Annotated in this window: 54 protein-coding genes, 3 tRNA genes and 3 riboswitches (2 of these 60 only partly in view); of the genes, 34 read left to right on the plus strand and 23 right to left on the minus strand. The window is 59.8% G+C overall.

Annotated features, from left to right (window positions below):
* From D3791_RS11140 to D3791_RS11150, 3 genes are all read right to left on the minus strand, one after another.
* A protein-coding gene (locus D3791_RS11140) for an ABC transporter ATP-binding protein (RefSeq protein ID WP_022874745.1) crosses the window boundary here: on the minus strand, positions 1–816 show its 5' portion. It extends 252 nt beyond the left edge of the window; 816 of the gene's 1,068 nt are visible here — the first part of the coding sequence; it begins with the start codon at positions 814–816; its stop codon lies beyond the left edge, outside the window.
* A 65-nt stretch (positions 817–881) separates the two neighbouring features.
* On the minus strand, positions 882–1,661 hold the full coding sequence (gene otsB, locus D3791_RS11145) for a trehalose-phosphatase (RefSeq protein WP_022874746.1): 780 nt from the start codon (positions 1,659–1,661) through the stop codon (positions 882–884).
* A gap of 39 nt (positions 1,662–1,700) precedes the next feature.
* Positions 1,701–3,164 carry an alpha,alpha-trehalose-phosphate synthase (UDP-forming) gene (locus D3791_RS11150; protein WP_246242034.1) on the minus strand — a complete coding sequence of 488 codons (1,464 nt, stop codon included), beginning with the start codon at positions 3,162–3,164 and terminating at the stop codon, positions 1,701–1,703.
* 403 nt (positions 3,165–3,567) lie between these two features.
* Between D3791_RS11150 and D3791_RS11155 the strand changes: the two genes are divergently transcribed.
* The 5 genes from D3791_RS11155 (at position 3,568) to D3791_RS11175 (ending at position 8,519) form a co-directional block, all read left to right on the plus strand.
* Positions 3,568–4,434 (plus strand): DsbA family protein, encoded by an 867-nt coding sequence (locus D3791_RS11155; protein WP_022874748.1) that lies wholly within the window; start codon positions 3,568–3,570, stop codon positions 4,432–4,434.
* Positions 4,435–4,605: 171 nt separating this feature from the next.
* Positions 4,606–4,682 (plus strand) — tRNA-Thr (locus tag D3791_RS11160).
* 201 nt (positions 4,683–4,883) lie between these two features.
* Positions 4,884–5,834 carry a DUF808 domain-containing protein gene (locus tag D3791_RS11165; protein WP_172512235.1) on the plus strand — a complete coding sequence of 317 codons (951 nt, stop codon included), beginning with the start codon at positions 4,884–4,886 and terminating at the stop codon, positions 5,832–5,834.
* A gap of 106 nt (positions 5,835–5,940) precedes the next feature.
* Positions 5,941–7,590 carry an HsdM family class I SAM-dependent methyltransferase gene (locus D3791_RS11170; protein ID WP_425483102.1) on the plus strand — a complete coding sequence of 550 codons (1,650 nt, stop codon included), beginning with the start codon at positions 5,941–5,943 and terminating at the stop codon, positions 7,588–7,590.
* 2 nt (positions 7,591–7,592) lie between these two features.
* On the plus strand, positions 7,593–8,519 hold the full coding sequence (locus D3791_RS11175; RefSeq protein ID WP_022874751.1) for a hypothetical protein: 927 nt from the start codon (positions 7,593–7,595) through the stop codon (positions 8,517–8,519).
* A gap of 2 nt (positions 8,520–8,521) precedes the next feature.
* Here the strand turns inward: D3791_RS11175 and D3791_RS11180 are convergent, their stop codons facing one another.
* Entirely contained in the window at positions 8,522–9,076 is a 555-nt protein-coding gene (locus D3791_RS11180; RefSeq protein ID WP_172512237.1) for a GNAT family N-acetyltransferase, read from the minus strand.
* Positions 9,077–9,527: 451 nt separating this feature from the next.
* Between D3791_RS11180 and D3791_RS11185 the strand changes: the two genes are divergently transcribed.
* Positions 9,528–9,601 (plus strand) — tRNA-Val (locus D3791_RS11185).
* A gap of 37 nt (positions 9,602–9,638) precedes the next feature.
* On the opposite strand, the gene D3791_RS11190 is transcribed toward D3791_RS11185, so the two are convergent.
* Positions 9,639–10,685 carry an Atu2307/SP_0267 family LLM class monooxygenase gene (locus D3791_RS11190; RefSeq protein WP_022874754.1) on the minus strand — a complete coding sequence of 349 codons (1,047 nt, stop codon included), beginning with the start codon at positions 10,683–10,685 and terminating at the stop codon, positions 9,639–9,641.
* A gap of 200 nt (positions 10,686–10,885) precedes the next feature.
* On the opposite strand from D3791_RS11190, the gene D3791_RS11195 reads away from it, so the two are divergent.
* Positions 10,886–12,556: a threonine/serine exporter family protein gene (locus D3791_RS11195; protein WP_028268441.1), complete on the plus strand. Its 1,671-nt coding sequence runs from the start codon at positions 10,886–10,888 to the stop codon at positions 12,554–12,556.
* On the opposite strand, the gene D3791_RS11200 is transcribed toward D3791_RS11195, so the two are convergent.
* Entirely contained in the window at positions 12,553–13,317 is a 765-nt protein-coding gene (locus D3791_RS11200) for a uracil-DNA glycosylase (protein ID WP_246242038.1), read from the minus strand. The two genes, D3791_RS11195 and D3791_RS11200, sit on opposite strands and share 4 nt — an antisense overlap.
* 165 nt (positions 13,318–13,482) lie before the next feature.
* On the opposite strand from D3791_RS11200, the gene D3791_RS11205 reads away from it, so the two are divergent.
* The 3 genes from D3791_RS11205 (at position 13,483) to groL (ending at position 16,366) form a co-directional block, all read left to right on the plus strand.
* Positions 13,483–13,773 (plus strand): DUF3263 domain-containing protein, encoded by a 291-nt coding sequence (locus D3791_RS11205; RefSeq protein ID WP_022874757.1) that lies wholly within the window; start codon positions 13,483–13,485, stop codon positions 13,771–13,773.
* Positions 13,774–13,815: 42 nt separating this feature from the next.
* Positions 13,816–14,433 carry a LytR C-terminal domain-containing protein gene (locus D3791_RS11210; protein WP_022874758.1) on the plus strand — a complete coding sequence of 206 codons (618 nt, stop codon included), beginning with the start codon at positions 13,816–13,818 and terminating at the stop codon, positions 14,431–14,433.
* A gap of 295 nt (positions 14,434–14,728) precedes the next feature.
* A complete protein-coding gene (gene groL, locus D3791_RS11215; protein WP_022874759.1) occupies positions 14,729–16,366 on the plus strand; it encodes a chaperonin GroEL in 1,638 nt (545 codons plus the stop codon).
* Between the two features lie 89 nt (positions 16,367–16,455).
* On the opposite strand, the gene D3791_RS11220 is transcribed toward groL, so the two are convergent.
* The 5 genes from D3791_RS11220 to D3791_RS11240 all read right to left on the minus strand — a co-directional run bounded on the left by D3791_RS11220 (position 16,456) and on the right by D3791_RS11240 (position 20,359).
* Complete coding sequence (locus tag D3791_RS11220; RefSeq protein ID WP_172512238.1) at positions 16,456–17,346, minus strand: DUF4031 domain-containing protein; 891 nt, start codon at positions 17,344–17,346, stop codon at positions 16,456–16,458.
* A 42-nt stretch (positions 17,347–17,388) separates the two neighbouring features.
* A complete protein-coding gene (locus D3791_RS11225) occupies positions 17,389–17,679 on the minus strand; it encodes a WXG100 family type VII secretion target (RefSeq protein WP_022874761.1) in 291 nt (96 codons plus the stop codon).
* 124 nt (positions 17,680–17,803) lie between these two features.
* On the minus strand, positions 17,804–19,333 hold the full coding sequence (locus D3791_RS11230; protein WP_172512239.1) for a sensor histidine kinase: 1,530 nt from the start codon (positions 19,331–19,333) through the stop codon (positions 17,804–17,806).
* A 40-nt stretch (positions 19,334–19,373) separates the two neighbouring features.
* Positions 19,374–20,081: a response regulator transcription factor gene (locus D3791_RS11235; RefSeq protein WP_022874763.1), complete on the minus strand. Its 708-nt coding sequence runs from the start codon at positions 20,079–20,081 to the stop codon at positions 19,374–19,376.
* Positions 20,082–20,140: 59 nt separating this feature from the next.
* Complete coding sequence (locus D3791_RS11240) at positions 20,141–20,359, minus strand: hypothetical protein (protein ID WP_172512240.1); 219 nt, start codon at positions 20,357–20,359, stop codon at positions 20,141–20,143.
* A gap of 253 nt (positions 20,360–20,612) precedes the next feature.
* Between D3791_RS11240 and D3791_RS11245 the strand changes: the two genes are divergently transcribed.
* Complete coding sequence (locus D3791_RS11245; protein ID WP_028268444.1) at positions 20,613–20,996, plus strand: cold-shock protein; 384 nt, start codon at positions 20,613–20,615, stop codon at positions 20,994–20,996.
* A gap of 3 nt (positions 20,997–20,999) precedes the next feature.
* The gene (locus tag D3791_RS11250; protein WP_022874766.1) at positions 21,000–21,599 is read left to right on the plus strand and encodes a DUF3027 domain-containing protein; all 600 of its coding nucleotides are present in this window, start codon (positions 21,000–21,002) and stop codon (positions 21,597–21,599) included.
* A 64-nt stretch (positions 21,600–21,663) separates the two neighbouring features.
* Here the strand turns inward: D3791_RS11250 and serC are convergent, their stop codons facing one another.
* Positions 21,664–22,785 (minus strand): phosphoserine transaminase, encoded by a 1,122-nt coding sequence (gene serC, locus D3791_RS11255; RefSeq protein ID WP_022874767.1) that lies wholly within the window; start codon positions 22,783–22,785, stop codon positions 21,664–21,666.
* A gap of 261 nt (positions 22,786–23,046) precedes the next feature.
* Here serC and D3791_RS11260 point away from each other — a divergent pair, with 261 nt between their 5' ends.
* The 4 genes from D3791_RS11260 to D3791_RS11275 all read left to right on the plus strand — a co-directional run bounded on the left by D3791_RS11260 (position 23,047) and on the right by D3791_RS11275 (position 26,974).
* Positions 23,047–23,745, plus strand: coding sequence for an iron-dependent transcriptional repressor DtxR (locus D3791_RS11260; RefSeq protein WP_022874768.1), 699 nt, complete (start codon positions 23,047–23,049; stop codon positions 23,743–23,745).
* Positions 23,746–23,843: 98 nt separating this feature from the next.
* Positions 23,844–24,001: riboswitch (cyclic di-AMP (ydaO/yuaA leader) on the plus strand.
* Between the two features lie 4 nt (positions 24,002–24,005).
* Positions 24,006–25,055 (plus strand): M23 family metallopeptidase, encoded by a 1,050-nt coding sequence (locus D3791_RS16775; RefSeq protein WP_022874769.1) that lies wholly within the window; start codon positions 24,006–24,008, stop codon positions 25,053–25,055.
* Positions 25,056–25,178: 123 nt separating this feature from the next.
* A riboswitch (cyclic di-AMP (ydaO/yuaA leader) is annotated at positions 25,179–25,348 on the plus strand.
* Between the two features lie 4 nt (positions 25,349–25,352).
* On the plus strand, positions 25,353–26,249 hold the full coding sequence (locus D3791_RS11270; RefSeq protein ID WP_022874770.1) for a C40 family peptidase: 897 nt from the start codon (positions 25,353–25,355) through the stop codon (positions 26,247–26,249).
* Between the two features lie 230 nt (positions 26,250–26,479).
* Positions 26,480–26,974: an HNH endonuclease gene (locus tag D3791_RS11275; RefSeq protein ID WP_022874771.1), complete on the plus strand. Its 495-nt coding sequence runs from the start codon at positions 26,480–26,482 to the stop codon at positions 26,972–26,974.
* A 41-nt stretch (positions 26,975–27,015) separates the two neighbouring features.
* On the opposite strand, the gene D3791_RS11280 is transcribed toward D3791_RS11275, so the two are convergent.
* Positions 27,016–27,426, minus strand: a complete 411-nt coding sequence (locus D3791_RS11280) for an NUDIX hydrolase (protein WP_028268445.1) — start codon at positions 27,424–27,426, stop codon at positions 27,016–27,018.
* Positions 27,427–27,612: 186 nt separating this feature from the next.
* Between D3791_RS11280 and D3791_RS11285 the strand changes: the two genes are divergently transcribed.
* A complete protein-coding gene (locus D3791_RS11285; RefSeq protein ID WP_022874772.1) occupies positions 27,613–28,842 on the plus strand; it encodes an ROK family transcriptional regulator in 1,230 nt (409 codons plus the stop codon).
* 138 nt (positions 28,843–28,980) lie between these two features.
* Here D3791_RS11285 and D3791_RS11290 read toward each other — a convergent pair.
* A tRNA-Arg gene (locus D3791_RS11290) sits at positions 28,981–29,054 on the minus strand.
* A gap of 65 nt (positions 29,055–29,119) precedes the next feature.
* The gene (locus D3791_RS11295; RefSeq protein WP_172512241.1) at positions 29,120–29,782 is read right to left on the minus strand and encodes a hypothetical protein; all 663 of its coding nucleotides are present in this window, start codon (positions 29,780–29,782) and stop codon (positions 29,120–29,122) included.
* Positions 29,783–29,866: 84 nt separating this feature from the next.
* Between D3791_RS11295 and pcrA the strand changes: the two genes are divergently transcribed.
* The 3 genes from pcrA to sucD all read left to right on the plus strand — a co-directional run bounded on the left by pcrA (position 29,867) and on the right by sucD (position 34,575).
* Positions 29,867–32,242 (plus strand): DNA helicase PcrA, encoded by a 2,376-nt coding sequence (gene pcrA / locus D3791_RS11300; protein WP_172512242.1) that lies wholly within the window; start codon positions 29,867–29,869, stop codon positions 32,240–32,242.
* A gap of 241 nt (positions 32,243–32,483) precedes the next feature.
* Entirely contained in the window at positions 32,484–33,656 is a 1,173-nt protein-coding gene (gene sucC / locus D3791_RS11305; RefSeq protein WP_172512243.1) for an ADP-forming succinate--CoA ligase subunit beta, read from the plus strand.
* Positions 33,657–33,672: 16 nt separating this feature from the next.
* Entirely contained in the window at positions 33,673–34,575 is a 903-nt protein-coding gene (sucD, locus tag D3791_RS11310) for a succinate--CoA ligase subunit alpha (RefSeq protein ID WP_022874776.1), read from the plus strand.
* A gap of 204 nt (positions 34,576–34,779) precedes the next feature.
* Here the strand turns inward: sucD and D3791_RS11315 are convergent, their stop codons facing one another.
* From D3791_RS11315 to D3791_RS11325, 3 genes are all read right to left on the minus strand, one after another.
* Positions 34,780–36,330: an MFS transporter gene (locus tag D3791_RS11315; RefSeq protein WP_172512244.1), complete on the minus strand. Its 1,551-nt coding sequence runs from the start codon at positions 36,328–36,330 to the stop codon at positions 34,780–34,782.
* 568 nt (positions 36,331–36,898) lie between these two features.
* Positions 36,899–37,183, minus strand: a complete 285-nt coding sequence (locus D3791_RS11320) for a hypothetical protein (RefSeq protein ID WP_028268446.1) — start codon at positions 37,181–37,183, stop codon at positions 36,899–36,901.
* A 162-nt stretch (positions 37,184–37,345) separates the two neighbouring features.
* The gene (locus tag D3791_RS11325; protein ID WP_172512245.1) at positions 37,346–40,693 is read right to left on the minus strand and encodes a DEAD/DEAH box helicase; all 3,348 of its coding nucleotides are present in this window, start codon (positions 40,691–40,693) and stop codon (positions 37,346–37,348) included.
* A gap of 86 nt (positions 40,694–40,779) precedes the next feature.
* On the opposite strand from D3791_RS11325, the gene D3791_RS11330 reads away from it, so the two are divergent.
* A complete protein-coding gene (locus D3791_RS11330) occupies positions 40,780–41,958 on the plus strand; it encodes an LOG family protein (RefSeq protein ID WP_172512246.1) in 1,179 nt (392 codons plus the stop codon).
* A 14-nt stretch (positions 41,959–41,972) separates the two neighbouring features.
* Here D3791_RS11330 and D3791_RS11335 read toward each other — a convergent pair whose 3' ends face one another.
* From D3791_RS11335 to D3791_RS11345, 3 genes are all read right to left on the minus strand, one after another.
* The gene (locus D3791_RS11335; RefSeq protein WP_022874781.1) at positions 41,973–43,076 is read right to left on the minus strand and encodes a VIT1/CCC1 transporter family protein; all 1,104 of its coding nucleotides are present in this window, start codon (positions 43,074–43,076) and stop codon (positions 41,973–41,975) included.
* Positions 43,077–43,131: 55 nt separating this feature from the next.
* A complete protein-coding gene (locus D3791_RS11340; RefSeq protein ID WP_172512247.1) occupies positions 43,132–43,398 on the minus strand; it encodes a hypothetical protein in 267 nt (88 codons plus the stop codon).
* Between the two features lie 13 nt (positions 43,399–43,411).
* A riboswitch (SAM riboswitch) is annotated at positions 43,412–43,524 on the minus strand.
* Positions 43,525–43,597: 73 nt separating this feature from the next.
* Positions 43,598–44,182, minus strand: coding sequence for a DinB family protein (locus tag D3791_RS11345; protein ID WP_172512248.1), 585 nt, complete (start codon positions 44,180–44,182; stop codon positions 43,598–43,600).
* 175 nt (positions 44,183–44,357) lie between these two features.
* Here D3791_RS11345 and D3791_RS11350 point away from each other — a divergent pair, with 175 nt between their 5' ends.
* From D3791_RS11350 to D3791_RS11365, 4 genes are all read left to right on the plus strand, one after another.
* Positions 44,358–44,921, plus strand: coding sequence for a helix-turn-helix domain-containing protein (locus tag D3791_RS11350; protein ID WP_022874783.1), 564 nt, complete (start codon positions 44,358–44,360; stop codon positions 44,919–44,921).
* Positions 44,922–45,017: 96 nt separating this feature from the next.
* A complete protein-coding gene (locus D3791_RS11355; protein ID WP_022874784.1) occupies positions 45,018–45,443 on the plus strand; it encodes a hypothetical protein in 426 nt (141 codons plus the stop codon).
* Between the two features lie 216 nt (positions 45,444–45,659).
* Positions 45,660–46,646 carry an agmatinase gene (gene speB / locus D3791_RS11360; RefSeq protein ID WP_172512249.1) on the plus strand — a complete coding sequence of 329 codons (987 nt, stop codon included), beginning with the start codon at positions 45,660–45,662 and terminating at the stop codon, positions 46,644–46,646.
* Positions 46,646–48,289 (plus strand): thiamine pyrophosphate-binding protein, encoded by a 1,644-nt coding sequence (locus D3791_RS11365; RefSeq protein ID WP_172512250.1) that lies wholly within the window; start codon positions 46,646–46,648, stop codon positions 48,287–48,289. The genes speB and D3791_RS11365 overlap by 1 nt, the downstream gene beginning before the upstream one ends.
* Positions 48,290–48,383: 94 nt before the next feature.
* Here D3791_RS11365 and D3791_RS11370 read toward each other — a convergent pair whose 3' ends face one another.
* Together D3791_RS11370 and D3791_RS11375 are read right to left on the minus strand one after the other, a co-directional pair.
* Complete coding sequence (locus D3791_RS11370; protein ID WP_152485481.1) at positions 48,384–48,596, minus strand: hypothetical protein; 213 nt, start codon at positions 48,594–48,596, stop codon at positions 48,384–48,386.
* Positions 48,597–48,657: 61 nt separating this feature from the next.
* Positions 48,658–49,533 (minus strand): inositol monophosphatase family protein, encoded by an 876-nt coding sequence (locus D3791_RS11375; protein ID WP_172512251.1) that lies wholly within the window; start codon positions 49,531–49,533, stop codon positions 48,658–48,660.
* A 64-nt stretch (positions 49,534–49,597) separates the two neighbouring features.
* Here D3791_RS11375 and D3791_RS11380 point away from each other — a divergent pair, with 64 nt between their 5' ends.
* The 9 genes from D3791_RS11380 to D3791_RS11415 all read left to right on the plus strand — a co-directional run.
* Positions 49,598–50,317, plus strand: coding sequence for a GntR family transcriptional regulator (locus D3791_RS11380; protein WP_172512252.1), 720 nt, complete (start codon positions 49,598–49,600; stop codon positions 50,315–50,317).
* Between the two features lie 122 nt (positions 50,318–50,439).
* On the plus strand, positions 50,440–51,603 hold the full coding sequence (locus D3791_RS11385; RefSeq protein WP_172512253.1) for a CaiB/BaiF CoA transferase family protein: 1,164 nt from the start codon (positions 50,440–50,442) through the stop codon (positions 51,601–51,603).
* Complete coding sequence (locus D3791_RS11390) at positions 51,600–52,778, plus strand: acyl-CoA dehydrogenase family protein (RefSeq protein WP_172512254.1); 1,179 nt, start codon at positions 51,600–51,602, stop codon at positions 52,776–52,778. Before D3791_RS11385 ends, D3791_RS11390 begins: the two co-directional genes overlap by 4 nt.
* 36 nt (positions 52,779–52,814) lie before the next feature.
* On the plus strand, positions 52,815–54,272 hold the full coding sequence (locus D3791_RS11395) for an aldehyde dehydrogenase family protein (protein WP_035761885.1): 1,458 nt from the start codon (positions 52,815–52,817) through the stop codon (positions 54,270–54,272).
* A gap of 35 nt (positions 54,273–54,307) precedes the next feature.
* Positions 54,308–54,754, plus strand: a complete 447-nt coding sequence (locus D3791_RS16875) for a 3-hydroxyacyl-CoA dehydrogenase family protein (protein WP_343034487.1) — start codon at positions 54,308–54,310, stop codon at positions 54,752–54,754.
* Positions 54,727–55,167, plus strand: coding sequence for a 3-hydroxyacyl-CoA dehydrogenase family protein (locus tag D3791_RS16880; RefSeq protein WP_343034488.1), 441 nt, complete (start codon positions 54,727–54,729; stop codon positions 55,165–55,167). Before D3791_RS16875 ends, D3791_RS16880 begins: the two co-directional genes overlap by 28 nt.
* Before the next feature lie 92 nt (positions 55,168–55,259).
* Positions 55,260–56,333, plus strand: a complete 1,074-nt coding sequence (locus D3791_RS11405; RefSeq protein WP_022874794.1) for an App1 family protein phosphatidate phosphatase — start codon at positions 55,260–55,262, stop codon at positions 56,331–56,333.
* Positions 56,334–56,347: 14 nt separating this feature from the next.
* Positions 56,348–56,815, plus strand: a complete 468-nt coding sequence (locus tag D3791_RS11410; protein WP_172512255.1) for an acyl-CoA thioesterase — start codon at positions 56,348–56,350, stop codon at positions 56,813–56,815.
* Positions 56,816–56,878: 63 nt separating this feature from the next.
* Positions 56,879–56,988, plus strand: partial view of a siderophore-interacting protein gene (locus D3791_RS11415; protein ID WP_172512256.1) — the 5' portion only. It continues 745 nt past the right edge of the window; 110 of the gene's 855 nt are visible here — the first part of the coding sequence; its start codon is at positions 56,879–56,881; its stop codon lies beyond the right edge, outside the window.

The following is a 56,988-nucleotide window of genomic DNA, read 5'->3' on the forward strand; positions in this document are numbered from 1 at the left end:
GCCCAGCGTGGTTCCACCTTGTGCGCCTGGAGCCTGAACAAGGGTCGACCCGAAGGCTACCTGTCCATTGGCGGATTCCAGCTTGACCAAGTTCATGGCTGGGGAGCCGATGAAGCCGGCAACGAAAACGTTGCGCGGACGGTCGTATAGTTCACGAGGAGTGCCAACCTGCTGCAGTTCGCCATCCTTGAGCACTGCAACTCGGTCGCCCATGGTCAGTGCTTCAACCTGGTCGTGAGTCACGTACACGGTGGTGACACCGAGACGACGAGTCAGCGACGCGATCTGGGTACGAGTCTGCACACGCAGCTTCGCATCCAGGTTGGACAGCGGCTCATCCATCAAGAAGACCTGAGGGGAGCGAACGATTGCGCGGCCCATGGCCACACGCTGACGCTGACCGCCAGAGAGTGCCTTTGGCTTGCGGTTCAGGTACTGCTCCAGATCCAGAAGCTTGGCTGCTTCCTGAACGCGACGGTTGCGTTCTTCCTTGTCGACGCCTGCAATCTTCAGTGCGAAGCCCATGTTCTCGGCAACGGTCATGTGAGGGTACAGTGCGTAGTTCTGGAAGACCATTGCGATGTCGCGGTCCTTTGGCGGAACGTTGGTCACGTCCTTGTCGCCAATGAGGATGCGACCGGAATCGACCTCTTCCAAACCTGCGAGCATGCGCAGGGTGGTGGACTTGCCACAACCCGACGGTCCCACAAGCACGAGGAATTCTCCGTCTTGAATTTCCAGGTCGATTGCATCCACTGAGGGCACGAGAGCGCCTGGGTAGATACGGGTGGCCTTATCAAAGGTCACAGTTGCCATGATGACAATCCTTTCACGGGCAGGTACGTGCCCGACGATCCATAGTGAAAGTGAAATAGGACACTTTAGTGTCGCATGGAAATCAGGTTTTGCAAAAGCACTGGCAAGTCTTGCGGAGACGCTATATGATGCGTGGCTGCCGTGGGCCCGGAACCTACCTTCACCCCGAGATCAGTGGAATCCAAGACCTTGAAGCCGTTTTCGTCGGTGACGTCATCGCCGATGAAAAGCACCGCGTCGACCTGTAACAAGTGCTTGAGCCAGGACAGGCTCTCGCCCTTGTCGCCCTGATGGACCGAGGCTTCAAGGACCGCTTTACCTTCCAGCAACTTGACTCCTGCCAAAGGTTGCAGAGCGGTTTTGGCTTCGTGCAGCGCCGCCGCACCGGCCTGGGGAGCCGCACGACGCACGTGAAGCACCGTCGCCGATGGTTTGTACTCCAAGGACACCTCGGCGTGACGGTCAGCGACCACGGCTAGCTCTGCGGTGACCTGGGCCAACAAGTTCTTCTGCTCCGCGCTCAGCGGCTTTTCAACCCACGAAGCCTTGAAGGTTTCGGGGACCTGGCGCTCAGCGCCGTGCGAGCCAATGCAGAATTCCGGCATTGGCTCGGGATAGACCTGAGCCAGGGAGGCCAGGTTGCGCCCGGAGACGAGCGCGGCAAAAACGCCGGGCAGCTGCCGGAGCTGTTCGAAAAGCTCCGCTGATTCTGGCAGTGGCCGGGCATCTTCGGGGCGATCGACGATGGGCGACATGGTCCCATCAAAGTCCAGGGCCACAAGGATCTTCTGATGAGCTGCAAAGCCGCTCAAGGCGGCGTGCAGTTCCGGGTCGAGCTCAGGCAAGGTGGTTTCCCGTCGAGTGTGTAGGAATCGTGGAACCGGCTATCGGGCGATGGCATCTGCCGAGGAAGCGGCGCTGATTTCGGCAAGCTCGGAGAGGAATACTTCCGACCAGCGGGCCACGGTATTGACCTTCAGGTGCCGGTTCATTCGACGCATGCGCTTATCCTGTTCCGCTTCGCTCATATTCACGGCCTGGATGATCTTGTCTTTCATGCCGTCGATATCGTGCGGGTTGACCAGTACGGCTTGGGTCAACTGGTCTGCCGCTCCGGTGTATTCAGAGAGCACCAATACGCCTCGGCCATCCTGATGGGCTGCGACGAACTCCTTGGCGACCAGGTTCATGCCATCGCGCAGCGCTGTCACCAGCAAAACGTCGGCAGCCAGGTACAGCGCGATCATTTCGCGCAGCGGATAGGACTGATGCAGGTAGCGCAGCGTGGTGTGGCTCAGGGTGTCATGCTGGCCGGTTATTTGCCCGACCATCAATTCCACCTGGTCGCGTAGCTCCATGTAGGTGTCAACGTTCTCGCGGCTCGGGCTGGCCACCTGGATCAGGCAGACATCGCCGGCACGCAGCTGTTCGTCGGCAAGCAATTCGCCGTAGGCCTTGAGGCGGTGGCGAATGCCCTTGGTGTAGTCCAGGCGGTCCACGCCCAGGATGACAGTTTTAGGGTTGCCCAATTCGTTGCGGATCTGTCCGGCGCGGGCGATGATTTGCGGGTCGCGCGAGAGCTTGGCAATCTGCTCGGTATCGATCGAGATCGGGTGGGCCTTGGCCCGGCAGAGGTTCTGCATTTGGTGGCCGGCCGGGGGAGTAGCCACATCGCCCTTGGTGGAGTATTCGGTGAAGCGGCGCAGGCAACGCAGGAAGTTGGAGGCGTCGGTTTCGCGCTGGAACCCGACAAGGTCCGCGCCGGCCAGCCCTTGCAGGATTTGCTTGCGCCATGGCAGCTGGGAGAAGAGGCTGGCTGCAGGGAATGGGATATGCAGGAAGAATCCGATTTTCAGATCCGGTCGCGCCAGGCGGATCATCTGGGGTACCAGCTGCAGTTGGTAATCGTGGACCCACACCGTGGCATTGGGGGCTGCGATTTTCAGAACGGCATCGGCAAAACGCTGGTTGATCTTCTTATAGCGGTCCCACCACGTGCGGTGGTATTCAGGGGGAACGATCACATCGTGATAGAGCGGCCACAGCGTGGAATTGGAGAAGCCCTCGTAGTACAGCTCCAGGTCATCTTCGCTCAGTGGCACGGGCACCATGTGGATGTCATCTTTATCGAAGCTCTCCAGTTCTTCGTCGATGCCACCATGCCAGCCAACCCAAGCGCCGTCCGAAGCTGCCATGATCGGAGCAAGAGCTGTCACCAGGCCTCCGGGGGAGCGCCGGAAACCTTGCGACCCGTCGGGATTGGTAATCCGGTCTACGGGCAGCCTGTTGGCTACGACCACCAAATCGTAAGTTTCCTCGGTGTTCTGGCTTGGTGCTGGGGTACCCACTTTAAACCTCCTGGCTTGATCAAACTGTGCACCGGCGGGGTGCGGATTCGTCGGTTCTGAGTGAATGACTGAGTATTTGATTTTTTCTCTTGCACTGGGCGAACGGCTATGGAAAAAAGTCGTTCCTATTGAAATCATACTGAATTTTTTCCCAAGCCATGTGAGGTGTCGCACTCTCACGGCTTCGGCACAGGTGCATGCCGGGAACTTCGGAGTTCTTTGGCGTATGACTTGGTTGAATGCTCAACTACGGTGTTGTTTAGCGCTTTGGGCGCTGTATGCACAAGATATGTGTGTCCTGTGAAGGGTGGGCATTCTGGGGTTTTCCGGGATATTTGCGCAAATAATTGGCTAAGCTTGACCCAGATGACTGTTCTCTGCTGACTGAGGAACCACCAAATTTATGTCTACGAATAATCCGCGCCCGACCAAGGCACAGCGTAACGCGAGCGCTCGCGAAAAAGCAGCACAGCTGCGAGCCAGCCAAGAGGCCGCCCAGAAGCGCAAGTCGCTTTTCGTGAAGCTCGGCGTTCTAGTCGCCGTTGTTGTTGTCATCGCGCTGGTCGTGACACTGGTCGTTCGAAACAACAACGCGAAGATTGAAGATAGCGGTGCCACTCCTCAGGGTGCGACTGCTGCTGGCGGTATCGTCGTCACTTCCGCGGACTCGGTCGCCGAGAAGACCACCGACAAGGTGGATGTCACCACGCTGACCGCTCCCAAGGAGCAGCTGCAAAGCCCCGAGCCGCGTGACCTGACTGTCGCCAAGAAGGGCGAGCCAATCAACGTCACCATGTACGTGGATGCGAACTGTGTGCACTGCGCGGATTTCGAAGCCACCTATGGCGACCAGATCGAAAAGTGGCTGGCTGACGGTGACATCAACGTTGAATACCGCAACGTCGGATACCTGGACGGCGGCTCGCCTACCAACTTCTCCTCGCGTGGCGCCAACGCCCTGGCTTGCGTTGCCGATGAGAGCCCAACTGCTTACATGAAGTTCGTGAAGGCACTGTGGGGCCACTACCCAGAGGGCGAAATGAAGAACGCCGAACTGGCCCAGATGGCTGTCGACAACGGCGCCTCCGAATCGGTCAGCGACTGCATCGACGGCGACAAGTTCCGTCCATTCGTCCAGTACACGACCACCGCTGGCCAGTACGACGGAGTAAAGGGAACCCCTTCGATCTTCATCCAGGGCAAGGAATTCGTTCTGGGCACCGAAGACTTCCCGACCAAGGTCGAGGAAGCCATCAAGGCCAACAAGTAAGTCCAGAGCGAGCTCTGGACAACCTGGCGGGATCCGGTAGTATTCCATATTGATCTCGCACCTTCGTCTTAGGGGAAGAAAACCATCCGTGGTTTTCTTCCCCTTTGCGTTGCCCCGCAAGGCTTGCCGATTCGCAGACCAGCGGGGTTTTCCGATATTCTTATTCGGTACGCCCCCTTAGCTCAGCTGGCCAGAGCGTCTGTCTTGTAAACTGAAGGTCACCGGTTCGAATCCGGTAGGGGGCTCCACGCTGGAGCCAATCCAGATGAGAACCGTGTTCATGCTCGCCCATGACGCGGTTTCTTTCATTTTCGCCGGCAGCAACACTGCAACAGCGTCGTGGCTATGAGCCGGATAACCACAACCCCGGTAGAATTTCTGGCAAGACTATATTCCTTGAGCCACGGCAGAAAAGGCCGGACGTTCACCACCATTTTGAGGAGCCGACCATGGCCGGAGGCCTTGTAGCACTATTGGACGACATAGCTGCGCTGGTGAAAGTCACTGCAGCGTCCCTTGATGACGTGGCCCTTGGCGCCGCCAAAGCCAGCACCAAGGCCATGGGCGTAGTGGTCGACGATGCCGCGGTAACACCACAGTACGTGGAAGGCATCTCGCCCAAGCGCGAGCTGCCGATCATCTGGAAGATCGCCCTGGGATCGATCCGCAACAAGCTGGTCTTCATCCTTCCCGTCGCCCTGCTGCTCTCATACTTCGCGCCCTGGGCGCTGACCCCGATCCTGATGATCGGCGGTGCCTACCTGGTTTTCGAAGGAGCGGAAAAACTGCTCGAAGTCTTCGGCTGGATCAAGCACCACGGCTCTGGCGAAGATGGCAATGAGCGCGACGAGAAGTCGATCATCAACTCGGCGGTGCGCACCGACCTGGTGCTCTCGGCGGAGATCCTGGTGATCTCGCTGAACGAAGTCGCGCACGAACCGTTCCTCACCCGGGCGCTGATCCTGTTCGTTGTCGCAGTGATGATGACCGTGGTGGTCTACGGCGCGGTGGCGCTGATCGTCAAGATGGACGACATCGGCCTTCACATGGCCGCCAAGCCGCGCAAGCTCTCGCAGAAAATCGGCCGCGGTTTGGTCAAGGCCATGCCGATCATCATGTCGGTGCTCAGCAAGGTCGGCGTGGTTGCCATGCTGTGGGTCGGTGGCCACCTGCTGCTGGTTGGCATGGACGAACTCGGCTGGCACGCCCCGTACGGATTCGTGCACCACATGGAAGAGCTAGTGCACCACGCCACCGGTTCGGCCGGCGCGGTATTGGGCTGGTGCGTTAATACCGCCTTCTCCTGCGTGGCCGGATTCATCATGGGCGCGATCATCACGGTGATCGTCCTGTCGATCCAGAAGCTGCGGAACAAGGGCAAGGCCGAGCCGGCCCACTAGGACCAAAGATCCGGGGCGGCACCCGCGTACAATGGATAAGCTGTCATCCCGGGCTCGGTCATCTGCGTCCAGCCAAACTGTCTGGCCGCCATGGAAAGATCATTGCGTGTTGAGTAAAGAACAAAAAGAGCAGGCCACCGCCCGCCATGCGCGGGGAGCCTACTTCACCCCGGAGCCGGTTGCGGCCTTCATGGCGCAGTGGGCGCTTCAGGCACCGGCCTCCAAGGTCCTGGAACCTTCCTGCGGCGACGCTCAATTCCTCCAGGCCATCCACCATGAACTCGGCGCGCGCCACGGGCAAACCCAGTTGCTGGGCTACGAATTGCATGAACCCACGGTTGCCCAGGCCCGCCAGCGGCTGGCCGAGCAGTCAATCAACGCGAAGATTCGCCAAGCCGACTTCTTCGACATCCAGGGCACCGGCGATATGGATGTCGTGATCGGCAACCCGCCCTATGTGCGCTACCAGCTGCATCGCGGAGCGGATCGCCAGCGTTCGCGGCTGGCCGCAAAAAATGCCGGAGTGGAGCTGAACGAGCTGGCCAGCATCTGGGCGGCCTTTGTCGTGCACGCGACCAGTTTCCTGGCCCCCGGCGGCCGGATGGCCCTGGTGCTGCCGGCCGAGCTGATGTTCGTGAATTACGCAGGAGTGGTTCGCGCCATGCTGCTCGAGCGCTTCGCCACGGTGAATCTGGCAGTCTTCGAGCAGCGGCTCTTCGCCGACGCCCAGGAAGAAGTGGTGCTGCTGCTGGCCGAAGGCTACCAGCAAGGACCCAGCGAGCACTTCAACCTGCACCAATTCCGCAACGCCCAGGATCTCGCCCAGCTAGGATCCGGCACCCGCCATGTTCCCGAGCGCGCGGCAGATCGCTGGACCGGATCGCTGGTAGGCCTCGAAGCCCAGGGGATCCTGGCCGCGGCCAACGCCGGCGGCCACTTCGCAATCCTCAAGTCCTGGGGCGAAACCTCGCTCGGCGCGGTCACCGGCAATAACAAGTGGTTCACCCTCACCGAGCAGCAGGTGCGCGAGCTGGCCCTGGATACCCAGGACCTGATCCGCATCTCGCCTCCCGGATCCAGGCACCTTCGCGGGCTGGAACTCGATCAACCCGGGTGGGAACGCCTGCGCGATCATGGGGCCGCGACCTATCTTTTCCGTCCCGCCGGCGCGCCGAGCGCTGCCGGTGAGCGTCTGGTGGCCACCGGCGAACTGGCCAACGTGGACCAGGCCTATAAATGCCGGGTGCGCTCGCCGTGGTGGCGGGTGCCGGTGCTTTCGGTGCCGGATCTGTTCATGACCTACATGAACGCCGATACGCCGAGGCTGACCACCAACGAGGCGCAGGTCCACCACATCAACTCGATCCACGGGGTATATCTCGGCGCGGATGCGCGTGAACTGGGGCGCGAACTCTTGCCCCTGGCCTCGTTGAATACACTGACCATGCTGGGCGCCGAAATGGTCGGGCGCTCCTACGGCGGCGGAATCCTCAAGCTCGAACCGAGGGAAGCCGACGTATTGCCGGTGCCTTCGATCGCCATGGTGCAGCAGCACGCCGAGGCGCTGCGCGGCATCAAGCCCGTGGTGCGAGGCTTGCTGGCTGCCGGGAAGAAACAGGAAGCCACCGAGATGGTCGATGGGATCGTCCTGGAGCGCATGCTCGCGCTGAACCAGGATGCGGTGCAAACCATCCGTGCGGCACGCACGAATATGCTGGAGCGCCGCAAGGCGCGCGGCAAAGCGGTGAAGGGATAAACGTGGCAAATCCTGTGGTTGAGAAGACCCTGGCCTTTGCGGAATTTGATACCACCTTGATGTCAGCGGCCAAGGACTCGCCGTGGCTGAGCAACGGCGCGGTCACCGAGGAATTCAATCCGTCCTATTCGGTGCTGGAAGCGCTGCTGAGCATTCCGGTGCGCAATAAGGCGGTCACGCGTTCTGGCCGCTTCGCCCAGGGTGTTGATGCGTGGCTGGCCCACGAACTGCGTCGAGCCGGTTTCGACGCCGACCTGGTCTGGCCTCGGCCCGAAGCGCCGCGCGTGCTCTCCAGCGACATCCTGGACCTGTTGCGCAGATTGCCTGAACGCCTGGCTGATGAAGTCCATGAATCGATCATGGCCGGCAAGGCCGGAAGCACCGACGCCAGAATCCTGGGCCGTGCCTACATGAAGCAGACCGATGTGGTGATGACCCATTGGTCCACCGGCCCCGAGCTGCTGCTGAGCACCAAGGCCATGACCTCATCGTTCGGCAAGAACCTGGCCAACCGATACGAAGAGGCCTACGGGGATGCCGCGAATCTGCGGGCGCGCTATCCGCTGGCCGCGGTCGGCTTCTTCTTCGTGCAGCGTGCCACCATCCTCGAAGCCGAGCCAGCCGCCTTCCGCCGCACCGTGGATATGATCCGCAAGCTGCGGGACTTCGGGGACGGCTTCGGCTACACCGCGACCGGACTTCTGCTGGTGGATTGGGACGATTCCTCGGATGCCCCGGAAGTCAGGTGCGTGCATCAGGCAGTGCCGGAAGATGTTGCCACGCCGCAGTTCCTGAACGCCATGGTCGATGCGGTGCTGAAGGTGACCCCGATCGACCTCCACGAAGCTGCTCGCGCTCGCCGGGCTGGCGAGGTGGCGCCGCTGCCCGGCCACGAATGGGTGGACGAGCAGCAGGACGCCCTCTTCTAGGATCAGAGCATCGGCAACGCCGAGACCTGCTCGCCAAAAGGCAGCTGCATGCCGAGCATCGGCTGGGTTGCCGGAGCGGTGGCGAAACATGGCGCCGGGATCGACGGCAAAGCGGTGCTGATGTCGAGGCAGTCTTCGGAAGCCTGCGGCAGGTTCTCGACCCACTCCCAGGCCGCCTGGGTGGCCCGGTAGATGAACTTCAAGCGTCCCTCCTGCTCGAAGCTGCGCTCGCGCTCCCACAACTCGGAACGTTCGTAGAAAGCCCACGAGGCAGGGTTCTGCGCGTCGATGACGATGATCGGCGTTTTGCCTGAGCGCACCGCATGTTCCAAGCGCAATGAGGTCACATGCTGGCGGATCCCCAGCCGGCGGTATTCGGGCCGCACCGCCATGCAACCCAGCTCTACGGCGTTCATTGAATCGGTGGGTGCCACGATCGAGTCGTGGACCAAACCGGCCGCGACGAGTGTGCCGCGGTCACGCACCGTCACCAGCAAGCTGAGGCGGTCGAATTTCTGATGCCACCGCTGGTCGATAACCGGGTAGAGCTGTGCCAATTCTTCACGCTCCTCCGGCAAAACGCAGAGGTGTGACAAGGAAAAGTTCAGGTTTTCAAACACTGGGTACGGTCCTAGAGAAAAAGAACGAACGAAAAATGAGGCTTTGCGCGACAGGCTGGGCCTGCCACGCGGTTTCGTTGGCCTTGAGGGGACCGATGCCGGCGGCTTCCGGCAACTTCCTTGTAGGGTCCAGTTGGAGCTCGATGAGCTAGAAAAATTATGGAGCCTGAAGTCCCGTTTTGACAAGTGGAAACAGGTACTTTTGGGTGAAGTGAAAATAAACTATTTGGCGCGGTTTTTCGGGGCTGATCATCTGGCAGATCGGCAAGCTGAAAGATCGCCGGGAATGGCGGATCACGCAGCTTGAAGCCGGTCGCCGATTTGGCGCGCGAGGTATCACCGGCTAAGATCATTTAGGTGCTTGACCCTGTGGTCACGGCACAAGTTCGGATCTTTAGCTCAGTTGGTTAGAGCGTTCGCCTCACACGCGAAAGGTCGCTGGTTCGAGTCCAGTAAGATCCACGAAAAAATGCCACCAGCGATGGTGGCATTTTTGCGTTTAAGCTCCGAGCAGTTCGTGGACGCGGGGCTTCACTTCTTCGCCGAGCAGTTTGATGCTGTGCATCATCGCCTCGTGGGGCAGCGTTCCCGCCGAATACTTGATGTCAGCCCGCGACAAGCCCAGTTTCCTGGTGGCCGAGGCGAGCTTCGACGCCACGGTGTCAACGCTTCCGGCCATCATGGCCCCATCTGGTCCCATGGAAGCTTGGAGCCGCATCTTGCTGGCTGGCGGCCATCCTCGTTCAGCCCCAAGGCGGTTCATGGTCCGCTGGTAATGCGGCCAGAGGGTTTCCAGGGCTTCTTCGTCGCTATCTGCGACCAGCCCGTGGAAGTGGGCGGCGACGGGTTGCTCTTCGTGGCCGTATTCCTTCAGCGCGCGGTGGTACAGGGACACCAATCCTTCAAAGCCGGAGGGCTGGCCGCCGATGATGGCAAGGAAGAGCGGCAATCCGTGGCGCGCGGCCCGGACCACGGATTGCGGGCTGCCGCCGACACCCACCCACGTGGTCAAGGGCTGCTTCTCCAGCAGCGGGTAGACCTGCTGGTTGCGCAATGCCGAGCGGTGCTTTCCATGCCAGACCACTGGGTTACCGTGGCGCAATTTCGCCAGGAGGTCCAGCTTCTGCTCGTAGAGCTCTTCATAGTCATCCAGTTCGAAGCCGAACAGCGGGAACGACTCGATAAAGGATCCGCGTCCGGCCACGATTTCCGCACGGCCCTGGGAGATAGCATCCAAGGTCGCGAAGCGCTGGTAGACCCTGACTGGATCATCGCTGGAGAGCACGGTCACGGCGGTGCCCAGCTTGATGCGTTCGGTGGTGCTGGCCAAGGCGGCCAACACGATCTCCGGTGAAGACACGGCGTAGTCGTCGCGATGGTGTTCACCCACGCCGAAGAAGTCCAGATTGGCCGCTTCGGCCGCCTGGCCTTCTGCGATGACATTGCGGATCACCTGCGCGTGGGTGAGCAGGTTCCCCTCGGCGTCCTGGCTGATGTCGCCAAAAGTTTCGGCGCCGATCTCGGGCAGGAGCAGTTTGCCGCTCATCTTGACCTCCGAAGTGTATGCAAAAGTATCTAATTCCTAGCAGGTTCAACCAACTGCTGCCCGGCGATATTCCTCCGGGCAAGATATTGGATAAATGTGTTCGGCGCTACCTAGTGATTTATGCCCGTTCACGCCAACTTATCGCCCATGGGTTGTATCGTGAATTGCATGGGAAAACATCGGTTGAGGGGGCAAGATTAGTGGCGCATCGATCTGACGAAGAGCACGGTGCAACGTCACCGCAGATCGGCGAAGATCCAGCGCCATCAGCCGGTGCGCTTCCGCGTATTTCGACTAGTGAAATCAACATGGGGTTCCACCCGGAAGATCCAGCGGAGGAGCCTCCCACCGCTTCCGAGTTGCCGCTGAATACGGCAGTGAGCGCCAACGTGGCGGCTGCGGCTGCCTCCGACATCGAGTGGCGTACCGGCCAGGTCCACACGACCGACGAAGGCATCACCTTGATGCCAACTCGTGCCAACCCGGTGGCTCGTCGGCTGCTGGCCAAGATGTGGATCTCGGACACCCCGCCGACGCAGGCGCTGAACATCGTCGAGCGGCTCCAGGGCACTCCCTACGCCAACCCCAAGGTCAACGACCAGCAGGATGCTTCCTCTCGTCGCACCATGGAATTCGCCTTGGACCTGGGGGAGACCCTGATCCGTTACGGCGCTGGCGCGCTGGAGGTGGAAACCAGCATCATCGCGGTGACCGCAGCCCTGGGCTTGAGCCACCTGGATGTCGACATCACCAATCAGTCCCTGCACCTCAACTACAGCCCGCCGGATGCCGAGAGCTATTCGGTATTGCGCGTGGTCCGTTCCTACACGTCAAACTATGCGGGGCTGGTGCTGGTGCACGAGCTGGTCTCGGACATCATTGCCGGCGGTGTTTCGCGCAGCGCTTCGGCTAAGCGCCTGAAGGAAATCACCCGCCGCCCCAAGCCATTCCCTCGTTGGATTGTTGCCAGTGGCCGGGCGCTGTTCGCAGCGGCCTTCGTGCTTTTTATTGGCGGTTCATGGGCCGGTGCGCTGGTGGCGATGATTTCCTCCAGCCTGGTGACGCAGATCGGGCGCTACGGCTCGCGCTGGCGCGTCCCCGAATTCTTCACCATTGCCGTCTCGACCATGGTGATTACCGGGATCGCGCTGATCGGGCATCAACTTCATGCCCCTTTGGATCCGGCGCTCGTGGTTTCCGGCGGTATCCTGCTGCTTCTGCCTTCGGGACGTTTTGTCTCGGCTCTGCAGGACGCTATCAACGGCTTCCCAGTCACCGCGGTAGGCCGCTTGTTCTCCGCCAGCCTGACCTATGGGGCGATCTTGAGCGGCATCGCTGCTGCCCTGGTGATCTCCGATGCGTTCGGCGGCGAAGAAGTCGATGTCCATCAGATCGTGACGACCGAGTATCCGGCGTGGTTGCTGGTCCTCTTGGTGGCCGTGGCCATTGTCGCCGGCGCCGTGACCGAACAAAGCGCGCTGCGCTTGCTGTTGCCGACTGCGGGGATCGCCGTGGGCGGCTATCTGATCCAGATGCTCGCCGAAAGCATTGGCCTGGGTGAACGCGCGGTTCCAGCAATCGTTGCCACAGTGATCGGCTTTGCCGCTCGCTTCGCTTCGGACAAGCTGCGCACGCCGCAGCTGGTCCTTGCAGCTCCGGCCGTGATGTTCCTGCTGCCAGGTTTGATGATCTTCCGGGCCATGTACGGCATCGTGATCAACGTCGATGACATGGCCACCGGTCTTGTGGAGATGTTCAATGCCATGGCGATCATGCTGTCTATTGCCGGCGGCGTTGTCTTCGGTGAGACCCTGTGCCGCCCGCTGACTTCCAACGCACGGCGCGAACGCCGGCGCATCCGCCGCCGCTAGGCCAACGGCAACGACCAATCAATCGGCTCCTGTCCCTGCTCGGACAGGAGCCGATTTGCTTGGGAGAAGGGCTTGGACCCGAAAAAGCCGCGTGAAGCCGAGAGCGGCGAGGGGTGCGCGCTGCGCAGCTGGGGCAGGTTGCCGAGGTCGGCGGCGAACTTCTGGGCGTGGTTGCCCCAAAGAATGGCGACCGGTGGATTGTCGCGCGTATTCAGGGCAGCGAACACCGACGCGAGGATTGGCTCCCACCCGAGTTTTTGATGGGAACCGGCCTTGCCCGCAGCCACTGACAGCGCTTGATTCAGCAATAGCACCCCGCGCTGGAGCCAAGGGCCCAGATCGGGATGGGGCGCAGGGCTGATGCCCAAATCCGATTCCAGCTCTTTGTAGATATTGCCCAGGGAACGCGGCAAAGGTCGGAGCTGTTTATTGGCGGCAAATGCCAAACCATTGGGGTGCCCCGGTGTCGGGTACGGGTCCTGGCCGATAATTAGGACTTTGACCTCCGATAATGGCAGGGTAAGTGCGCGGAACATCACCTTCGGATCAGGCAAGAGGACTTCGCCTTGCGATGAACGTTTGGTTAATTCGAGGGCAAGGCGACGTAGATTTCCATCCTGCCCGCTCAGCGCCGGAACCCAATCCTGGGCAATAAATCCGTGGTCGGCCATGGATTGCGCGCCGTGGAAGAACGGGAAATCCACGGGCTCGTACACCGGTGCCGGTGGTGGCTCGGGAGCGTCAAACAAGGCATCTTGCATTTCATCCATAGGTGCCATTGTGCCGTTTTTCTGGCGTGCCTGTGCCCGACCACACGGCGATAGCCCAACAGATTGGTTAGAATATCGGTGGTATGTCTACCAACGGTGGAGTACATGCATGACTGAAATACGCAAAAACTGAGCCGAGGACAGGGGTGAGGGCGGATGGCTGAGAACGAGTTGCTGGTTGATTTTGTGATGAACCCGGATTCGGAATTGGACGAACGTTCACAACAGATCCTGAGCTTGGAAAAATTGTGGTGGAAGTATGCCGGAGCCAAGGAACAAGCGATTACCAAGCAGTTCTCAATGTCGCCAACCAATTACTATCAGCTGCTGAACCAGCTGATTGAAACTGATGCGGCCATGGCCTACGACCCGATGCTGGTTAAGCGACTGCGCAGAACACGTTCAACAAAACGTCGTGTGGGCGGTAAGGTCGGCTCGGGACGATAACCCAGCCTGCCGTGACCAGTCAGACCTCGAGCAAGGACAAGAATGACCAACTACCCGCGTGACGAATTTGATCGCGTACCGGAGTTCAACACCCGTGTGGGTTCACACCACGCGCACGGATGGGCGCAGTCCGCCGCCTCAAAGTCGACCGGCGGCAAATTGCTGTGGGTAGTGCTAACCGCCGTGATCGTCCTGGTCATCGGTGCCACCTCGTTCATCTTTGGTCCTCAGCTCAAGGACAGCATTGCCGGTTCGTCCAGCAGTGAAAGCTCGCAGTCCCAAGACGGCGACGCCGGCGAGTCAGCCGACAGCTCGGAAGAAGCATCGCCGAGCGAATCTTCCTCCCCGTCAAGCACCATTGACGATGCCGAGGTGCTCTTCGGCCAGCAGATCGGTGTCTACAACGGAGCCAGCGTGGCTGGAGTCGCAGGTGCCGGCGAAGAAGCCATGACCGAAGCCGGATTCACCAATATCGTCGCCGATAACTGGAGCAAGCCAGCCGACGTATCCGCGGTGTACTACGTCTCGGAGTCCTACCGAACCACGGCCCAAAAGGCCGCTGAAGTGCTGAACATCGACGAAGTATTGCAGACCAGTAACATTCCAAATCGTGTCACCGTCGTGCTGGGCACCGACGACCCACTAGGGCTGAACGAATAGTTCGTTCATAATTCTCTTCGCTCAGAGCCGATCGGCTTGCACTCGCCATGCGAGAGTGCCAATATTTGTATTAGCACTCTTGCGCAGCGACTGCTAACGCCGGTCGGCTTTTGTGTTCCCTACGGGACAAAGAGCCATCGGATGGCGCGCTGTCGGATAGAGCGTGGAAACTACCTCAGATAGCGAGAGCTGAAACGGTCGCTGGCCCGATGCCGCACCGGAGAACTCGTCCGTCGCGGGCGCTGTCTGTCGGTTGCATTTTCGCAAAATCGTCCCGAAAGGACCGTACGCCACTATGGCTAAGATGATTGCATTTGACGAGGAAGCACGCCGCGGACTCGAGCGCGGACTGAACACCCTCGCTGACGCGGTAAAGGTGACCCTAGGCCCACGCGGCCGCAACGTCGTTCTGGAAAAGAAGTGGGGCGCTCCTACTATCACCAACGACGGTGTGTCCATCGCTAAGGAAATCGACCTCGAGGATCCTTACGAGAAGATCGGCGCAGAGCTGGTCAAGGAAGTTGCCAAGAAGACTGACGACGTCGCCGGTGACGGTACCACCACCGCAACCGTTCTTGCTCAGGCATTGGTTAAGGAAGGCCTGCGCAACGTTGCCGCTGGCGCCGACCCAATCGCGCTGCGCCGCGGTATCGACAAGGCTGTAGAAGCTGTTACCGCTGAGCTGTTCGCCGCTGCCAAGAAGATCGAGTCCAAGGAGCAGATCGCTGCTACCGCTTCGATCTCCGCAGGCGACAAGGAAATCGGCGGCCTGATCGCTGAAGCTCTCGACAAGGTCGGCGAGCAGGGCGTTATCACCGTTGAAGAGTCCAACACCTTCGGCCTTGAGCTGGAGCTGGCAGAGGGCATGCGCTTCGACAAGGGCTACATCTCCGCTTACTTCGTCACCGATACCGAGCGCCAGGAAACCGTTCTTGAGGATCCATACATCCTCATCGTGAACTCCAAGATCTCCTCGGTCAAGGACATGGTGACCCTGCTGGAGAAGGTCATGCAGTCGAACAAGTCGCTGCTGATCATCGCCGAAGACGTTGAGGGCGAAGCCCTGGCTACCCTGATCCTGAACAAGATCCGTGGCCTGTTCAAGTCCGTTGCCGTCAAGGCTCCAGGCTTCGGCGACCGTCGCAAGGCCATGCTGACCGACATCGCCATCCTGACCGGCGGCCAGGTTGTTTCCGAGGAAATCGGGCTGTCCCTGGACAACGTTGGCCTCGAAGTCCTGGGTACCGCCCGCAAGGTCGTTATCACCAAGGACGAAACCACCATCGTTGAAGGCGGCGGCGAAGCCGACGCTATCGAAGGCCGCAAGGCCCAGATCGCAGCCGAGATCAAGAACACCGACTCGGACTACGACCGCGAGAAGCTGCAGGAGCGCCACGCAAAGCTCTCCGGCGGAGTCGCTGTGCTGAAGGCCGGCGCTGCTACCGAGGTCGAGCTCAAGGAGCGCAAGCACCGCATCGAAGATGCCGTGCGCAACGCCAAGGCAGCCGTTGAAGAAGGCATCGTCGCCGGTGGTGGCGTTGCACTGATCCAGGCCGGCGCTGCTGCATTCGCAAAGCTTGAGCTGGAAGGCGACGAGGCAACCGGCGCGAACATCGTTCGTGTTGGCATCGAAGCACCACTGAAGCAGATCGCACTGAACGCTGGCCTGGAGCCAGGCGTTGTCGCCGACAAGGTCAAGGGCCTGGCCGCTGGCCACGGCCTGAACGCTGCCACCGGCGAGTACGTGAACCTGCTCGAAGCTGGCGTCAACGACCCAGTGAAGGTGACCCGTTCGGCACTGCAGAACGCAGCATCGATCGCTGGCCTGTTCCTGACCACCGAAGCTGTTGTTGCAGAGAAGCCAGCTCCTGCTGGCGCTGCCCCAGCCGGTGGCGACGACATGGGTGGCATGGGCGGAATGGGCGGCTTCTAAGCTTCCCCGCCGATCTAGCGCATCACCTGCGCTGATGGCCTGGTACCTTCGGGTACCAGGCCATCAGCCGTTAACGAGCCAAAATCGGGTTAGCCCTTCCAACCCTGCAGATGCTCTAGTTCCCGGCTCACATTGGAGCGTGCAGCGGACTCCCACAAGTCACGTCCCGCAGCCGTCGCATAGATCGTGGCCTTCTCCAGCAGTGCTGTGAGAATCCTGCTTCGGCCTTCGGCCAAAACGTGGCGCGGAAGATGCGCATACTCCTGGTAGATCGCGTGGGCATAGCGTTGGTATGCCGGTTCTGGGCGGGCCAGCACTTCCAGATCCGCATCGCACAGGATCCGTCCCAGCCGGTCCGACTCCTTGGGGTTGTGCCCGGCCGTGAGCAGGATCAGGTCGCTGACGGTACTCACAGCCCGGGCAGAGAGCACAGAATCGAGCCGTTCGCGAGCAAGCACCGCCGACTTGAACTCATCTTCGGCTGTCCCCTGGTACACCGCATCGTGGAACCAGGCCGCCAGCTGGAGGAGCATCAGCTCTTCAGCGGAGAGCTTTCCACCCAGGCGGTCCACTGCTTCGAGCACCGAGAGCAGATGGACCCGGTCATGATAGTACCGGTGTTCCTGGGACCACAGGCCGAGCAGCTCCTTGCCCAATTCGGGCTCGGTCGGCAAGGTGCGGGCCCAGCGGCGGCGCAATATGGCGTCCAGCTTTTCGGCGCGATACTTGGCCGGGATGCGCAGTCCCGAGGCAACCAGGGCGCGGACCAGCTCGCCACCGGTGACTTCCTTCGCGCCGGCGCGGACCAATTGCTCATAGCGTTCGCGGGGAACGTCGTAGTGGTCCTTGTCGAACGCCCGCAAAGAGATCTCTTGCTGGGCGGCGAACTGATGAAGCTCATCGAGGGAGGTATCCGAGACCAGATGGGCAAAAACAGTGCCGTGGGCCGGCCATCGCGGCGGGTCGATCAGAATGCTCATAGGCTAAGCCTACTGACCAACCCGCCCACGTGCAGTCGCCGGTCAGTAGCGGAATAGGGAGGTGTTGACCTGCTCCACTTCCTCGTACTGCATCGAAGCATGATTCAGGGCGCTGGCAATGCTGCTCAGGGCTTCTTCGATCTGCACGTGGGTGGAGCGCCATTCGGCGACGATGGATTGGAATGACGCGGCGGCCGAGCCCTGCCAGGTGCTCTGCAGCTGGTCGAGGTTCATCTGCATGGTCGACACCTCGTGGCGCAGGCGATCGATGGTGTTCATGACGGCTTGGGACTTGACCTGCATTTCGCCGGTATTGGTGGAGAACGTACTCATGGACCTTGTCCTTTCTAGATGGCTGTATCGATATCTCGATGCAACCAACCTAGGAAGCTGGCAAGGAGCACAGTGTCTGGCGATCGCCGAATGTGGATAAGCACGGCAAGCCGCCTGGAGGGCCTTAGTCTTCGATCTCCGGCTCGGGGCGCTCGATCAGCGGCACGTAGGGCAATGAGATGGACATGGTCGCGCCGCCGCCCTCGGTATCGGCCAGGGCGACCGATCCGCCATGCTGCTGGACGATGGCCGCAACGATGGCGAGCCCAAGTCCCGACCCGCCGGTTTCCCGCTGTCGGGAGCTGTCGGCGCGGTAGAAGCGCTCGAAGATCCGCTTGGCATCTTCGGCAGGAATGCCGGGTCCGTGGTCCCTGATCTCGATTACTGCGTCCATGGCGCCGGCCACCAGGGACCTGACGCCAACCGCGATCTCAATGGGCGTGCCCTCGGGGGTGTAGCGCAGTGCATTAGTCAGCAGGTTGGCGATGACCTGGCGGATGCGAGCGTCATCGCCCACGGTGCTGGCCGGGCTGGGGCGACTGTTGGTCAGCCCCACGAGCTTGACCGCGCGGTCTGGCGCGCGCACCTTGGTATCTTCCACTGTGTCCTGCCCGAGCACCAGCAGATCCACCGGCTGCTTCTCCATGGGCCGTTGCTCATCAAGGCGTGCGAGCATCAGCAGGTCTTCAACGAGGCGTGCCATGCGCTTGGATTCGGCCTCGATGCGTCCCATGGCCGAGTCCATCGCTTCGGGATCAGCCAGCCCGCCGTAGCGGTAGAACTCGGAGTAGCCCTGGATGGTGACCAGGGGAGTGCGCAGCTCATGGGAGGCATCCTGGATGAAGCGGCGCATCTTGCGTTCGGAAGCTTCCCGGTCGTGGAAGGCCTTCTCGATCTGGGCCAGCATGGCGTTCAGGGAACGCGAGAGCCGGCCCACTTCGGTCTCGGAAGGATAGTCCTTCACGCGCTGGGACAAATCTCCCGCGGCAATCATCGAGGCGGTGCGCTCGACGTTGTTCAAAGGCTGCAAGGATCTGCCGGTGAGGCCGTAGGCGATCATGGACATGACCAAGGCGGCGAGCAGGCCGGTGGAGAGCACCAGCACGGCGGTCTGGCGCACTGTGGAGTTCACGGTGTCCAGTGGCAGGGCCAGGAAGAGGTTGAGGTTGCTGCTCTCCAGCGGCACCATCATGGTTCGCCAGCCGGAAGAAGTCGGGAAACTGCCCGGGACAGTGGAGGGAACCAAGGGGTTGGCCGCCAGCTGTTCAATTTCCTGTGGATTAAGCAACGGCAGATCCGAGGTGCTGCTGGGGCTCACCCGCGAACGCGGCATGATGTAGAGGATCTTGCCTTCTTCATCACGGATATCGGCGTACGAGCTGTTCAGCCCCAGCAAGGTCGGATCGAAATCCCCGGAACCTTCGGATCCGCCGTTGCCGTCGAGGGAATTCACATAGGCCTTGTTCAGTCCGTAGGCCATTGTGGGCCATGAAGCGTTGAGCTGGTCATCGATCTGGTTGGTCATCGAGATCTTCAGCGTATGCGCTGAACTGATCGCGGTGGCGAAGATCGCGATGATCATCAGCCCGAGCATGACGGTGACGAGCTTTGTCCTCATCGAGGTGCGGCGCCATTTGGCTCGAATTGACTTCATATACAGACTTTACAAGGCCTTTGTGTTCCTCGGTGAATTACTAGCGGCGATCCGGGGTGCGCATCAGGTAGCCGACGCCGCGCTTGGTCTGGATCAAGGCCGGCCATTCGGGGCGGTCGACCTTGCGGCGCAAATAGGAGATGTATGACTCGACGATGGATGCATCGCCGTTGAAGTCGTATTCCCACACATGGTCCAGGATCTGCGACTTGGAGAGCACGCGGTTGGGGTTCATCATCAAATAGCGCAGCAGCTTGAACTCGGTGGGGGAGAGATCGATGATTTCTCCGGCGCGGCGAACTTCATGGGCATCGTCGTCCAGCTCAAGATCGGCGACGGCGATGGTGGCGTTTTCCTCTTCGCCGCTGGCCGTGCGACGCAGGACCGCGCGAATGCGGGCCACGACCTCGTCGAGGCTGAAAGGCTTGGTGACGTAGTCATCGCCGCCGACGGTCAGGCCGGTGACCTTGTCGCTCGTGTCATCGCGGGCGGTCAGGAAGAGTACCGGGAAGTGGCGTCCGGCCGCGCGGAGCTTGCGGGTAATGGTGAAACCGTCCATATCCGGGAGCATGACATCCAAGACAGCGAGATCGGGTTCGTCTGCCTCGACGGCGGCAAGCGCCTCGCGTCCATTGGCAGCTGCAACAACCTCGAAGCCGGCGAAACGCAGCGACGTGGAGAGCAATTCGCGGATATTCGGTTCGTCATCAACAACAAGAAGTTTTGCTTCAGTGGGTTTTGCACTCATAAATCCCAGTTTGCACAAGAAGTCTGGGAGTCTGCTGAACGATTGCTGATTTAGGTTTTCTAGGTGTTGCGGCGTTTGGCGATATTGCTGATCACCACGACTACCGCCAGGACGAACGCGACTGGAAGACCCCAGACGGCAAAGGCCATCACCAGCGGTGGAATCGCGATCTGCTGGAAGTAGAAGACCAGCGTGGCAATCAATGCGAGGGCCGAAACGACAGCAATGATGATCGCCAATCGAGAAATAACGGTCATGGTTTTTGATGCAGTGCTCACGACTCCTAGCTTAGCCCTGCATGGGCATTCGCAGCGCGCCGTGCCGGACTTCGGCGCGCAAAGATGAATTCAGTGCTTCAGTGATGACATAATCTTAGATAAACGACTTGAAACGATTTCGTACGTTGAGTACCCGGCAAGAAGCTGAGAAGAACCCCGGCTGTGACTCCGCGAAATCGTACATATGAATATGCATGGCGCTGAGCAGGCCTCGGCCATGCATTTGGTTAAAGAACGAACGAGGTAAATGATCATGCCTAGCGGCAAGGTTAAATGGTACGAAAAGGCCAAGGGCTTCGGTTTTATTACCGCAGAAGATGGCAAAGAGATCTATGTCAACGCAGCAGCATTGCCTGAAGGCGTACATGATTTGCGCCCCGGCACCCGGCTGGAATTTGGTGTCGCTGAAGGTCGCCGTGGACCCCAGGCACTGAGTTTGCGCCTGCTTGAACAGGCTCCTTCAGTGGCTCGCGCCAAGCGCAAAAAGCCTGAAGCGGAAGCGGTTCTCATTGAAGATCTCATCAAGCTGCTCGACAACGTTTCCAATAGCCTGCGCAATGGGCGTTATCCTGAACAGGCATATGGCAAGAAGGTTGCTACCGTACTTCGTGCGGTAGCCGACGATCTGGACGCATAAATAATGGCCCGTAAACCCAAGTTGGACACCATCCTCGCCGACGCAGTGGATACTGCACGCGGCGCGCTCGCGGAGATTGCTGGTGCGCAAGAAATCGGCGAACACCTCGGGGTCACGGCGGAAGGTGAGCGACTTGTCACCCATCGTTTTGTCTCCCAGAAAAGGGGATACCAAGGATGGACCTGGTTCGCTACACTCGCACGGGTTCCTCGGGCCAAGGCAAAGGACCTCACCGTTTGCGAAGTCGGCATCATTGCCGGCGACGACTCGCTGTTGGCCCCTGCATGGGTGCCGTGGGCTGACCGGCTGGCCAAGGAAGAAATCGAAGCCGCCAACGCTGCGCAAGCAGCCGAGGAAGCTGGAGAATCGGTAACCGACCCGTCGCAGGACGAAGGGCCGGAGACGGAAGAAGGCGCGAACGACACTGAGGCAGAGCCATCGGCTAGCTCGGAGCAGGCAAGCGGAGAGTCCGAAGAGGACGATTCCGAAACCGCCTCGCATAAGTCGCCGGCTCGTCGCCAGGTTCGCCGCCGTCGCACCGCGCAACGCACTGCGGCTCGTCGCCGGGCAGCGCAGCGCAACCGCACGCGCAAGGAAAACTAGCAGTTAAGACAACGGAGGGGTTCGAAGAATATTTATTCTTCGAACCCCTCCGTTGTTATATGGCTTAGAGCTGCTCGATAACGAAGTCGATGCACTTGAGCAGTGCAGCGACGTCGCTTGGCTCGATGGCCACGAAGGTGGCAATGCGCAGCTGGTTGCGTCCGAGCTTGCGGTATGGCTCGACATCAACCACGCCGTTGGCGCGCAGGGCCTTGGCAATTGCCGAGGCATCAACCGAGTCGTCGAAGTCCACGGTGGAAATCACGTTGGAACGGTGAGTTGGGTTGGCAACGTATGGCGAAGCGATCGACGAGGCTTCGGCCCATGCCTGGATCAGGCCAGCGGACTCGGCGGTGCGAGCCGCGGCCCACTTCAGGCCGCCATTTGCGTTGATCCACTTGATCTGGGCATCCAAGCCAACCAGGGTGGTCAACGAAGGAGTGTTGTAGGTCTGGTTCTTCAGCGAGTTATCCAGTGCGGTCTTCAAGTTCAAGAAGTCCGGGATCCAGCGATCGGTGGCGGCGATTTCCTCGATGCGTGCGATAGCCGCCGGGGAAACGAAGGCCAGCCACAGGCCGCCGTCTGAAGCGAAGTTCTTCTGCGGTGCGAAGTAGTACACATCGGTCTCGGCCAGATCCACGTCCAGGCCGCCGGCCGCGCTGGTGGCGTCAATGACGATCAGTGCGTCGTCGTTGGCGCCGGCAACGCGCTTGATCGGTGCTGCCGCGCCGGTCGAGGTTTCGTTGTGTGGCCAGGCGTAGAGGTCGACGTCGGCTTCAGCCACTGGCTCCGGAACGGTACCCGGCTCGCCAACGATGATCGAGGAAGCTTCCAGGAATGGGGCCTTGTCGGTAGCCTTGGCGAACTTCGAGCCGAATTCGCCGAAGGACAGGTGCTGGGCCTTGGAGCGAACCAGGCTGAACGCTGCTGCATCCCAGAATGCGGTGGAACCGCCTACACCCAAGAGGACTTCGTAGCCCTCTGGCGCGTTGAACATTTCCTTCAGGCCGTTCTGCACCGAAGCGACGAGGTTCTTGACCGGCGCCTGGCGGTGGGAGGTGCCCAGCAATTTGGAGCCTGCGTCGGCGATGGCCTGGACCTGCTCTGCGCGGACCTTGGAAGGTCCTGCGCCGAATCGTCCATCGGCGGGCAGAAGGTCTTGTGGAATTTGGATGTCCGTGCTCATCGCGCTCCTCTTGTAGCGATAGTTTGAAGTGCCTGACAGGCCACCAATACCCATGAGTCGGAATAATGAAGGATGGCCGTGGCGTTTCAATAGATATCTTTGCAAATAGCAAGGGCTCGAGAGAAAAACGCGACCGTCGGTTACGAAATCCACTGGGCGGGTTACATCCGCTTTCTGTCCGATAAACCAAGTAGAGTGGGGTATCGACGCCACGTATTATTCGAGCGAACTAAACTGTTGTGACTTCCAGGAGCGGCTGCTGTGTCTGATCTTATCGATACAACTGAGATGTATCTGCGTACCATTCTTGAACTTCAAGAAGAGGAGATCGTGGCTTTGCGCGCCCGAATTGCAGAACGTCTTGGCCACTCGGGTCCTACCGTGTCGCAGACAGTGGCTCGAATGGAACGCGATGGCCTGGTCGTCGTTTCCTCCGACCGTCATCTTGCTTTGACTGAAAAAGGTCACGAATTGGCAACCAGCGTGATGCGCAAGCACCGCTTGGCAGAGCGCCTGCTCTCGGACATGATCGGCTTGGACTGGGAATACGTCCACGATGAAGCATGCCGCTGGGAGCACGTCATGAGCGAGCGTGTTGAGCGCCGCCTATATGACCTTCTGGGCAAGCCCACTGTGTCTCCGTACGGCAACCCGATTCCGGGTCTTGAGGTCCTTGGCGGACCAAGCGTGGCTGAAATCTCATATGAAGTCCAGAATCTGGATGACGCTTTGCTCGCCGGAAATGATGGTCCGGTGGCGATCGAGCGTCTGGCAGAACCGATCCAAACCGACCCAATTCTGCTCGGACAACTGAATGAAGGCGGAATTCGCCCCGGAGCGATTGTCACTTTGGAACGAGCAGACGACTACGTTGTGGTCCGTGTACAGGGTATTGAAGGTGCTTTGGAACTGCCCGTCGAAGTTAGCGGACACGTATTTGTGCGGGCTCAAAAAAGATAACGAAATTGTAACTTTACCGGATGACCGGTAACGTTAATGATCGATGCCGTGGATCTGACTGGCATCACCCGTCTCCGTCGCGACCGCCTAGTGTTGCCCTGCGCCGGTAGCCGGTTACCAAGATTGAGGGCAATAACGGGGGACCCACTACTTCGGCGTGAATGCGCCTTGGGGTGAAGCTCTGCTTGACGCAGGCCGGTTCATTCTCCAGAACCGAACCCGACAGCTAACTTCGTAGGCGCAACAGTGAGAGGAATGTTTTGGTAGAAACCAAGACTGCGGGACGACGTCGCGCTGCTGGCACCGAGGTTGATGTGATCACCGAGATCGCTGCTTCGGCAACCCAGCGTGCTAGTGGACGCCGCGCATCACGCGCCGCTGAAACCGTCTCGACCATTACCCCGGCAAAGCCGGTTAACGCAGACTTTGTAGGTCGTCGTTTCGACTCCTTGCAGCGCTACGGTGTTGCCCCAACTCAGACTGATCTGGCTCCTAAGGCAGAAGGCAACAATGTTGTCGCATTGCCAAGCGCCGTTGAGGTTCAGCCAGCAAGCCCGGCTCCTGTCCAGGCTTCGAGCAATGTTGAATTCATTGCCAACGTCAAGTCGAAGGTCCGCAAGACCAGCCGCCTTGGATTCACGCATAAAGTTGCTGCCGTCGCAGCGGTTTCCGGCCTGGCATTAGCCGCCGTTGCACCGCAGCTATCCGGTAACACCGGCGAAGAGGACAAGGCAGTAGCGGCCGCCGCCGAACGCACCGCAACCTCGGCTGTGGTCGACGTCAAGGCTCCAGGAAACGCTGCTGAATTGACTGTTGAGCGCGCTGCTCTGTCTTCCAAAGTGAATCCAAAGGTCAAGAGCGAAGAGAAGTTCTCGGACATCATGACCGCTTCGGGTGGCGACATCACCAGCATCAAGGAAACTGCAGGTTTGCTTTCCGCTCCAGTGACCACCAAGCGCATCACCTCGACTTTCGGGCACCGTAAGAATCCAACCGGTGCTGGATACATGATCCACAGCGGTACTGACTACGGCGTGCCTAGCGGAACCAAGGTTTACGCAGCGGCCGATGGCGTTGTCGAGGTTGCCGGTTGGGCCGGCCACTCGGGTAACCGAGTCACTTTGGACCACGGAAGTGGACTGGAGACCGGCTACAGCCACAACAGCCAAGTATTGGTAAAGGTCGGCGATCACGTAAAGCGTGGCGATGTCATTGCCTTGGCCGGTACCACTGGCAACTCAACCGGCCCTCACGTGCACTTTGAAGTGATCGTCGACGGCCAGTTCAAAGACCCTGCCGGATGGTTATAACGACGTTCGTCACTATTCCGTGATCAAAACGTGACATTTCAAAAATCATCCTATAGGCTTATATCCGTGCCATGGGAAACCCTGGGCAACTTTGCGTGAGAACCGAGCACTGCCAACACGCAATGAGCAGTTATACACAACTCGTACGGCAGTGGCGGGGGAACCAACATCGGGTCGTTAGCTTGGCTAATAACCCTAGGGGTGAAGTGGATAGAGAAGGAAACTTCGAATCCACCGAGGTAACTCCACTTCGAACCCGACAGCTTACCTCGTAGGTATCAAGGAGAGGCATTAATAGTGACCAAGAGTCATACTCATGGACGTCGCCGTGCTGACGTACCACGCACCAACTCGCTAGAAGCGATTTCGCAGGCAGTATCGTCGAACGCTGGTTCGGTAGGTCGCCAGGCAGCTGTAGTAGCTGCAGCATCAGGTTTGATCGTCGCCCTGGGTGTACCAGGTCAGGCATCGGCTCCACGCGATGTTTCGGCAGCGCCGGTTGACACCATCACCCCAGAGCGCGTTGCAGTCAAGTCGGTCAGCGTTGCTGCCGACAAGGACGCAGCTGTAGACATCGAGCGCGCAAGCTTTACCGCTAAGGAAAAGCCAAAGCCAGTTGTTATCGCAGTAGCCGATAGCATCGAGCCAACCACTCGCAGCACCCAGGCGAGCAGCAGCGATTCCTCGGATTCGATGGCTCCAACCACTCGCAGCACCCAGGCGAGCAGCAGCGATTCCTCGGATTCGATGGCTCCAACCACTCGTCAGAGCCGCAGCACCGGCAGCCAGCAGACCCAGTCTGCTGCTCCAAAGGCTGAGACTAAGACTGAGTCCTCCGTTGAGACTTCTAGCCTGTCCGGCATTGCGGCAACCGCTGCAAAGTACGCAGGCGTTCCATACGTATGGGGCGGCAACACCCCAAGTGGCTGGGATTGCTCCGGCTTCGTAAAGTACGTATACGCACAGCATGGCATCAACATTGCTCGTGGTACCTCGGCCATCCTCGGCTCGGGTCAGTTCAAGCGCACCAGCAACCCTAAGCCAGGCGACTTGGTATTCCAGAACGGTGGCGGCCACGTTGGCATCTACCTTGGCGGCGGCCAGATGATCGGTGCTCAGAACCCAAGCGTTGGTACGCTGGTTCACTCCGTATCGCGCAACCCGCTGTACGGTTACTACACCCTGGCTGGCTAATTTCGCAGCTTTTCATAGGCCATCGAACGAATCATTCGTTCGATGGCCTATGTTCGTTTAAAAAGGTGAACTGGACAAGTCAAAAAAGTGAAAAACGCTTGATTTCTTTCTCAGATGCTCACTAACTAGCGCCTCAATCGAATAGGCTAGCCGTTAGAGCCACTCCGATCAGAACGCGAGCTCCATCAATGCCAGATGGTAGCTATCGGTTCAAGAAGGAAGTACGACAAATGCGAACACTGGTATTAAATGCAGGATACGAGCCCTTAGCCGTCGTGACTTTTCGACGAGCACTGGTAATGGTCATGGCCGATAAAGCGACCATCGTTCTCCAGGATGACGACTCGCCTGTTCGCAGCTCACACGGACAGTTACCCAGACCCACTGTCATTGTCTTAAAACGCTATGTACGACGCCCCTACCGCGACATGCTTCATGTCACGCGTAGGGGCGTTTTGCGTCGAGACGCGTATACCTGCGCGTACTGCGGGAAATCGGCGAATACGATCGACCACGTCATTCCGCGAAGCAGGGGAGGGAAGAACACGTGGGAGAACTTGGTGGCTGCTTGCCTGCACTGCAACAGCAGGAAAGCCGACAAGATGCTCTCTCAGTTGGGCTGGCAGCTGCGGATCACGCCGCATCGCCCTCGGATGGGCGGACATCTGGTCTCCGGTCTTCAGCATATTGATGCCGCATGGGACGACTTCCTTCAAGCAAGCTGAGCCTGGCACGCGGCAAGCGCATGAACCGGAGCCTGGGCCGGCTAATTCGCTGGTCGTTCGATCAGCATGGGCAGCACGTGATCTTTGAGCAATGGAGCCAGGTCCTCCCGTTGCAGGGCATCCTCAGGCGCGATCCATAGAAGCTCTTCAAGCTCGGCTAAGGGGGCCAGCACGCCATCGTAGTGCCCGGTGAAGATGGACGCGGTGATTACTGTGTCATCTTCGTTGGCCGCCGGCCCAACCCACTCGCCGTTGTACGTGAGATCTTCGGCTGTGAACTGCAGCCCGAGTTCCTCATGAATTTCTCGAATAACAGTTTGTAACGGCGATTCGCCGAACTCCGGTTTTCCGCCGGGCTGCATGAACTTGGTTGTTCCACGTTTTCGCACAAGGAGGATTTCTCCTTGGTTGTTGATTAAACAGACCGCTGATATCGTCAAATTTTTCTTCACCAAAACACAATATCGCGTGTATCCATACGTTATAGGTGGTAACGTGCTTAATTGGATCTCCAACGTTTTTAGTTGTAGCTCGTGAGTGGTCGCCTACTCGCAGTATTCAGACCACAGGCTCATGACTGCCAAAAATTTTGGAACAGGAAGATCGATCCATCTAATTTACGGAACAATGGAGCAATAATGCGACGGGGTACAAATCTAGGCCGTTTGGGAGACTTCAACCAAGCTGTCATTCTCGAGTCGATTCGACGCGCGCCTGAGGGCATCAGCCGTGTAGAACTAGCCGGATCGACCGGTCTGTCGCCACAGACCATCTCAAACGTCGTTCGACGCCTGCTGGACGACGGCATCGTTCGAGAAGACCGCACAATTGTCTCCGGCCCAGGTAAGCCTCGCACCGTCTTGGAGCTTGAAGGCAACCGTTTGGTCTCCATTGGCATCCACCTTGACCCCAGTGTACTGAGCTTCGTCGCGATGAACCTTCGCGGCGAAGTGTTGCGCGAGCGTCGCATCGAAGTTCCTAACCTGGAAGTTGCAGCTGAGACGATTCAGCTCATGGCAACCACGGTGAAGGAACTCATCGCTGAAATCCGAATTCCGAAGAAGCACATCGTCGGCGTCGGCATTGCGGTGCCGGGCCCAGTGAACGTCGAAGACGGCGTTGTCCTCAACCCGCCACTGCTCGATGGCTGGGCAGATGTGGAATTGGTTAATCCTCTGCGCAAGCTCTTGCGCCTGCAGGTCATTATCGAAAAGGACACCATTGCCTCGGCAGTGGGCGAGTTGTGGCAGTCCAAGGAAGAGAAGAACAACGACTTCGTCTTCATCTACTGCGGACACGGCTTCGGAGCAGGCCTTGTCCTGAACAACGATGTCCACCATGGCGCCAGCAACAACGCCGGCGAAATCGGACACTACTCCACCGGCCACAAGTCGTTCACTTGCGAAGAATGCGGCGCCGATGACTGCCTTGCAGCTGGCACCTCATACGAATACATTTCGAACCAGGCCAAGGAACGCGGACTGGAACTGCCAACCTACGAAATCGTTGGTCCAGAGCAGCGCGCTGAAGGCATGAACCGCCTGTACGAGCTGGCACACGAAGGCAACCAGGTCGCCAAGGAATTGGTCACCGAAACCATGATCATGGTCGCCGAAGTTGCTGGTCAGCTGGCCAACTCGCTCGACGTTCGCGAAGTTGTCTTCGGCGGACCGCAGTGGGACAAGGTCCGCGAATTGGTGGAGGACGAAGTCCGCGAAGCAACCGAGCGTCGCTTCGCTCTGCGCGGTGTGCACGAAATTGAAACCCGCACTTCCGAACTACGCTCCAATGTCGGCGCCATCGGTGGCGCATGCGTAGTCATGGACGCTTCACTGTCGCCAAAGGCAACCGCACTGCTGCTTCGCTAAATCGCTTAGCCAAGCCAAATAAGGGTACGTTCCTCGTGGACGTGCCCTTATTTGCTGCCATCAGCATGATGCGACAAAGCATGGAGATAACAAAAGAGCTTTGCTTCCAGATAAATTCTGGGAGCAAAGCTCTGATTGTGCCCCTGGCCGGAATCGAACCGACGGCCTACCCTTTAGGAGAGGGTCGCTCTATCCTACTGAGCTACAGAGGCATGGGCGTGAAAACACCAACAACACTATCCTACAAGGATGCTGTGGGTAAATTTCACGTGGCGACCTAGTCAGTTCCCTCGCGGATGGCCAGCAACTTGCGCTTGAACCCGCGATTCGCACGGACGACTCCAAGCCCAAAAACAAGCCCAGCAGTGATAATCAGCAACGCCCAGCGGATGGTCGTCAAAATGGAGGCGAGAAGCACTGCACCAGTACTGAGGTCATGGCTAAACAGGGCGTCGATGGCAAAATTTTCCCAAATATCGACAACGGCGAAGCCGATGGGAGCCATCCACGCTAGCCAACGCGTCTGGCGATTGGGAATCCACCGGATGAATAGCAGCATCGAGAAAACTGCTGTGAACATGGGGAAGAGGAAGCCCGCGGTCTTATGCAGGTAATTCAGCTGTCCTACTGCATCAGCATCCATTGCAGTGCGCAGCGCCTGGATATCGCCCATGGTGTAACCGAAAACGCGCTGGTCCGGCATTGTCAATGAATCGCTCAAGTCCTTCATCTGGACCATGGTGAGCAAGTGGTAGTAGGCGAAGAGCGCCAAGCAGACAACCAAACCGACCGAGATGAGAAGCATGGGGTTTGATTTGTTTTCTTGAGAGCCAGGCTTAATTGTGGGGCGTGCTGCGCTAGCCTCCGCTGAAGCCGGCTCCTGCTCCCTGAATTGACTCGGCTTACGATACTCTTTAGTTTTTTTGACCTGCTTTGCCATACTCTCCATTATGCCCGTGCTGCGGCCGGTACTTTTCTACAGGCACTGAAAAGTGTCCGCAGCGCCACGTAGACTGGCTACATCATGGATTTTCTTTTTGATGATTTTGCTACCGACACCACTCCGCAGGTTATGCCCAGTGCAGAGGACTTGCTGCTGGGCATGAACCCGCAGCAGGAAGAAGCCGTCCGCTATGCCGGCGGTCCGTTGCTGATTGTGGCCGGCGCGGGATCCGGAAAGACCCGTGTCCTTACGCACCGCATTGCCTACCTGCTGGCCACCGGTCGTGCACGGCCCCATGAGATTCTTGCTATTACCTTCACCAATAAGGCCGCAGCGGAAATGCGCGAGCGTGCATCCGAGCTCATCGGTGAAGAACAAGCTAAAAAAATGTGGATCTCCACTTTCCACTCCTCTTGCGTGCGCATTCTGCGTCGCGAAGCGGCGACGATAGGCCTGAAGTCCAACTTCTCCATCTATGATTCGACCGATTCCCTTCGGCTGATCACCCTGGTGGCCAAGTCCCTGGAGATCGACCCGAAGCGCTTTACTCCCAAGGCCATAGCGCACAAGATTTCTTCGTTGAAGAACGAACTCATCGACGATGAAGACTATGCTGCGACCATCAATACCAACGACCCGTTTTCACGCGCCGTTGCCGAGGTCTACCGGGGATACACCCGGCGGATGCGTTCGGCCAATGCGCTGGACTTCGACGATCTCATCGGCCAGGTCGTCTACATGTTCCGGGCATTCCCACGGGTTGCAGATAGCTACCGCCGCCGATTCCGCCACGTGCTGATCGACGAATACCAGGATACGAACCACGCACAGTACTCGCTGATCCGCGAGCTGACCGGGACCGAGGGGGAGACCACCCCGGGCGAACTGACGGTTGTGGGTGACTCGGACCAGTCGATCTATGCTTTCCGTGGCGCCGATATCCGCAACATCATCGAATTCGAAAAGGACTACCCGAACGCGGCGACGATCAAGCTGGAGCAGAACTACCGCTCCACGCAGACGATCTTGTCTGCTGCCAACGAAGTTATCAAGCGCAATCCGGACCGCAACGACAAGCGGTTGTGGACCGCTAGCGGCGATGGCGAACTGATCACCGGGTACGTCGGTGAATCCGAATCCGACGAAGCGCGGTGGATCGCCGAGGAGATCCTGCGGCTCAATGACGAGAACGATGTCCGGCCTGGCGATGTAGCGATTTTCTACCGCACCAATGCCCAGTCCCGCGCGCTGGAAGAGCAACTGATGCGCGTTGACCTCAAGTACCGTGTTGTGGGCGGTACCCGGTTCTACGATCGCAAGGAAATCAAGGACGCCTTGGCCTACCTGCGTGTTCTCGTGAATCCCGAAGACGACATCAACGTACGTCGAATCCTCAACGAACCCAAGCGCGGGATCGGCGACCGTGCCGAGGGCGCAGTCGCGGCGCTGGCGGACCGAGAACGCATTTCCTTCATGGAAGCCCTGCGCCGTTCGGACGAGGCTCCTGGCCTCGGTACCCGTGGCATCAAGATGACCGCCGCCTTTGTATCGCTGATCGACGACCTGCAGACCGTCGCAGAAGGTTCCGGCCCGGCCGAGGCGCTGGAAGCGGTGCTGGAGCAAACCGGATATCTGGAGAACCTGCGCCTCTCCACCGACCCGCAGGATGAATCCCGTGTCGAGAACCTGGCCGAATTGGTCGCAGTGGTTCGCGACTTCGTCAACGAGGATCCTGAAAGCGGGCTCGCCGGCTTCTTGGAGCGGGTGGCCTTGGTGGCTGATGCTGATCAGATCCCTGAGGCTCCGAGCGATGATGAAGGCGCAGCCATGGCCGCGCAGGAAGGCATGGTCACATTGATGACCCTGCATACCGCCAAGGGCTTGGAATTCCCCGTCGTCTTCCTCACCGGCATGGAACATGGTGTTTTCCCGCATCAGCGTTCGATGACCGATGAGAAGGAACTGGCTGAGGAACGCCGTCTGGCCTATGTGGGCCTAACCCGCGCCCGGGAACGCCTGTATCTGACGCGCGCCGAACAGCGCAGCCTCTGGGGCCAAGCCCAGTACAACCCGGCCAGCCAGTTCTTGGAAGAGATTCCTGGCCAGCTCATTGACTGGAAGCGCGAAGGATCGGGTTCGATGGGCTTCGGCTTCGGTAACTCAGCGGTGAATTTCGCCACGAGCAGATATGAGCGCGGAAGCCATTGGGGTGCCGGCACTTCAAGCAGTGCGCCTCAGCGCGGGCACAATGCCGCTCCGGTTTCCAAACAACGTGTGGTGCAAAACAAGGACATCACCATCCCGGAGGTCGGGCAATCGGTCAAGCATTCCGCCTTTGGCTTGGGAACTGTTATTGCTTTGGAAGGCGCGGGGGACAAGACCGTGGCCAAGGTGCAGTTCCCGGATTCCGAAAAGCGGCTGCTGCTGCGATATGCGCCCCTTGAAATCGTCGAATAGTCAACCGAAAGGTCGAGTTTTCTTCGTCACATTTACTTGGTTCTTGGCGTAATTCCGCAGTTTCTCTACGTGTTGTAAAAGTGGGAACTTTGCGAAAGTCGGGATAGTCTGAGAGGTGCGCACGGGCTACGGCGCCTTATGACGTCCGTTTGTTGCGGTGCGCTCTCTTAGGTATGGCATGGATTTCGGTCTGTGGCCATGCCGCGAGTCAGCATGAACTTCGAACGAAGGACACAAACCCGTGGACCTGTATGAGTACCAGGCGCGCGATCTATTCGAGGCACACGGCGTTCCCGTGCTTGCCGGTATCGTCGCTTACACCCCGGAAGAAGCCAAGGCCGCAGCTGAGAAGATCGGCGGCGTTGTAGTAGTAAAGGCACAGGTCAAGGTCGGTGGCCGTGGCAAGGCTGGCGGCGTTAAGGTCGCTAAGACTGCCGATGAGGCTTTCGAGCACGCATCCGCCATTCTCGGTATGGACATCAAGGGCCACACCGTTAACAAGGTCATGATCGCCCAGGGCGCCGACATTGCCGAGGAGTTCTACTTCTCGGTACTGCTGGACCGCGCAAACCGCAACTACCTTGCAATGTGCTCGGTTGAAGGCGGCATGGAGATCGAGGTGCTCGCAGTTGAGCGCCCAGAGGCTTTGGCCAAGGTCGCAGTGGACCCAATCGTCGGCATCGACGCCGCGAAGGCCGCAGAAATCGTTGAGGCAGCTAACTTCCCAGAAGAACTGCGTACCAAGGTTGCCGAAACCATCCAGAAGCTCTGGGTTGTTTTCAAGGAAGAAGACGCAACCCTCGTTGAGGTCAACCCACTGGTGAAGACCGGCGCCGGCGACATCGTCGCACTTGACGGCAAGGTCTCCCTGGATGACAACGCTTCTGAGGTTCGCCACCCAGCTCACGAAGAGCTGGAAGACAAGGGCGCAGCCGATCCGCTGGAAGCCAAGGCAAAGGCCGCTGGCCTGAACTACGTGAAGCTGGACGGCGAAGTAGGCATCATCGGTAACGGTGCTGGCCTGGTTATGTCCACCCTGGACGTCGTTGCTTACGCTGGCGAGAACCACGGTTCGGTCAAGCCAGCTAACTTCCTTGACATCGGTGGTGGAGCTTCGGCTGAGGTCATGGCTAACGGCCTTGACGTCATCCTGAACGACCCACAGGTCAAGTCGGTCTTCGTCAACGTCTTCGGTGGCATCACCGCATGTGACGCTGTCGCAAACGGCATCGTCGGCGCGCTGAACACCCTGGGTGACGCAGCGAACAAGCCACTGGTTGTCCGCCTGGACGGCAACAACGTTGAAGAGGGTCGTGCCATCTTGGCCCAGGCCAACCACCCGTTGGTCACCCTGGCAGCAACCATGGATGAGGGCGCCGACAAGGCCGCCGAGCTCGCCAACGCAGCGAAGTAAGAGGGATAAGCGAACAATGAGCATTTACCTGAACAAGGACTCCAAGGTCATCGTCCAGGGCATCACCGGCGGCGAAGGCACCAAGCACACCGCCCTGATGCTCAAGGCTGGCACCAACATTGTTGGCGGCGTCAACGCCCGCAAGGCTGGCACCACCGTCACCCACGGCGACCAGGACATCAAGGTCTACGGCACCGTGGCTGAGGCCAAGGCCGAGACCGGCGCCGACGTATCGATCGTCTTCGTGCCACCAAAGTTCACCAAGGACGCAGTTGTTGAGGCTATCGAGGCTGAAATCGGCCTCGTCGTAGTCATCACCGAAGGTGTTCCAGTACAGGACTCCGCTGAGTTCTGGGCTCTGGCACAGTCGAAGGTTGACGCCGACGGCAACCAGATCACCCGCATCATCGGCCCTAACTGCCCAGGCATCATCACCCCAGGTGAAGCGCTGGTTGGCATCACCCCGAACAACATCACCGGCAAGGGCCCAATCGGCTTGGTTTCCAAGTCCGGCACCCTGACCTACCAGATGATGTACGAACTGCGCGATCTGGGCTTCTCGACCGCAATCGGCATCGGCGGTGACCCAGTCATCGGCACCACCCACATCGACGCACTGGCTGCTTTCGAAGCTGACCCAGAGACCAAGGCCATCGTCATGATCGGTGAGATCGGTGGCGACGCTGAAGAGCGCGCAGCTGATTACATCAAGGCCAACGTCACCAAGCCAGTTGTTGGCTACGTAGCTGGCTTCACCGCTCCTGAGGGCAAGACCATGGGCCACGCAGGCGCCATCGTTTCCGGCTCGGCTGGCACCGCCCAGGCCAAGAAGGAAGCACTGGAAGCTGCTGGCGTGAAGGTCGGCAAGACTCCTTCGGAGACTGCTGTACTGCTGCGCGAAGTTTTCGCAGCTCTCTAAGCTAACGCTGAGCTAAAGTCATGCCCCGGATCTTCGGAACCGGGGCATGACTTTTTCTACCTCCTCAACGACCGCCAGCGCTTGGCAGAGCGAAGCAAAGGGGAAGGCTGCCTATCGGCAGCCTTCCCCTTTGGTATTCAGTTAGCGACGCTCAGAGCCATTGCGGACGGACCCGGTGTGGATGTGATGAGCGGCGGATCAGCCTTACGGCTGCGGGGTCATGTCCTTTCCAGTCTTACCCTGATCCGCAATCTCCTGCTGGTAGCTTTCTTCCAGCGCCGGAACCTGTTCGAAGAGCTCTTCAACGTCAAGGTCAGGATTCGCTTCCTGGGTCTTGACCAGTTCAATGGCTTCTTCCTCGGTGGCAACTGAAGGCAACGAGCCTGGCAACGGCTTGCGAGCGGATTCCTTCAGGAAGCACACCGCGATGAAGCCGGCTACCGAAGTACCCATCACCCAGAATGCTGGAGCCAGCGACGATGACGTCATGGTGACCAGGGCCTGCATGATGAACGGTGCGAAACCACCGAAGATCGCCACAGCGAAGTTGTAGGAAATGCCCATGCCACCGTAGCGCGAAGCGGTCGGGAACAGCGCTGGCAGCGACGAGGCCAGGTTAGCCACGTAGAAGGTCACTGGGAAGGCCAGCAGAGCCAGGCCAACCAGCGTGGACCAGACGGCGCCATGCATCATGAACAAGAATGCAGGGATGGCCAAGACGATTGCGGAAACCGAACCGATGAACAACACCTTGCGGCGTCCGATGGTATCGGAGAGCTTGCCGCCCAGAGGGATGCACAAAGACATGCCTACGAGGATTGGCAGGGTCAGCAAATTGCCGTGGACCGGGTCGTAATGAAGGGTTTCGGTCAGGTATGTCGGCATGTAGCTGGTCAAAGCGTAGCCAGCGGTGTTGGCCGCCGAAACCAGAACGAAGCCGGTCAGCAGCTCGCGCCAGTAGGACTTGACCAATGCGATGACGCCCTTAGGTGCATCAGGCGAATTCTTGGCATCCTCGCTGGCGCGGCTGGCTGCTTCCTGGGCCTCCTTGAACGCTGGAGTGTCCTCGATCTTGGAACGGAACCACAAGGCGATAACACCAAGCGGAAGCGCCACCAGGAACGGAATACGCCAGGCGAATCCTTCCATGACGTCTTCGGTCAAGGTCAGCTGCAGGATCGATACAAACGCTGCACCTACCGCGAAGCCCATGTAGGAACCGAGGTCCAGCAGGGAGGCGTAAAAACCGCGTCGCTTATCGGGTGCGTACTCGGTAATGAACGTAGTAGCACCGGCGTACTCACCGCCGGTAGAGAACCCCTGAACCAGTTTCAAAACGACGAGCAGAATTGGTGCTGCTACGCCCCATACCGAGTAATCCGGAAGGATACCAATGCCAAAGGTTGCCAGAGCCATCATCAGCAAGGTGAAGACCAGGATCTTCTGGCGGCCAACGCGGTCGCCGAGCTGGCCAAGGATCACGCCACCCATAGGGCGCGCAACGAAGGTCACGGCAAAGACGCCGAGACTGAACAAAGTCTGAATTGCAGGGTCGACGGTGTCCGGCATGAACAGCTTGCCGATGATGACTGCAAGGTAGCCGTAGACACCAACGTCGTACCATTCCATGAGGTTGCCGACGACAGTTCCGCCGATGGCCTTCTTCAGCATTGAGTCGTCAACGACGTTGACGTCTTCTACTTTCAGGCGGCGTTTTCTAAAGAACCGTTGTTTACGTGGATTTGCTGCTTCCATAGTTTCACTCCTCGTATCTTTCTTGATCTTGTCGTGGAACCGACGTCCTCCCTGCCATGACAAAGGAGCCAAAAATTACTCTCTGAAGTCATATACGGACGCCGGGCGACTCATCGAAATCGATAGATTCCTACTCGAAAAACCGCCTAAAAACGGGCTTCGAGCGATGAAACGCTTGAGCGGATAGTTATCAACTCTACCAAAAAACCGATTATTTCCCCTAAGTGGGGCGTGTCCCACGTCTCATACCAGTGGCCTTGAGATGCCTTTTCCACGCGAGGCCAACCGGCTGAAACCGTTGTAGACAATAGGCATCGAGAAGAGTTGAATGTGAAAGCTGTGTGCGGAAGCTTGGCGCCAAAAATGTGGCGAAGGCCTCTGAACGACACGGCGGGGAAACCGTGGAAAACTAAAAAATCTGCTCGTCACAGAGCTATATTGTGAGCATTTTTCATTGCTGGGCACGTGCGTTTTGTCGAACATGTTGCACCGGCTGTTGAGTTGAGGCGGACGAGACAATGCCCCAAGGGTGCCGGTGTGGCATCTTGGGGCATATTGTGGAGGATTGTCAGCCTCGTAGGCCGACAGTCGCTTCAGCATCGATCCGCAGGAATGAGGAACCGATGACGGCAAAAGCGCCGGGGATCAGAAGCATCCTGTGCTTGGGGTTGTAAAAAATCTCTTCGAGTGGAGATGCGAGTACCCGACTGACTTTCTCCAGCAGGCGATCGTTTTCCAAGGACAGGCGCTGTTGTCCAGTTTCGATGACCACACGATCTTTTTCGGTACTTACCGATGCACGCATCCACTCGTCATCGGGGGTACTGATAGTCTCCGACTTAATCAGGGACACGGTTATTACCGCCTTTATCGTTCGTTTCGCCCTAGCGAGGATCCGCTCAGGCCAGTGACCGATGGGCGCACTATGTGTGGTTTAGTGCATACCAACTGACATATTGAATATATCTCGTCTGGCCAGCAGCCGCCTCTTATTCCCAGAGAATTAATCAACCTGTTACTCGAGCAGTCCTCTGATGTCTTGTGCGGTGAGCGCCTTAGAGAACCCATCGGCTTCGTCCATAACGGTAGAGATCAACTTGCGCTTGCTTTCCTGCAACGCAACGACCTTCTCCTCGATGGTGCCCTGGGAGATCATCCGGTAGACCATCACCTGACGAGTCTGGCCGATACGGTGCGTGCGGTCAATAGCCTGGGCTTCGACCGCAGGATTCCACCAGGGATCCAAAAGGAAGCAATAGTCCGCTTCGGTCAGGTTCAACCCGAAGCCACCGGCCTTCAAGGAGATCAAGAACAGCGGCGCTTCGCCTTCCTTGAACTGCTCGATGACCTTGGAGCGATTTCGCGTATTTCCATCGAGATACACAAAATTCACGCCTCGTTCGGTGAGCTTGTCAGCCAAGACCTTCAGATAAGAAGTGAACTGGCTGAAGACCAATGCGCGGTGGCCTTCGCCCAGAACATCGTCCAGCTGATCAAACAGTGCTTCCAGCTTGGAACCCGGGACATCCGAGAGTTCAGGGTCAACCAATGAAGGTTCCAGCGCAAGCATGCGCAAGTGCGTCAGCGACTGGAAAATGGTGAAGCGGTTGCGGTCAAGGTCCTCCACCAGGTGCAGGATCTTCTGGCGCTCGCGGTTCAGATGCGTGTCGTACACATGCTGATGCTCGTCCGAGAGGCGAACCAGCAATTGCTGTTCCTGCTTTGGCGGCAGATCGAGGACCACCGATTCCTTGGTGCGACGCAACATGAATGGCTTGATGCGGCGCTGAAGCAAAGCCAAGGTGTCCTTGTCACCGAGCACTTCAATAGGCCGGGCGAACTGGCGGTTGAAGCGGCTCGTATTCAGGAAGAGCGCCGGCGCCACCAGAGACAGCAAGGCGCCGAGCTCGGACAAATTGTTCTCCATGGGAGTACCGGTCACCGCTAACTTGAAGTTGGTCTGCAGGTTCACTGCGGTGCGGTGGGCCTTGGTGGAACGGTTCTTCACGAACTGGGCCTCATCGAGGATCAGGCCTGCAAAGCGCTGGGCCTCATAAATCTCGTCATTCAGGCGCAGCAGCGTGTAGGTGGTGAGGATGACGTCGTAGTTCTCGGCCAACTCGCTGAGCTGCCGTGGCGAATTCAGCGTTCCCTCGATGCTGGTCACGCGCAGGCTCGGGGCAAACCGCTTCACTTCGGTCTCCCAGTTCGAGACAACCGAGCTTGGCGCAACAACCAGGAACGGGGCAGGAGTCTGCTGGGCCGCTGGCAGCTTGGCGCACGCCTCGCTGTCACTCCACAGCCCATGGGCATGAAGGATCAAGGCAATGGTCTGCAGGGTCTTGCCAAGGCCCATGTCGTCGGCCAGGATTCCGCCGAAGCCGCCTTCATACAAGCGGCTCAGCCAGCGGAAGCCTTCGACCTGGTACGGGCGCAATTGCGCGTTCAAGGTCTCCGGGACGCTGGCTTGCTCGCCCTCGGCTACCTTCAGAAGCGAGCGCATGCGAGCGATGAACAAATCGGCGCCGTCGATGCCTTCGGCGAGTTCATCAAGCTCTTCAAAGATGGAAATCTGGAAAACGGTGAGTTTCAGGTCGCCGTCTTTGGGCTTGTCGTTGAGTGCCTGCGCCTCGTCCACGAGGGCTTTGAGCTTCGCGAAGAGCGGCTGGTCCAGGGAGAACCAGGTATTGTCCGGCAGCTTGATCTTCATCGCGCCATTGCTCATGGCCTCGACGATCTGCGAAAAAGTAACCTCGTGGTCGCCCACGGTGATCAGCAATCCCAGATCCAGCCAGTCGGTGCGTTCGTGGTTCACCGCGTTGATCTTCAGCTGTGGAAGTTCGCGCAGCTGGCGGAATACCGGCCTGGTGCCCTTTTCATTGAGCTTCACCACAGGCAGGCTCTCGATGGCCGGCAAGATTTCGGAGACGAAGGTGATCACGCTTTCGCCGGAGTAGAACTTCGGGGAAAGATCAGGGTTCCCTGTACCGGTGGTTTGCTCGAAGACCTCGTTGATCGCGGCGCGCAGCTGCTCTTCGGCCTCGAAATCGTAGACTTCGTGCTGGTCCGGAACCCCTGGGTAGCGAACCTGGAATTCCAGGGTAGCCGAGTCGTTGGGCTCGCTCTTGTCATTCAGATCCCGCTTGTAGGTGGCTGTGGCCTGGACATAGGGAGGCTTGAGGTCGGGGAGCACCAACTCGTCGCTGGCGCTGCGAAGATCAAAACGGCGCGCCAAACGCGGGTAGGTCGATTCGAAGAAGCTGTCGATTTCCGCAACCGGGACGGTGACCGGACGCCGGTCGACGTACCAGCGGCGATGTGCCTCGGCGACCGGTTCCTGGCTCGGAGCCAACCAGATCTCATCCGGCTGGCCCAGCTGGGCGTAGAAGCCATGATCGGCGATGACGCCGCTGGGGGATTCGGAATCGAGGCTCAGGTCCTGGCCGTCGATATGCAGGATGCCGCCCAGTTGCATCTGCTGGTCGTCGAGCGTTGCCTGCATGCTGAAACTGGCCGGCTCCACGATGCGGATGCGCTGCTCGGAGCGGGTGGAAATGAGCGCGATGCCCAGTTCTTGGGCCTGCTGGAGCAGCGGCCAGAGGAGGTCCGAGGCGTACTCATCCATGAAGAGCCAGTCTTCGTCGACCTTGAACTGCAGCTGGGTATCGCTGCGGGCCATGGAGGCAAAGCGGGTGAACCAGTGGTGCTGGGAACGCAGCAGGTTCCACCCATAGGTCTTGAAGCCCAAAGTGGTCCAGCGCAATTGCCCGCGCACCCAGCGGCCCTCGGAATTGCGGACCATCGGGCGCACACCCAAACGGAAGCGCTTATTGCGGGTGGGGTGCGGGATGGTTCCGGTGGGCATCCACTGCTGCTGCTGGGTGGTGTTCTTCGCATCGAAGAGCATGAACTGCAGGCCCATGGCAACCACAGGGTCGTGCTGGGAACCGAGAAGCCCATCAGCCGGGCCAGGCTCAGAAGGTTCAAACCACGCGTCGATCTGCTGTGCCCACGCGGCCGAGTTCTTTTCTTCCGGCACAACTACCAGGCGCGGCAAAGAGGCGATCTTGTTCGAGACAATGGCCAACGCGGCAATGTGCGCGCAGATGCCTGGCTTCTCGCAAGTGCACTCGCAGAGTTCGATTTTCCAGTCGTTGCCCTCTTGCTGGACCTGGATCATCGGCGAGAATTCTTCGTCGTTGGCACGAACGGTGCCTTCGATTTGCCGAGTGGATTCATCAAATTCCACGTCAACCACGGAATTTTCTTGTGCCGCGATGTTCTTTCCGTAGAAGAACGGGACGTCGCCGAGATAACGCAGCAAGTGGCGGGCGTCGATGGTTGGTGGAACAGAATCACTCATCCTCTCATCGTTTCACGTTCCGGCCCGTGGTGAAAGTTGAAGGGCCGGTCTGTGAATAATCACTATCTATGACGTAGCGTTGACGCATGTCGCATATCTGGCCCTATTTACCGGCACGGGCAGTGAATATCACCTCGCTGATCGAGTTCGATCGCTTGGCTTCCGAGGCGTTGGCCGCAACTTCTGCCCGGGGCTTGGGCTGGCGGGTGCATCGCGTCGATCTGCGCGAGCGCGATTGTGTCCTGCGGTCCCTGGATCTATCCGAGGCGATCTTCATCGACTGCGAATTCTCCCCGCAGGGCAGGGCCTTGGTACAGGCGACGGGCGGGTTGTGCATGGGCTCCGGCCAGGAGCTTCCCTTCACCACGGGCGAGCGGGGCTTGTATAGCCCAGAGGAACTGTATTCGGGGATCCAGGTAGAAAGCTACGATCAGGTTCCGGACGCGAAGATCTACGCGTACTCGCAGCAGCACACGTCGCCAGCTGTGCGCACCTCCGATGATGCGATGGCAAGGACGCTGCACGATCATCACATCGGGCAGGCCCTCGTCTCGGAAGTGTACGAGGGCGCTTTCAAGGATTCCCCGTTGATCGGGGTGATGGGTGGCCACGCCATGGGGCGCGGGACGCCCGAATACGAACGCACCGTGGAACTCGGGCAACTCATTACGCGGGCCGGTTACGCCGTCGCCACCGGCGGGGGACCGGGAGCCATGGAAGCGGCCAATGCCGGTGCGTGGCTGGCGGACTACGATCCCAAGGACGTCCAGGGGGCCCTGAAGATGCTGGCTGCCGAACCTGATGCCATTCATCAGCGCACCGGGTGGGCCCGCACCGCGCTCGCCGTCAAGGAACGTTTCCCCAGCTCCCGGCAATCCCTGGGTGTGCCCACCTGGTTCTATGGCCATGAGCCGCCGAATCTTTTCGCCACGAGAATCGCGAAGTTCTTCACCAACTCCATCCGGGAAGCAATCCTCCTGGAGCAGTCCAATGGCGGGCTGATCGTCCTGCCCGGGGCCGCCGGAACAGTCCAGGAGATCTTCCAGGATGCCTGCGAAAACTACTACGCCACCGGGGCCAGAGTGGTTCCCATGGTTCTGCTGGGGCGCGAATACTGGACCAAGACCATGCCGGCCTGGCCTCTGCTCAAAGCGCTCGCCGCGCAGCGGGTCATGGAAGACCGGATTGCCCTGGTGGACACGGCCGCCGAGGCGATGGAATTCATCGACTCAATGAGCACCTTGCGCCGGCGCACGCGCTGGTAACGGACATCGGCCGGTCAGGCGACCTGCACGTCGAAAAGCAGGCCCAAGCAATAGGTCACTGCGGCGGCGCCCCAGCCGATGGCCAGCTGGCGCAGGCCGCGCTTGAGCGGCGAAGCGCCTGAGAGCAAGCCGACGATGGCGCCGGTGATCATCAGGGCGATGCCAACCAAGACCACGGAGATGGCGACCGCGGTCAATCCGCCCAGTCCGAAGATGTAGGGCAGGATCGGAATCACGGCGCCGGAAGCGAAAAGGCAGAATGAGGTAGCCGCGGCGCCGGTTGCCGAGCCGAGCTCCTCATGTTCGCTTTCCAATTCCTCCGCGCGTACCTCGGGGTTCAAGGAGAAGGACGGGTTGCAGTCGCAGGTGAACAGTCCCATGCGTTCGGCGACACGGTGCTCGGCATCTTCATCGTTCATGCCGCGGGCCTTGTAGATCAGCACTAGTTCGTTGGAGTCCAGATCGAGGTCGGGCGCAGCGGTCAGCGTGACCTGCGTGGGGCGCGAGGCGGTGAGCAGTTCACGCTGGGAACGCACGGAGACGAACTCGCCGGCGGCCATGGATAGCGCACCTGCCAATAGGCCGGCGATGCCGGAGAAGAGCACGAAGGTCGAGGAAACCCCGGTGGCCCCAATGCCCATGATCAGCGCCAGGTTGGAGACCAAACCGTCGTTGGCGCCAAAAACCGCGGCACGGAAGTTGCCGGAGAGCTGGGCGCGTCCCGCGGTGGCCAGTGCGCGGACTACTTCTTCGTGGACCTGTTCGTCCGCGGCCATCTGCGCGGTCGCGTCCTTGTCGTTGCGGTACGGCGAATTGCTTTCGGAACGTTGCGCCATGGCCAGGACGAAGACCGAGCCGAAGTTGCGTGCCAGGAAACGCAGGATGATGCGGCGCAATGAAGGGCGCACCGGCTTGGCATGTTCGCCGAGCTTGGTTCGCCAGTGTTCTTCGTGGCGGGCTTCGGCTTCGGCCAGTCCCAGCAGGATCTGCTTTTCCTGCCCGGTTTTCTTCTGGGCGAGGGTGCGGTAGATGGCGCCTTCGGCGACTTCATCGGCCAGATACTTTCGCCAGCGCTGGATCTGGGCGCGGGTAGGTTTGGTTGCTGACTGGTTCGACATCACGAAAACAGCTCTCTTGGCAGATCGAATTCCTTGGAGAAATCCGGTGAATAGGTCAGCTACCTACTTTAGTGGCCGGTTCCAGGGTTGGGAATTTGGCAAGGCTAAAAGCAACGGTGCGCCCCTGTGGCCTGCCGGCGGCGGCAACGGACAATCGCAGCTCGCAGGCCTCGGGGATGAAGATCGGGCGGCGCGCGCACCGGGCAAGGAGAAATTCCAGGCGTAGCGGATCGCTGACGTAGCAGATGTGCCATTGGCCGTGGACGGTGAATTGCACTTGGCCGGTCTGGCGGTCGACGATGGGCAGGACGGAATATGCCATGTGATGCGCTCTCGCTGGGTTCTTGCCCGGGCACAACGTGTGAACGGACCGCTTCTTCATCCGAACCACCCATGAATCTGGGGTTGGTGCACGGCAAGTCGGAGCTTGATGCCGTGTCTCGTGAAGCAACACCAGTGATGCTACCCGCCTGTGCTACGCGCAATGAAGAGTTGTTCCGTAATATGACCTGGCCTTCGGGCTACTGCTGGCCTCCACCGTCGGCCAGGCGGTTGATGGACTCGAATTGCTCGGCCCACTGCGCAGCGGAGTAGTCCGGGAGGTTGGGTGCTTCTGGGCGTAGTCCGGTGAATCCATCGAGCTGTTCGCGCACGATATCAAGGTGGCCGGCGTGCCGGGAGGTCTCGGCGATCATATGCACCATGAGTTGTTCCAGCGTGGTGTGCCGGCGCCGGCTCCACCAGGGCACCTCGACCGGCGCATCGAGCGGCAGCGGCTTGATCCCGGCGTCGGAGAACAGGATCGAGTCTTGATACAGGCCGATGATCTCGCCCGCGCTCAAGTGCGCTGGCGGCAGGAAGTCGGCCTGCGGATCCTCGGCATCCAGCAGGTTCTGGATGTAGGGGTCCTCCACGCTTCGGCCGAGGCACTGCGCGAAATACCCGTATTCGGTGGTGGCCAGATGATGGACGACACCAAGGATGTGCGTTCCGGTGGCGGTCAGTGGTTTGCGGGCCAGCCGGTCGCTTAGCCCCTGGGCTTTGTAGATGACGGCTTGGCGCGCGTCGCTGAGGTATTCGAGCAAAAGCTCTTTGCTGTGGTCCATGCTCAGAGTCTAATCAGCGAGCGGGACATCGAAGTGTGAAGTGTGTGAGACGCGGCATATTTGCAGGACTGGCGCTATGCTCTGTTTACTATTGGTAAACTTGCCGCGACAGGCCACTATGGCCGCCAAGATGGCCGCTGGTGTGCCGAAACAAACGACGCGATGGAGCTGACGAATGAAAACCCTGCCCGTGGAATCAAGCGGAGCCGCGATCAATATTGGTTCGCGGTTGCGTGGGGTTCGTCAGCGGCAGCGGATGACCATCGACCAGGTAGCCGAGCTTTCCGGGCTGACCAAAGGGTTCCTCTCGCGCGTGGAACGGGATCTCACCAGCCCTTCGGTATCAACGCTGCTGAAGTTGTGCGAAGTGCTCGGCATCGAGGTGGGCACCTTGTTCGAGGTGCCCGAGACTATGCTGGTGCGCTTGGAAGATGCGCCTCGGGTCTCCCTGGGTGGCGAGGGGATCACCGAGCAGCTGGTGACGCCGCGCAGTGAAAAGCGCGTGCAGATGATCCGTGCCGAAGTCGCTCCCAAGGGGGTCGGCGAGGCCGAGCTGTACTCCGTGGACTGCGAATTGGAAGTGCTCCACGTGATCTCCGGGAAGTTCACCCTGGTCCTGCCCGAGCAGCGCGTTGAGCTCCAAGCGGGGGACACCATGACTTTCCCGGGGCGCGAACCGCATAGCTGGGAGAACGAGTCTGATGATGTTGCCTTGGTGACGTGGACCTTGATCCTCTGATCCGTGGTGCCGCTATTCGGCGTGATGCCGTTCAGCGCGTATTCTAAAAAGGTGTGCTCGGCGTACGCACACCATGCGGTGATTGATAGGAGTGGCGTGGGTACTAGCGAGGTAACTGGCACGCGGGGCCAGCTGCGCTGCATCAGCTGGTGGGCCTCATTGCTTGTCGGCATTCTTGCCGGCACGACGCTGACCTGGATCCGCACGCAACGCAATTTCTTTTTCATCGGCGCGGTGATCATTGCCGTGGTGATTGTGGCTCTGGGGCTGCGGACCATCCGGCGCCGCGCTCGCTTCCCGCAGATGGCCCAAGCTCATGTTTCCTGGTCCTATGCCTTCTGGGCGGTCATTCTGCTGATCCTGGTCGGGCCAATCCAGCTGGTTTACGTCGCCGATGACTTCTCGGAGCTGATGCTGAAGTCGCTGGTTCTTTCCGCCGGCTTCACCCTCGGGATCCATGAGATCGATCGCTCGCTGGTCAATGCCAGCAAGAAGAACTATCACGCAACGCCGGCAGCCTAGGTGGCCGCTGCAGCGAAAACAGAACCCGGATGACAGATGCCGTGACCCCTGAGGGTCACGGCATCTGTGGCATTAAGCGGCTTTGCGCGTCATAGTCCCAGATTCGGTGGCTTGAGCCTTGACGTGACCTCGCCAACAAAATAGCATAATAGGAAACTGAAGTTTCATATTAGGCAACTATGGCAGTTGCCCGATGAGTGCCAGGAGGGCAAGAACATGAAAGAAGTCCGCATCGAGGAAAACGGCAATCTGGGGCCGATCAACGCTGCAATGATTCCTCGCTACGCAGGCGCTGGAACCTACGCCCGCCTGCCACGCCTGGACCAGGTGCAGAACGCCGACATCAAGATCATCGGCGTCCCTTTTGACACCGGTGTTTCCTACCGTCCCGGCGCCCGCTTCGGCGCCAACCACGTGCGCGAATCCTCGCGATTGATCCGCCCATACAACCCGGCCACCGACACCTCGCCCTTCGCGCAGAGCCAGGTCGTTGACGCCGGCGACCTCGCAGTGAACCCGTTCAACATCAACGAGGCCATCGAAACCATCCAGGACGAAGCCCTGGAACTGACCGCTGATGGCTCGAGCCTGGTCACCATCGGCGGCGACCACACCATCGCATTGCCGCTGCTGCGCGCCGCCTCCCAGCGCGCCGGCGCACCGGTGGCCATGCTGCACTTCGACGCGCACCTGGATACCTGGGACACCTACTTCGGCGCCGAATACACCCATGGCACCCCCTTCCGCCGAGCCGTGGAAGAAGGCATCCTGGACACCGAAGCCATCTGCCACGTCGGCACCCGCGGCCCGCTCTACGGCAAGAAGGACCTGGAAGATGACAAGCGTTTCGGCTTCGGCATCGTGACCAGCTCGGACGTGTACTACCAGGGCGTGCGCGAAATCGTCGACAAGCTGCGCGACCGTATCGGCAACCGCCCGCTGTACATCTCGGTGGACATCGACGTGCTGGATCCAGCCCACGCACCGGGCACCGGCACCCCGGAAGCCGGCGGCATCACCAGCCGCGAACTGCTCGAAATCCTGCGCGGCCTGCGCGGGTTGAACATCGTGGGCGCCGACATTGTCGAGGTCTCCCCGGCCTACGACCACGCGGAACTCACCGGCGTGGCCGCCAGCCACGTCACCTACGACCTGATCAGCCTGATCAGCGACTTCCGTTCCACCCAGGGGCTGAACAAGTAATGAGCGAACAGCCTCAACGCAATGGCGGCGACCTGGTCATCGAGACCCTCACCGCGCTGGGCGCCAAAACGGTGTTCGGCATCCCCGGACAGCACGCCTTGGGGCTGTTCGACGCGCTGTCACGTTCCAACCTGGAATTCGTCTCCTCGCGGGTGGAAAACAACTCGGCCTTCGCCGCCGACGGCTACTCCCGCGCCACCGGCGAGGTCGGCGTGCTCTTCCTGTCCACCGGCCCCGGGGCGCTGACCTCGCTGGCCGGATTGCAGGAAGCCTACGCCACCGGCGTGCCGATGGTCGTTGTGGCCAGCCAGATTCCCCTGGATGGACTGGGTGCCCGCCGCAAGGGCATGCTGCACCAGCTTGATGACCAGAAGGCTTCGGCCGCGAACGTCACCAAGTTCCAGCAGACCGTGCACCACGCTTCGGGCATCCCTTCGGCGATCCAGGACGCCTGGGCCCGAGCCATCACCGTGCCCATGGGCCCGGTCTGGGTCGAGGTGCCACAGGATGTGCTGCTGGCCCAGGTCATGGTCCCGCCGGTGCAGGACGCGTTGGCTGAAGCCTACGAGCACCCGCCGCGCGAGGAACTGATCCGCGAAGCGGTCAACTGGCTCTCCGATGCCCAGCGCCCGGCCATTATCGCCGGCGGCGGCGTGCGCCGCGCCGGCGCGCAGGCCGAACTGCTGGCAGTGGCCGAAACCTTGCAGGCTCCGGTGCTCTGCAGCCCCGGCGGCAATGGGGCTTTCCCCTGGAACCATGAACTGTCCCTGCAGTCCTGGGTCGAGGACCGCCATGCCACCGAGGCCATGGAAGATGCCGACGTGCTGCTGGTCATCGGCTCGGCGCTGGGCGAAGTGACCAGCAACTACTTCACCCTGGAGCCGCGCGGCAAGATGATCCAGATCGACGCGGAACCGCGAGTGCTGGAGTCCAACACCCCGGCCCTGGGCATCCGCGCCGATGCCCGCGAAGCGCTGAAATTCCTCGATCGGGATCTGCGCGCCGCCGGGTTCACCTCGCAGGCCAACTGGCACGGCCAGAGCCCAGCGGGCATCGTCGCCCAGACCCTGGAGAAGATCCAGGCGCGCCTGGACCAGCAGGACCTGGCCAAGGAACGCAAGTTCATGGCCGATATCCGTGCGGCCGTTCCGGCCCAGATGCAGACCTTCTGGGATATGACGATCGCGGCCTACTGGGGCTGGAGCTGCTGGGATGCCAAGGACGGGCAGTTCCACTCGGCGCAGGGCGCCGGCGGGCTCGGCTTCGGATTCCCTTCGGCCATTGGCGGGGCCATCGGCACCGGCCAACGCGTGCTGGCAGTCAGCGGCGACGGATCCTCGATGTATTCGATTGCCGAGCTGGCTACCGCCAAGCAGCATCAGGCCCCGGTGACCTGGCTGATCGTTGACGATGGCGGATACGGCATCCTGCGCGAATACATGGAGGGCGCTTTCGGCAAGGCGACGGCCACCGAGCTGGCGCGTCCGGACTTCGTGGCGCTGGCCCAGTCCTTCGGCGTTCCGGCCCGCGAGGTGGAAGTCGAGCAGATCGGCGAAGCGCTCGCCGAAGCGCTGGCCGAGCAGGGCCCGAACGTCATCGTGGTCAAGACCCTGCTTAAGATGTTCGCTCCGACGCACCTGTAAAGGGCCGGGCGATAGCGGGCAGGAATATGGTGGCCTCGGACCGTCGGCAATTGCTGACGTCCGGGGCCACAGCCTTATCGAATGCCAACAGCGCCTAGTGCGTGAAGTGGTACACCACGCCGAAAAGCACTGTGGAAATGCCCATGCAAATACCGATGAGCAGTGGCTCCCAGTCCAGGGACTGGGCTGCCAACATCACTGCGAAGGCACCGAAGAGAACTATCGCTCCGATTCCTCCCAGGATCACTCCTCCGCCTCCATGGTGCCGCACGGCGGAGTGTGCGGTCCGGTGGAATAGTGGTTCCATGCCGCCATGATACGACCGAATTGCTGCTGAACCGAGGGATCGGGGCGGAATCCGGATATTGTCAGATTTCTTGGGTCCCGCCGCCGGTGCGCAGCTCGTGGATTTGCCGGGCGGCGCTGTCCAGCGAGGGGTAATCGGCGCCCGGGCCCTGGGCGATGAAGCCGGGGCATTCATGATCCGCCAATTGGCTGTTCCCGTAGGAAAGGCCGCGGAAGCTGCCGTGGGCCATGCGCACCAGATGCGCTCCGGCGGCCACATCCCAGACCTTGGTATCAAAGCCGATCGTGGCATCACACCACCCGGCAGCCACATGGGCCAAGGCCAGCGCGGCGCTGACCTTTCGCCGGACGGTGGCGAAGTCCTCGATCCACTGCCCGAAGAGCTGCAGGGCCAAGTCACCGTCCTGTTTGAGGGACTCCGCGCCGGGATAGTCGGTCATCAGGTTGGCCCGGGACTGTTCGGGGCGGGATTGCGGGTGCAGGAGAACATCGTTGAGCAGTGCCCGCTGCAGGTTCGCGGTGAATTCGTCTCCGGAGATCGGGTCGATGATCACCGCGGCCACCAGATGGCCATCGATCGCGGCGGCAATGGAAATGCAGAAGAAGGCGACGCCGTGCACGAAGTTGCTGGTCCCGTCGATCGGGTCGACAATCCACTGCACCGCGCCGGGGGCTGCTTGTCCTTGCTGGGTGGAGATCTTTTCCTCGCCCAGGACCCATGAATCCGGGACCGAGGCGAGCAGGGATTCGGTGATGATCTGCTGGCTGCGGCGGTCGATGTCCGTGACCAGGTCATGGGTGTTGGTCTTGTGCTCGGCATTCACCGGCGTGCGGAAGGTCGAGCGCAGCAGTTGCGCTGCACTGCGCGCCGCGGCCAAGGCGGCCAGGCGCAGTTCTTCGGCGCGGGGATTGTCGCAGTTCGCCAGTTGCTCATTCACCGTGCCAGCTTATCGCGTGGCCGCCAACCTGGCCCGCGCGCTGAAGCAGGATAAGCTTCTGCACATGAGTAGCATGCAACCGATAGTGCCCAAGGCCTCGCTGACCGAACAGGTCACCATGATGATCAGGGCAGCCATCGTGGCGGGGGAGATGGCACCGGGGCAGCACTACTCGGCGATCGGCATTTCCGAAAAGCTGGGGGTCTCGCGCACTCCGGTGCGCGAAGCGCTGCAGCTGCTGGAAAAAGAAGGCATCGTGACCGTGGCCAAGAACCGCGGTGTCCGGGTCAACCAGATTTCCTTGGAAGACATTGTCGAGGTCTTCCAGCTGCGCCTGGCGATTGAACCGCCGGCGGCCGCCTGCGGTGTCATCAATGCCAGCGATGCCGACCGGGCCCGATTAGCCCAGCTGCATGAGCAGATGCTGCAGGTGGGGCAAAGCGGCGACGGACGTGCGACCTTGGATGCCGACAAGGAATTCCACCTCTACCTGCTGGGGCTGGCCAGCAACAAGAAACTCGACGGCGTGGTGGGCCAGTTGCGCAATCTGGTGCTCGCCCATGGGCAGACCACGGTGCCCTATGCGCGAAGCAGCCAAGAGCTGGCGGGGGACCGTGAAGAAATCATGGCGGCGATCCTCGCCAAGGATGCCCCGGCCGCGGCCCAGGCGGTGCGCGGGCACATCCTGCGGACCGCCCAGATGCTGGTCCTCTCGATTTGTTCGCGGACCGAAGGGCTGGAGCCCGAGCCGTTCCTGGAGCGGCTTGAGGACCTGATTTCCTAGCACTGGTTTCCCAGCGCCTTCCGGCAACTTTCCACGATCTCTTGCCATAGGTGAGTTGCGCAACATAGAGTAGCATGCAACATGTAACTAGAGTCAGCAGTGAATCACAAAGGGGTGAAAAGATGGGCCAGCCGCTCGACGGAATCAAGGTCGTTGACCTCTCGCGCATCCTGGCCGGGCCGCTGTGCACCATGACCCTGGCCGACTTCGGGGCACACGTGCTGAAGGTCGAAAGCCAAGCAGGGGATGAAACCCGCGGCTGGGTTCCACCGGTCAATGCCCAAGGCGTCAGCACCTACTACTGGGCAGTGAATCGCAATAAGCAGGCGGTCGTTGCCGACTTCGCCAATGCTGAACACCGGGCAAGGCTCCTGGAGCTGATCCGGGAGGCTGATGTCCTCGTGGAAAACTTCCGTCCCGGCGTCTTGGCGAAATTCGGGCTGGACTACAGCAGCCTGATCGAGCTGAACCCGCGCCTGGTTTATTGTTCGATTTCAGGATTCGGCGAACAGCACGGCGCGTCCTTGCCCGGCTTTGACCTGCTCGTCCAGGCAGTGGGCGGGCTGATGAGCATTACCGGGGAACCAGAAGGAACGCCAAGCAAAGCCGGGGTGGCGCTGGTAGACGTGCTCGCCGCGCAAAATGCCGTCGCCGGAATCCTGCTGGCGCTGCGTGAAAGAGAGCACAGCGGCGACGGGCAGCGCGTGAGCATCAACCTGCTCTCCTCGGTGCTGGCGGGAATGACCAACCAGACCAGCAGCACGCTGGCGACCGGAAAAACGCCGGCGCGCATGGGCAACGCCCACCCGAGCATCGCCCCGTACGAAACCTTCAAAGCCAGCGACGGGGTGGTGGCCATCGCCGTGGGAAATGACCGCCAATTCGCGGCACTCTGCCGCCAACTGGGGGACGCCGCGCTCGCCGAAGACCCCCGCTTCATCACCAACGCGGACCGCGTGGCCCACCGAGCGGAACTGAAAACACTCATCGAAGCGGCCACCGCGCAGCGAAGCGCCAGCAGCTGGGCGAGCAGCCTCATGGAGGCCGGAGTGCCCGCAGGAAAGGTGAACTCCATCGCCGAAGCCATCGACTTCGCCCGGGAACTGGGTTTGGATCCCGTGGCGGTCATCGAAGACCCAGCGACCGGGGAAACCACGACCCACGTCGCAAGCCCCATCGGGCTATCGCGCACCGCGGCCCAATACCGGAGCATCCCGCCGAAGCACGGTGCGGATCAAGAGCTTTTCGACCAGCAAACGACAGCAACCACCAAGGAGCGAGAATGACCACCACCGAGCACGTCCTCGACCCGGCAGATCTCATCAATTTCGATTCCCTGCTCAGCAGCGAAGAACTTGCCCTGCGCGATACGGTGCGCGGCTTCGTCAAGGAGCACATCAAGCCGAATATCGCCCAGTGGTACAACGATGCGGTGTTCCCGCTGGACATCGTTCCGGAAATGGCGAAGCTGGGCCTACTGGGAATGCATCTGAACGGCTACGGCTGCGGTGGCCGATCAGCCGTTGAATACGGCATCGCCGGTGCGGAATTGGAAGCAGGCGACTCGGGGCTGCGCACCTTCGTCTCCGTGCAGGGCTCCCTGGCCATGAGCGCCATCCATAAGCACGGCTCGGAAGAGCAGAAACAGGAATGGCTGCCGAAAATGGCAGCCGGAGAAGCCATCGGCTGCTTCGGCCTGACCGAGCCAACCGCCGGATCCGACCCGTCAAGCATGAAAACCTTTGCCCGCCGCGATGGCGGCGACTGGGTGATCAACGGATCCAAGCGGTGGATCGGCCTGGCAAATGTGGCACAGGTAGCGGTCATCTGGGCGCAGACCGACGACGGGATCCGCGGCTTTGTCGTGCCAACGGACACTCCCGGCTTTACCGCGACCCCCATCGAGCAGAAGCTGTCCATGCGCGCTTCGATCCAGTGCGAAATCGACCTGGTCGATGTCCGACTTCCAAGCACTGCGGTGCTGCCCAACGTCAAAGGACTCAAGGGGCCGTTCTCATGCCTGAACGAGGCGCGCTACGGCATTCTCTGGGGATCGATGGGCGCAGCCCGGGACGCATTCGAAGATGCTTTGGCCTACTCGCAGCAGCGCCTCCAATTTGATAAGCCGCTGGCCGGTTACCAGATGACCCAGCAAAAGCTGGTGGACATGGCCCTGGAAATCAACAAGGGCTTCCTGCTGGCACTGCACATTGGCCGGCTCAAGGACGCAGGAAAGCTGGATCTGCACATGATCTCGGTAGGCAAGCTCAACAACTGCCGCGAAGCGATCAAGATCTGCCGCGAGGCCCGCACAATTCTCGGCGGCAACGGCATCACCATGGACTACTCGCCACTGCGCCACGCCAATAACTTGGAGTCGGTGCGTACCTACGAAGGCACCGACGAAGTCCACACCCTGATCCTTGGCAACAAGCTCACCGGCGTACCAGCCTTCCGCTGAACCGAAGAACATAGAAAAACTAGAGGAAACATGACCATGGAAGCAGCATCCGCCCCGGTGGCATTGCGCCAATATCTCAACGGCAACTGGCTTGAAGGCGAAGGCCGCAAAATCACCTCCGTCGCGGCAGCAGATGAGTCGCGAGTACTTGCCGCAGGGGCCGCGGCCAGCGAAGGCCAGGTCGATGCTGCTTTCGCTGCCGCACACCAGGCCAAAAAATCCTGGGCCGCGGTACCGATGGCCACCCGTGCAGCCATCCTTGCCACGGCAGCCGGCTACCTCAAGGAGCATGCAGAACAATTCGGTGAGGAACTGGCGGCTGAAGAAGGGAAAACGCGGGCCGAAGGCATCGGTGAAGTCCTGCGCGCAGCCCAGATCTTCACCTACTACGCAGGTGAAAGCGACCGTGCGGCCGGAACCGTATTCCAGTCTCCCCGCCATGGGGAACAGATCCTGGTGACCCACAAACCGCTGGGCGTCGTGGGCATCATTACTCCCTTCAACTTTCCAATCGGCATCCCAGCCTGGAAAATCGCTCCGGCACTCGTCTTCGGAAATACCGTCGTTTTTAAACCCGCCAGCCTCGTGCCTATTCTCGCGCTTCGGCTCGTGCAAGCCTTGGAATATTCCGGGCTGCCAGCAGGGGTGCTGAACCTCGTCATTGGTCCGGGCGCGCTAGGCGACGGTTTCCTATCCAACAGCTATGTCAATGGCTTGTCCTTCACCGGATCAACCGCGGTAGGCCGTCGTCTCTGTGCCTCCGGTGCCGCGCGCGGCATTCCTGTGCAGGCGGAGATGGGAGGCAAGAACGCTTCGGTGGTGCTGGCTGATGCTGACTTGGACCTGGCAAGCGAACAGGTGCTGTTCGGCGCCTTCAGGTCAACCGGTCAAAAGTGCACAGCGACCAGCCGCCTCATCCTGGACGAAGCGATTGCAGAAGAATTCCTTGCGAAGCTCACAACACGGCTGGAACAATGGAAGACCGGCAACCCGCTGGACCCGGAAATGCATATGGGCCCTTTGGTGGATGCGAAAGCGGCGGCCTCGGCCCGTGAAGGAATCGAGCGCGCAGTAGCCGAAGGCGCAACGCTCCGGTTCCAAGGTGCGGCGCCGGAATCCGGCAATTTCTTGGCCCCGACTATTCTGGATTTGCCTTCGGATGCCACGGGCCGCGACAACTGCGCGTGGAGGGAAGAATTTTTTGCCCCGATTTTGGCAGTGCGCACCGTAAAAGGTATTGAGCAGGCATTTGAAGCGGCGGAGGACTCAGACTTCGGCCTGAGCCTGGCCCTGTTCACGAGCAATCTTTCTACGGCAATCCAAGCTCAACAAACACTGGATGTTGGCATATTGCATGTAAATTCGGAATCAGCAGGTGCAGACCCGCACGTTCCCTTCGGAGGGGCCAAAGCATCTGGCTACGGGCCGAAGGAACAAGGAGCGGCAGCTCGGGAGTTCTACACGCATACGACGACGACTTATCTGCGGGGCTGAAAGCCCACGCTGGAGTGCCGAAGGAAGAACCATCAATGACGATTGAACGTATTTTGGTAATTGGCGCCGGAACCATGGGCCGGCAGATCGCGATGAGCTGCCCGCTCAGCGGCTACACGACGGTCTTGCAAGATATCTCCAGCGATGCTTTGTCGGCCGCCCGCAAGGAACTGGAAGGGTGGGTCGCGTCAAGGGTTGCCAAGGGCAAATTGGCTCAGGCCGACGCGGACGCTGCCTTGAACAACCTGACCCAGAGCACCGATTTGGAAGACAGCGCCAGCAACGCAGACTTGGTCATCGAAGCTGCCGTGGAACGCCTGGATATTAAGGAGCAGATTTTTGCCACCCTGGGCGAAAAAGCGCCAGCCCACGCCATCTTGGCAACCAACTCCTCGACACCTTGCCTTCCTCTCGCGTGGCCCAAGCCAGCGGCCGCCCTGAGCAGGTATGCAACATGCACTTCTTCAATCCCGCGTTGGTGATGAAATGCGTTGAAGTAGTCCGCAACGAACAGACCAGCGATGAAACCGTGCAAGCCGTGACCGAGGTGGCCACCAAGCTGGGCAAGCAGCCGGTATTGGTGAATAAAGAGATTCCAGGATTCATTGCTAACCGCATGATGGGGGCGATCAATGCCGAAGCGCTGAACCTGGCCCACGCGGGGATCGCCAGCATTGAAGATATCGATACCACGGCCAAAACCGCGCTCGGCCACCCCATGGGCCCCTTTGAGCTGATGGATATGGTCGGCTTGGATGTCATCGACTTCATTGCCCAGGCCACCTATGCCGAAACTGGCAATGAGGCGGATAAGCCACATCCGCTGATTACTGAAAAAGTGGAAGCCGGACTGCTAGGGCGCAAGAGCGGTGAAGGCTTCTATCCCTACTCCTAGCGAACAGGCAAGTGCACTGTTCGAGTCACATGGCGGGCTTTGACTGCTTGTCGTTTTTCCAAGGTTTGGCGAGATCATGAAAGACTGTGAGCATGAGTCACATTTCGACTGATCAGCGAGCCCGTCACGTTGCTTCGCGAGTGGAAGACAGATTCCACAATTGGCGTGCCAAGCGGGCACTGGCGAAGGGCCAAGGGGCGGTGATTCTTCCCTATACCGGGTACGGCTCCACCGGCCCCGATGGCGGATGGATCCGCGTTCTGGCTCGTGTCGTGCTTGCCGGCCCTGGAGCCTTTGAATTCGGGCAGCATCAAGCACAGATGATCGCGGACGGGATCAGGGGCTTCCGAAATTTCGTTTCGCCTATTCTGCCTTTTGGAAAAGTCAGCATCATGGTCGGCGAGCACCGGTTCGAGGTGCAGGCGGACCGCGGTGGCGTCATTGACGTAAAACTGTCGGTCGATCTGCCAGCCGGATGGAATGAAATCCATCTTCAGGCGCATGATGGCGACGAGGCAACCGCGCGCATCATGGTCATTGACCAGGCTCAGAAATACGGCGTGATCAGCGACGTGGACGACACCGTGGTGGTTACGGCGTTGCCGCGTCCCTTGCTGGCTGCATGGAACTCATTTGTCCTCTCGGAACATGCACGCGTGGCAACCCCGGGCATGGCGGTCATGCTGCAAAAAGTACGGCAAGAACATCCTGGCGGACCGATGGTTTACCTCTCCACCGGTGCATGGAATGTTGCCCAGACACTGCAGCGTTTCATGTCCCGCAATCTCTATCCAGAAGGCCCGTTGCTGCTGACGGACTGGGGTCCAACGGACCGTTCCTGGTTCCGCAGCGGCATGCAGCATAAAGTGGACCAGCTGCGGCGTTTGGCCCAAGAGTTCCCGCACATCTCGTGGATCCTTGTGGGCGACGATGGGCAGCATGACCCTGCGATCTACGCAGAGTTTGCCCGGCGGTATCCCGAACTGGTGCGCGCTATCGTGATCCGCCAATTGACCCCGTCCGAAGCTGTGCTCGCTGGTGGCCGTTCCAACGAGCTGCGGCGTACGACTCCAGGGGTGCGCTGGGTTTATGAGCCAGATGGCGCACGGATTCTGGACCAGCTGGTCAAGCTGGAATTGGTCGATGCTGACGCAAAAGATTTGTAGAAGGAAGAACGAAAATGGCTGAATCAACTCTTCGCGTGCAGGTGCCAATGCGTTGGGGCGATATGGACGCGTACGGGCACGTTAACAACGTGAACCTGATCAGGTTGATGGAAGAAGCACGCATCGCCGGGTTTGGCGTGCCCGGAGGCACCGGTGCTCCAGGCGTTGAGCCGCAGGCCGATATTTTCTCCGCCGTGCCAGCAGGAACCCAGATCTTGGTAGTGGAGCACCGTGTTCGGTACTCCAAGCCGCTGGAATACCGCAACGTACCGGTGAATGTCGACCTGTGGGTCGCAAATATCAAACCCGCAAGTTTTGATATCTGCTATGAATTCAGGGACCCAATTGAGGATTACCTATGTGTTAAAGCCGCTACGACGCTGGCGTACTTTGACCCATCAACATCCCGAGTTCAGAGGCTAAGCCCTGAAGAACGTGAGGGACTAAGCGCCTTCGAAGGCGCTCCGACCTTCCCGAAGTAAGCTCTGACGCTCCTGTCAATTAGGATTGATCTATCTACTCTTATTCAGACAGGAAGTGATGTTATGTCTCAGCCAGCTGGCGGACGTCCGCAAACCGAGGCTCGACCTGCACGTCCTCAAGTTGTTCTGCAGGTGCTCAAGCGGGAACAGATCGCACCTCATTTGATTCGCTT

The sequence above is a fragment of the Glutamicibacter mishrai genome, from assembly GCF_012221945.1.
Lineage (GTDB): Bacteria > Actinomycetota > Actinomycetes > Actinomycetales > Micrococcaceae > Glutamicibacter > Glutamicibacter mishrai.

What these genes read in the sequence shown, in the direction of transcription:
- D3791_RS11155 (WP_022874748.1), top strand. Translation starts at nt 3,568, where the DNA reads ATGTCTACGAATAATCCGCGCCCGACCAAGGCACAGCGTAACGCGAGC.
- D3791_RS11165 (WP_172512235.1), top strand. Translation starts at nt 4,884, where the DNA reads ATGGCCGGAGGCCTTGTAGCACTATTGGACGACATAGCTGCGCTGGTG.
- D3791_RS11190 (WP_022874754.1), bottom strand. Translation starts at nt 10,685, where the DNA reads ATGAGCGGCAAACTGCTCCTGCCCGAGATCGGCGCCGAAACTTTTGGC.
- D3791_RS11200 (WP_246242038.1), bottom strand. Translation starts at nt 13,317, where the DNA reads ATGCAAGATGCCTTGTTTGACGCTCCCGAGCCACCACCGGCACCGGTG.
- D3791_RS11205 (WP_022874757.1), top strand. Translation starts at nt 13,483, where the DNA reads ATGGCTGAGAACGAGTTGCTGGTTGATTTTGTGATGAACCCGGATTCG.
- D3791_RS11210 (WP_022874758.1), top strand. Translation starts at nt 13,816, where the DNA reads ATGACCAACTACCCGCGTGACGAATTTGATCGCGTACCGGAGTTCAAC.
- groL (WP_022874759.1), top strand. Translation starts at nt 14,729, where the DNA reads ATGGCTAAGATGATTGCATTTGACGAGGAAGCACGCCGCGGACTCGAG.
- D3791_RS11220 (WP_172512238.1), bottom strand. Translation starts at nt 17,346, where the DNA reads ATGAGCATTCTGATCGACCCGCCGCGATGGCCGGCCCACGGCACTGTT.
- D3791_RS11225 (WP_022874761.1), bottom strand. Translation starts at nt 17,679, where the DNA reads ATGAGTACGTTCTCCACCAATACCGGCGAAATGCAGGTCAAGTCCCAA.
- D3791_RS11230 (WP_172512239.1), bottom strand. Translation starts at nt 19,333, where the DNA reads ATGAAGTCAATTCGAGCCAAATGGCGCCGCACCTCGATGAGGACAAAG.
- D3791_RS11235 (WP_022874763.1), bottom strand. Translation starts at nt 20,081, where the DNA reads ATGAGTGCAAAACCCACTGAAGCAAAACTTCTTGTTGTTGATGACGAA.
- D3791_RS11245 (WP_028268444.1), top strand. Translation starts at nt 20,613, where the DNA reads ATGCCTAGCGGCAAGGTTAAATGGTACGAAAAGGCCAAGGGCTTCGGT.
- D3791_RS11250 (WP_022874766.1), top strand. Translation starts at nt 21,000, where the DNA reads ATGGCCCGTAAACCCAAGTTGGACACCATCCTCGCCGACGCAGTGGAT.
- serC (WP_022874767.1), bottom strand. Translation starts at nt 22,785, where the DNA reads ATGAGCACGGACATCCAAATTCCACAAGACCTTCTGCCCGCCGATGGA.
- D3791_RS11275 (WP_022874771.1), top strand. Translation starts at nt 26,480, where the DNA reads ATGCGAACACTGGTATTAAATGCAGGATACGAGCCCTTAGCCGTCGTG.
- D3791_RS11285 (WP_022874772.1), top strand. Translation starts at nt 27,613, where the DNA reads ATGCGACGGGGTACAAATCTAGGCCGTTTGGGAGACTTCAACCAAGCT.
- D3791_RS11295 (WP_172512241.1), bottom strand. Translation starts at nt 29,782, where the DNA reads ATGGCAAAGCAGGTCAAAAAAACTAAAGAGTATCGTAAGCCGAGTCAA.
- pcrA (WP_172512242.1), top strand. Translation starts at nt 29,867, where the DNA reads ATGGATTTTCTTTTTGATGATTTTGCTACCGACACCACTCCGCAGGTT.
- sucD (WP_022874776.1), top strand. Translation starts at nt 33,673, where the DNA reads ATGAGCATTTACCTGAACAAGGACTCCAAGGTCATCGTCCAGGGCATC.
- D3791_RS11315 (WP_172512244.1), bottom strand. Translation starts at nt 36,330, where the DNA reads ATGGAAGCAGCAAATCCACGTAAACAACGGTTCTTTAGAAAACGCCGC.
- D3791_RS11325 (WP_172512245.1), bottom strand. Translation starts at nt 40,693, where the DNA reads ATGAGTGATTCTGTTCCACCAACCATCGACGCCCGCCACTTGCTGCGT.
- D3791_RS11330 (WP_172512246.1), top strand. Translation starts at nt 40,780, where the DNA reads ATGTCGCATATCTGGCCCTATTTACCGGCACGGGCAGTGAATATCACC.
- D3791_RS11335 (WP_022874781.1), bottom strand. Translation starts at nt 43,076, where the DNA reads ATGTCGAACCAGTCAGCAACCAAACCTACCCGCGCCCAGATCCAGCGC.
- D3791_RS11340 (WP_172512247.1), bottom strand. Translation starts at nt 43,398, where the DNA reads ATGGCATATTCCGTCCTGCCCATCGTCGACCGCCAGACCGGCCAAGTG.
- D3791_RS11345 (WP_172512248.1), bottom strand. Translation starts at nt 44,182, where the DNA reads ATGGACCACAGCAAAGAGCTTTTGCTCGAATACCTCAGCGACGCGCGC.
- D3791_RS11350 (WP_022874783.1), top strand. Translation starts at nt 44,358, where the DNA reads ATGAAAACCCTGCCCGTGGAATCAAGCGGAGCCGCGATCAATATTGGT.
- speB (WP_172512249.1), top strand. Translation starts at nt 45,660, where the DNA reads ATGAAAGAAGTCCGCATCGAGGAAAACGGCAATCTGGGGCCGATCAAC.
- D3791_RS11365 (WP_172512250.1), top strand. Translation starts at nt 46,646, where the DNA reads ATGAGCGAACAGCCTCAACGCAATGGCGGCGACCTGGTCATCGAGACC.
- D3791_RS11370 (WP_152485481.1), bottom strand. Translation starts at nt 48,596, where the DNA reads ATGGAACCACTATTCCACCGGACCGCACACTCCGCCGTGCGGCACCAT.
- D3791_RS11380 (WP_172512252.1), top strand. Translation starts at nt 49,598, where the DNA reads ATGAGTAGCATGCAACCGATAGTGCCCAAGGCCTCGCTGACCGAACAG.
- D3791_RS11385 (WP_172512253.1), top strand. Translation starts at nt 50,440, where the DNA reads ATGGGCCAGCCGCTCGACGGAATCAAGGTCGTTGACCTCTCGCGCATC.
- D3791_RS11390 (WP_172512254.1), top strand. Translation starts at nt 51,600, where the DNA reads ATGACCACCACCGAGCACGTCCTCGACCCGGCAGATCTCATCAATTTC.
- D3791_RS11395 (WP_035761885.1), top strand. Translation starts at nt 52,815, where the DNA reads ATGGAAGCAGCATCCGCCCCGGTGGCATTGCGCCAATATCTCAACGGC.
- D3791_RS16875 (WP_343034487.1), top strand. Translation starts at nt 54,308, where the DNA reads ATGACGATTGAACGTATTTTGGTAATTGGCGCCGGAACCATGGGCCGG.
- D3791_RS16880 (WP_343034488.1), top strand. Translation starts at nt 54,727, where the DNA reads ATGCACTTCTTCAATCCCGCGTTGGTGATGAAATGCGTTGAAGTAGTC.
- D3791_RS11405 (WP_022874794.1), top strand. Translation starts at nt 55,260, where the DNA reads ATGAGTCACATTTCGACTGATCAGCGAGCCCGTCACGTTGCTTCGCGA.
- D3791_RS11410 (WP_172512255.1), top strand. Translation starts at nt 56,348, where the DNA reads ATGGCTGAATCAACTCTTCGCGTGCAGGTGCCAATGCGTTGGGGCGAT.